General features: G+C 65.8%; 54 protein-coding genes (1 of these 54 cut by a window edge). 37 read left to right on the top strand and 17 right to left on the bottom strand.

All coding sequences use genetic code 11. The features are described 5' to 3' along the window. Window positions 1-545, top strand: the 3' portion of a protein-coding gene (locus GOPIP_RS15740; protein WP_006370710.1) for an SDR family oxidoreductase. The gene continues 199 nt to the left of window position 1, outside the view; 545 of the gene's 744 nt are visible here — the last part of the coding sequence; the start codon falls outside the window, past its left edge; its stop codon occupies window positions 543-545. Window positions 546-574: 29 nt separating this feature from the next. Here the strand turns inward: GOPIP_RS15740 and GOPIP_RS15735 are convergent, their stop codons facing one another. The 3 genes from GOPIP_RS15735 to GOPIP_RS15725 all read right to left on the bottom strand — a co-directional run bounded on the left by GOPIP_RS15735 (window position 575) and on the right by GOPIP_RS15725 (window position 2,370). Continuing rightward, complete coding sequence (locus tag GOPIP_RS15735) at window positions 575-1,432, bottom strand: ParA family protein (protein WP_006370709.1); 858 nt, start codon at window positions 1,430-1,432, stop codon at window positions 575-577. A 96-nt stretch (window positions 1,433-1,528) separates the two neighbouring features. Continuing rightward, on the bottom strand, window positions 1,529-1,762 hold the full coding sequence (locus GOPIP_RS15730) for a hypothetical protein (RefSeq protein WP_006370708.1): 234 nt from the start codon (window positions 1,760-1,762) through the stop codon (window positions 1,529-1,531). Between the two features lie 62 nt (window positions 1,763-1,824). Next, window positions 1,825-2,370 (bottom strand): hypothetical protein, encoded by a 546-nt coding sequence (locus tag GOPIP_RS15725; RefSeq protein ID WP_014360856.1) that lies wholly within the window; start codon window positions 2,368-2,370, stop codon window positions 1,825-1,827. A 183-nt stretch (window positions 2,371-2,553) separates the two neighbouring features. Between GOPIP_RS15725 and GOPIP_RS15720 the strand changes: the two genes are divergently transcribed. The 5 genes from GOPIP_RS15720 to GOPIP_RS15700 all read left to right on the top strand — a co-directional run bounded on the left by GOPIP_RS15720 (window position 2,554) and on the right by GOPIP_RS15700 (window position 7,498). Beyond that, window positions 2,554-3,027, top strand: a complete 474-nt coding sequence (locus tag GOPIP_RS15720; protein WP_035728179.1) for an NUDIX hydrolase — start codon at window positions 2,554-2,556, stop codon at window positions 3,025-3,027. Between the two features lie 96 nt (window positions 3,028-3,123). Further along, window positions 3,124-4,125 (top strand): NADP-dependent oxidoreductase, encoded by a 1,002-nt coding sequence (locus GOPIP_RS15715; RefSeq protein WP_006370705.1) that lies wholly within the window; start codon window positions 3,124-3,126, stop codon window positions 4,123-4,125. 61 nt (window positions 4,126-4,186) lie between these two features. Further along, window positions 4,187-5,017, top strand: a complete 831-nt coding sequence (locus GOPIP_RS15710) for an aldo/keto reductase (protein WP_006370704.1) — start codon at window positions 4,187-4,189, stop codon at window positions 5,015-5,017. 82 nt (window positions 5,018-5,099) lie between these two features. Then, window positions 5,100-6,287 (top strand): aminotransferase class I/II-fold pyridoxal phosphate-dependent enzyme, encoded by a 1,188-nt coding sequence (locus tag GOPIP_RS15705; RefSeq protein ID WP_006370703.1) that lies wholly within the window; start codon window positions 5,100-5,102, stop codon window positions 6,285-6,287. A 5-nt stretch (window positions 6,288-6,292) separates the two neighbouring features. Then, entirely contained in the window at window positions 6,293-7,498 is a 1,206-nt protein-coding gene (locus GOPIP_RS15700; protein ID WP_006370702.1) for a serine hydrolase domain-containing protein, read from the top strand. A gap of 107 nt (window positions 7,499-7,605) precedes the next feature. On the opposite strand, the gene GOPIP_RS15695 is transcribed toward GOPIP_RS15700, so the two are convergent. Continuing rightward, complete coding sequence (locus GOPIP_RS15695; RefSeq protein ID WP_035728172.1) at window positions 7,606-8,520, bottom strand: type IV toxin-antitoxin system AbiEi family antitoxin domain-containing protein; 915 nt, start codon at window positions 8,518-8,520, stop codon at window positions 7,606-7,608. Window positions 8,521-8,806: 286 nt separating this feature from the next. Between GOPIP_RS15695 and GOPIP_RS15690 the strand changes: the two genes are divergently transcribed. The 10 genes from GOPIP_RS15690 (at window position 8,807) to GOPIP_RS15645 (ending at window position 20,629) form a co-directional block, all read left to right on the top strand. Further along, a complete protein-coding gene (locus GOPIP_RS15690) occupies window positions 8,807-10,444 on the top strand; it encodes an aromatic/alkene/methane monooxygenase hydroxylase/oxygenase subunit alpha (RefSeq protein ID WP_006370700.1) in 1,638 nt (545 codons plus the stop codon). A gap of 135 nt (window positions 10,445-10,579) precedes the next feature. Beyond that, the gene (locus GOPIP_RS15685) at window positions 10,580-11,623 is read left to right on the top strand and encodes a 2Fe-2S iron-sulfur cluster-binding protein (RefSeq protein ID WP_006370699.1); all 1,044 of its coding nucleotides are present in this window, start codon (window positions 10,580-10,582) and stop codon (window positions 11,621-11,623) included. Between the two features lie 47 nt (window positions 11,624-11,670). Then, window positions 11,671-12,777 carry an aromatic/alkene monooxygenase hydroxylase subunit beta gene (locus tag GOPIP_RS15680; protein ID WP_006370698.1) on the top strand — a complete coding sequence of 369 codons (1,107 nt, stop codon included), beginning with the start codon at window positions 11,671-11,673 and terminating at the stop codon, window positions 12,775-12,777. Window positions 12,778-12,782: 5 nt separating this feature from the next. Next, complete coding sequence (gene mimD, locus GOPIP_RS15675) at window positions 12,783-13,118, top strand: propane 2-monooxygenase effector subunit MimD (protein ID WP_170320219.1); 336 nt, start codon at window positions 12,783-12,785, stop codon at window positions 13,116-13,118. A 148-nt stretch (window positions 13,119-13,266) separates the two neighbouring features. Continuing rightward, the gene (locus GOPIP_RS15670) at window positions 13,267-14,313 is read left to right on the top strand and encodes an amidohydrolase family protein (protein WP_006370696.1); all 1,047 of its coding nucleotides are present in this window, start codon (window positions 13,267-13,269) and stop codon (window positions 14,311-14,313) included. Continuing rightward, on the top strand, window positions 14,310-15,098 hold the full coding sequence (locus GOPIP_RS15665) for an iron-sulfur cluster assembly protein (protein WP_006370695.1): 789 nt from the start codon (window positions 14,310-14,312) through the stop codon (window positions 15,096-15,098). Before GOPIP_RS15670 ends, GOPIP_RS15665 begins: the two co-directional genes overlap by 4 nt. After that, entirely contained in the window at window positions 15,095-16,120 is a 1,026-nt protein-coding gene (locus tag GOPIP_RS15660) for an NAD(P)-dependent alcohol dehydrogenase (RefSeq protein ID WP_006370694.1), read from the top strand. Before GOPIP_RS15665 ends, GOPIP_RS15660 begins: the two co-directional genes overlap by 4 nt. Window positions 16,121-16,190: 70 nt before the next feature. Next, window positions 16,191-17,840 carry a chaperonin GroEL gene (gene groL, locus GOPIP_RS15655; protein WP_006370693.1) on the top strand — a complete coding sequence of 550 codons (1,650 nt, stop codon included), beginning with the start codon at window positions 16,191-16,193 and terminating at the stop codon, window positions 17,838-17,840. Window positions 17,841-18,083: 243 nt separating this feature from the next. Next, window positions 18,084-19,856, top strand: a complete 1,773-nt coding sequence (locus GOPIP_RS15650) for a sigma-54-dependent Fis family transcriptional regulator (RefSeq protein ID WP_170320218.1) — start codon at window positions 18,084-18,086, stop codon at window positions 19,854-19,856. Between the two features lie 116 nt (window positions 19,857-19,972). After that, window positions 19,973-20,629: a class II aldolase/adducin family protein gene (locus tag GOPIP_RS15645; RefSeq protein WP_006370691.1), complete on the top strand. Its 657-nt coding sequence runs from the start codon at window positions 19,973-19,975 to the stop codon at window positions 20,627-20,629. Here GOPIP_RS15645 and GOPIP_RS15640 read toward each other — a convergent pair. Then, on the bottom strand, window positions 20,599-21,228 hold the full coding sequence (locus GOPIP_RS15640; RefSeq protein WP_006370690.1) for a TetR/AcrR family transcriptional regulator: 630 nt from the start codon (window positions 21,226-21,228) through the stop codon (window positions 20,599-20,601). The genes GOPIP_RS15645 and GOPIP_RS15640 overlap by 31 nt on opposite strands. Before the next feature lie 123 nt (window positions 21,229-21,351). On the opposite strand from GOPIP_RS15640, the gene GOPIP_RS15635 reads away from it, so the two are divergent. The 3 genes from GOPIP_RS15635 to GOPIP_RS15625 all read left to right on the top strand — a co-directional run bounded on the left by GOPIP_RS15635 (window position 21,352) and on the right by GOPIP_RS15625 (window position 24,774). Then, window positions 21,352-23,127, top strand: a complete 1,776-nt coding sequence (locus tag GOPIP_RS15635) for an acyl-CoA dehydrogenase (RefSeq protein ID WP_006370689.1) — start codon at window positions 21,352-21,354, stop codon at window positions 23,125-23,127. A gap of 64 nt (window positions 23,128-23,191) precedes the next feature. Further along, entirely contained in the window at window positions 23,192-23,953 is a 762-nt protein-coding gene (locus GOPIP_RS15630; protein ID WP_020170540.1) for an SDR family NAD(P)-dependent oxidoreductase, read from the top strand. Window positions 23,954-24,015: 62 nt separating this feature from the next. After that, window positions 24,016-24,774 (top strand): SGNH/GDSL hydrolase family protein, encoded by a 759-nt coding sequence (locus tag GOPIP_RS15625; protein WP_006370687.1) that lies wholly within the window; start codon window positions 24,016-24,018, stop codon window positions 24,772-24,774. 12 nt (window positions 24,775-24,786) lie between these two features. Here GOPIP_RS15625 and GOPIP_RS15620 read toward each other — a convergent pair whose 3' ends face one another. From GOPIP_RS15620 to GOPIP_RS15605, 4 genes are read right to left on the bottom strand one after another with little or no spacing between them, the layout of a single operon-like run. Then, window positions 24,787-26,340 carry a flavin-containing monooxygenase gene (locus GOPIP_RS15620; protein ID WP_006370686.1) on the bottom strand — a complete coding sequence of 518 codons (1,554 nt, stop codon included), beginning with the start codon at window positions 26,338-26,340 and terminating at the stop codon, window positions 24,787-24,789. Then, window positions 26,337-27,254: a ferritin family protein gene (locus GOPIP_RS15615; RefSeq protein ID WP_006370685.1), complete on the bottom strand. Its 918-nt coding sequence runs from the start codon at window positions 27,252-27,254 to the stop codon at window positions 26,337-26,339. The genes GOPIP_RS15620 and GOPIP_RS15615 overlap by 4 nt, the downstream gene beginning before the upstream one ends. Before the next feature lies 1 nt (window position 27,255). Next, window positions 27,256-28,200 (bottom strand): SDR family NAD(P)-dependent oxidoreductase, encoded by a 945-nt coding sequence (locus GOPIP_RS15610; RefSeq protein ID WP_006370684.1) that lies wholly within the window; start codon window positions 28,198-28,200, stop codon window positions 27,256-27,258. After that, a complete protein-coding gene (locus GOPIP_RS15605) occupies window positions 28,197-29,243 on the bottom strand; it encodes an alpha/beta hydrolase (RefSeq protein ID WP_035728169.1) in 1,047 nt (348 codons plus the stop codon). Before GOPIP_RS15605 ends, GOPIP_RS15610 begins: the two co-directional genes overlap by 4 nt. A 181-nt stretch (window positions 29,244-29,424) precedes the next feature. Between GOPIP_RS15605 and GOPIP_RS15600 the strand changes: the two genes are divergently transcribed. After that, window positions 29,425-29,706, top strand: coding sequence for a DUF1490 family protein (locus GOPIP_RS15600; protein WP_006370682.1), 282 nt, complete (start codon window positions 29,425-29,427; stop codon window positions 29,704-29,706). Between the two features lie 19 nt (window positions 29,707-29,725). After that, window positions 29,726-31,888, top strand: a complete 2,163-nt coding sequence (locus tag GOPIP_RS15595) for a heavy metal translocating P-type ATPase (protein ID WP_006370681.1) — start codon at window positions 29,726-29,728, stop codon at window positions 31,886-31,888. Window positions 31,889-31,917: 29 nt separating this feature from the next. Here the strand turns inward: GOPIP_RS15595 and GOPIP_RS15590 are convergent, their stop codons facing one another. Beyond that, window positions 31,918-32,400, bottom strand: a complete 483-nt coding sequence (locus tag GOPIP_RS15590) for an NUDIX hydrolase (protein ID WP_085949129.1) — start codon at window positions 32,398-32,400, stop codon at window positions 31,918-31,920. 77 nt (window positions 32,401-32,477) lie between these two features. Between GOPIP_RS15590 and GOPIP_RS15585 the strand changes: the two genes are divergently transcribed. The 6 genes from GOPIP_RS15585 to GOPIP_RS15560 all read left to right on the top strand — a co-directional run bounded on the left by GOPIP_RS15585 (window position 32,478) and on the right by GOPIP_RS15560 (window position 39,143). Beyond that, window positions 32,478-34,160 carry a nucleobase:cation symporter-2 family protein gene (locus GOPIP_RS15585; RefSeq protein ID WP_035728176.1) on the top strand — a complete coding sequence of 561 codons (1,683 nt, stop codon included), beginning with the start codon at window positions 32,478-32,480 and terminating at the stop codon, window positions 34,158-34,160. Between the two features lie 180 nt (window positions 34,161-34,340). After that, complete coding sequence (locus tag GOPIP_RS15580) at window positions 34,341-34,628, top strand: hypothetical protein (protein ID WP_020170531.1); 288 nt, start codon at window positions 34,341-34,343, stop codon at window positions 34,626-34,628. Between the two features lie 20 nt (window positions 34,629-34,648). Continuing rightward, the gene (locus GOPIP_RS15575; RefSeq protein WP_006370676.1) at window positions 34,649-37,021 is read left to right on the top strand and encodes a TPR repeat domain-containing protein; all 2,373 of its coding nucleotides are present in this window, start codon (window positions 34,649-34,651) and stop codon (window positions 37,019-37,021) included. 200 nt (window positions 37,022-37,221) lie between these two features. After that, entirely contained in the window at window positions 37,222-37,710 is a 489-nt protein-coding gene (locus GOPIP_RS15570; RefSeq protein WP_006370675.1) for a hypothetical protein, read from the top strand. 229 nt (window positions 37,711-37,939) lie between these two features. Then, complete coding sequence (locus GOPIP_RS15565; RefSeq protein ID WP_035728175.1) at window positions 37,940-38,425, top strand: hypothetical protein; 486 nt, start codon at window positions 37,940-37,942, stop codon at window positions 38,423-38,425. A gap of 229 nt (window positions 38,426-38,654) precedes the next feature. After that, the gene (locus GOPIP_RS15560; protein WP_035728174.1) at window positions 38,655-39,143 is read left to right on the top strand and encodes a hypothetical protein; all 489 of its coding nucleotides are present in this window, start codon (window positions 38,655-38,657) and stop codon (window positions 39,141-39,143) included. A 77-nt stretch (window positions 39,144-39,220) separates the two neighbouring features. Here the strand turns inward: GOPIP_RS15560 and GOPIP_RS29120 are convergent, their stop codons facing one another. Beyond that, entirely contained in the window at window positions 39,221-39,532 is a 312-nt protein-coding gene (locus tag GOPIP_RS29120) for a hypothetical protein (protein ID WP_165776303.1), read from the bottom strand. Window positions 39,533-39,610: 78 nt separating this feature from the next. Here GOPIP_RS29120 and GOPIP_RS15550 point away from each other — a divergent pair, with 78 nt between their 5' ends. The 4 genes from GOPIP_RS15550 (at window position 39,611) to rsgA (ending at window position 42,662) form a co-directional block, all read left to right on the top strand. Continuing rightward, window positions 39,611-39,823 carry a hypothetical protein gene (locus GOPIP_RS15550; protein ID WP_006370671.1) on the top strand — a complete coding sequence of 71 codons (213 nt, stop codon included), beginning with the start codon at window positions 39,611-39,613 and terminating at the stop codon, window positions 39,821-39,823. A gap of 76 nt (window positions 39,824-39,899) precedes the next feature. Beyond that, window positions 39,900-40,286: a VOC family protein gene (locus GOPIP_RS15545; protein WP_006370670.1), complete on the top strand. Its 387-nt coding sequence runs from the start codon at window positions 39,900-39,902 to the stop codon at window positions 40,284-40,286. Between the two features lie 46 nt (window positions 40,287-40,332). Further along, window positions 40,333-41,598 carry a 3-phosphoshikimate 1-carboxyvinyltransferase gene (gene aroA / locus GOPIP_RS15540; protein ID WP_006370669.1) on the top strand — a complete coding sequence of 422 codons (1,266 nt, stop codon included), beginning with the start codon at window positions 40,333-40,335 and terminating at the stop codon, window positions 41,596-41,598. Then, window positions 41,595-42,662, top strand: a complete 1,068-nt coding sequence (gene rsgA / locus GOPIP_RS15535; RefSeq protein WP_006370668.1) for a ribosome small subunit-dependent GTPase A — start codon at window positions 41,595-41,597, stop codon at window positions 42,660-42,662. Before aroA ends, rsgA begins: the two co-directional genes overlap by 4 nt. Before the next feature lie 233 nt (window positions 42,663-42,895). On the opposite strand, the gene GOPIP_RS15530 is transcribed toward rsgA, so the two are convergent. Together GOPIP_RS15530 and GOPIP_RS15525 are read right to left on the bottom strand one after the other, a co-directional pair. Next, window positions 42,896-43,642, bottom strand: coding sequence for a GntR family transcriptional regulator (locus GOPIP_RS15530; protein WP_006370667.1), 747 nt, complete (start codon window positions 43,640-43,642; stop codon window positions 42,896-42,898). 50 nt (window positions 43,643-43,692) lie between these two features. Then, entirely contained in the window at window positions 43,693-44,715 is a 1,023-nt protein-coding gene (locus GOPIP_RS15525; RefSeq protein WP_006370666.1) for a LacI family DNA-binding transcriptional regulator, read from the bottom strand. Between the two features lie 72 nt (window positions 44,716-44,787). Here GOPIP_RS15525 and GOPIP_RS15520 point away from each other — a divergent pair, with 72 nt between their 5' ends. The 3 genes from GOPIP_RS15520 to GOPIP_RS15510 are packed head-to-tail and all read left to right on the top strand — an operon-like array spanning window position 44,788 to window position 47,883. After that, a complete protein-coding gene (locus GOPIP_RS15520) occupies window positions 44,788-45,963 on the top strand; it encodes a phytanoyl-CoA dioxygenase family protein (RefSeq protein ID WP_035728163.1) in 1,176 nt (391 codons plus the stop codon). Window positions 45,964-45,997: 34 nt separating this feature from the next. Further along, window positions 45,998-46,882, top strand: a complete 885-nt coding sequence (locus GOPIP_RS15515) for a sugar phosphate isomerase/epimerase family protein (RefSeq protein WP_006370664.1) — start codon at window positions 45,998-46,000, stop codon at window positions 46,880-46,882. A 14-nt stretch (window positions 46,883-46,896) separates the two neighbouring features. Next, entirely contained in the window at window positions 46,897-47,883 is a 987-nt protein-coding gene (locus GOPIP_RS15510; protein WP_006370663.1) for a Gfo/Idh/MocA family protein, read from the top strand. Between the two features lie 83 nt (window positions 47,884-47,966). Here the strand turns inward: GOPIP_RS15510 and GOPIP_RS15505 are convergent, their stop codons facing one another. The 3 genes from GOPIP_RS15505 to GOPIP_RS15495 are packed head-to-tail and all read right to left on the bottom strand — an operon-like array spanning window position 47,967 to window position 50,803. Next, window positions 47,967-48,779: an ATP-binding cassette domain-containing protein gene (locus tag GOPIP_RS15505; RefSeq protein ID WP_006370662.1), complete on the bottom strand. Its 813-nt coding sequence runs from the start codon at window positions 48,777-48,779 to the stop codon at window positions 47,967-47,969. 4 nt (window positions 48,780-48,783) lie between these two features. Continuing rightward, a complete protein-coding gene (locus GOPIP_RS15500; RefSeq protein WP_006370661.1) occupies window positions 48,784-49,842 on the bottom strand; it encodes an ABC transporter permease in 1,059 nt (352 codons plus the stop codon). A 16-nt stretch (window positions 49,843-49,858) separates the two neighbouring features. After that, window positions 49,859-50,803: a substrate-binding domain-containing protein gene (locus GOPIP_RS15495; RefSeq protein WP_373278846.1), complete on the bottom strand. Its 945-nt coding sequence runs from the start codon at window positions 50,801-50,803 to the stop codon at window positions 49,859-49,861. Window positions 50,804-51,274: 471 nt separating this feature from the next. Between GOPIP_RS15495 and GOPIP_RS15490 the strand changes: the two genes are divergently transcribed. After that, the gene (locus GOPIP_RS15490) at window positions 51,275-52,735 is read left to right on the top strand and encodes a sugar porter family MFS transporter (RefSeq protein ID WP_006370659.1); all 1,461 of its coding nucleotides are present in this window, start codon (window positions 51,275-51,277) and stop codon (window positions 52,733-52,735) included. 100 nt (window positions 52,736-52,835) lie between these two features. Here GOPIP_RS15490 and GOPIP_RS15485 read toward each other — a convergent pair whose 3' ends face one another. Further along, window positions 52,836-53,846, bottom strand: a complete 1,011-nt coding sequence (locus GOPIP_RS15485; protein WP_035728161.1) for a LacI family DNA-binding transcriptional regulator — start codon at window positions 53,844-53,846, stop codon at window positions 52,836-52,838. A 156-nt stretch (window positions 53,847-54,002) separates the two neighbouring features. On the opposite strand from GOPIP_RS15485, the gene GOPIP_RS15480 reads away from it, so the two are divergent. Both GOPIP_RS15480 and GOPIP_RS15475 read left to right on the top strand, forming a co-directional pair. Further along, on the top strand, window positions 54,003-55,196 hold the full coding sequence (locus tag GOPIP_RS15480; RefSeq protein ID WP_006370657.1) for a Gfo/Idh/MocA family protein: 1,194 nt from the start codon (window positions 54,003-54,005) through the stop codon (window positions 55,194-55,196). Window positions 55,197-55,236: 40 nt separating this feature from the next. Continuing rightward, entirely contained in the window at window positions 55,237-56,259 is a 1,023-nt protein-coding gene (locus GOPIP_RS15475) for a sugar phosphate isomerase/epimerase family protein (protein ID WP_006370656.1), read from the top strand. The last annotated feature ends 205 nt before the right edge of the window (window positions 56,260-56,464 follow it).

Genomic DNA, 56,464 nt, shown 5'->3' with positions numbered 1-56,464 from the left:
GGGTGAGCACCGAAGTGCAGCAACGTTTTCCCGAGACCAACGTGCTCATCGCAATGGCCGGGATCATGCGCCCGGAAGACTTGACCACAAGCGGTTTCCTCGACACCGCGGAGGCCGTGGTGACAACCAACATCCTGGGACCGTTGCGACTGGTCGCCGCGTTCACCGAATTCCTCTCCGGCCGTCCCGACGCCACCATCATCACCGTCTCCTCGGGACTCGCCTTCACCCCGATGGTCGCCACCGCGACCTACAGCGCCTCCAAGGCGGCGATTCACTCATTCACCGACTCGTTGCGAGTGCAGTTGGCGCCCAAGGGGATCGACGTCCTGGAGCTGGTCCCTCCGGCCGTACAAACCGACCTCATGCCCGGACAGGCGCAGGCCGAGTGGGCGATGCCGCTCGAGGAATTCCTCGACGAGGTGCTGAGCCTGCTGCCCGACGCGACCGGTGAGATCCTCGTCGAACGGGTCAAGCCGCTGCGCCATTCGGAGGCGCAGGGCACGCGTCGTGAGCTCATCGAGCAACTGGCCCAGCTGAGCTGATCGATGTGTCCGCCGGCGAGTGCCCGCGGTCAGTGGAGTTTGACCAACGCTTCGGTCATGACCGCACGCGTGAGTGCCTCGAACTGCTCGTAGTGGCCGTGATGGCCGTACTTGGCGCGCAGCGTCGGCCACGGCTCGAACGCGGCGGCCGCGCCGACGACGTTGCCCTCGTGGATGTAGGCGGGCAGCACGTTCTGGATGGTGGTGTCACGACGCAGCCGCTTGACCGTGTCCTGGTGCAACACCGACGACGGCCGATACTTGCTGATGACGACTCCGAGCTCGCGGATGTCGCGTCCGATCTCTTCGGCAAAGTCGGCGACGTGCCGCTGGACATGCGGAATGGCATAGGTGGACAACACGTCCGGGATGGTCGGGATGAGGAAGCCGTCGGCGCAGGCGAGCCCGTTGAGGGTGAAGGGTCCCATGGTGGGTGGGCAGTCGATCAGGACGAAGTCGTAGTCGTCGGCGACGGGTGCGATGGCGCGGCGCAGGATCTCCACGGCGGCGGCGTGGTCGTCGGCCAGTACCCGCCGCGCACTCAACTCCTCGGCGAGCTCGATCAGGTCCAGCGATGCCGGTAGCAGGTCCACACCGGTGACCTCCGCCACCGACGACACCCCACGCTGTAGCACGGCCTCACGATCGAAATACGCGGTCCCGTCGAGGGCGTCGGAGAACAGCGTGGCAAGGGTCCGGCCCCGATCGTTGAGTTCGAGCCAACGCTCGGGGCCGATCATGACCGTCGTCAGGCTGGTCTGGGCGTCCAGATCGACCAGGAGCACCCGTTTGCCGAATACGGCGGACAAGAATTCGGCGACCCCGGCGGTCACCGTCGTCTTGCCCACCCCGCCCTTCAGACTGATGGTGGCGATCACCCTCGGCATGAGGGGAGGGTAACCGCAGTGGGGTCATCGTCGCAGGTCGACGCTTTCTCTGCGAGTCTGCGTCGGCTGGTCTGCTCCGGCTCCCCCTCTCCGGGATCAGAAGCCGGACGACGTGGGTCCGCCCTTGCTGCGGGAGGCCCGGAGCAGCATGATCGCACCGTAGACGGCCAGGCCGATCAAACCGATCCAGAACAGTCCCTTGAGGATTGGTCCGAGCATCGCCAGTGCGATGAGGACGATCGCGATGATGCCCAGGACCTTCCAGAAGTTCGGGCCGTTGCGGCGTGCGCTGCCGTCGTGGGTGGTGGTGGCGTCTGTTGTGGTGTTCATGACTCCACCATGCGCCGTCCGTCGGCCGAATTCACTGGTCAGCACGGTTTCTGGGGGAAAGATCAGGGGTCTCCCCCATCCGAGCCGCGCCCTGCGGCGCGGGCCCGGGGGTCGGGGTCACCGGTGGTGTAGTGGCAACCCAGGACTGCGGGACCACTGATCGCACGGCGGTCCCGAAACCAGGCGACGCACACGTCCGCGACGCAGCCGCGTGAACGGGTGAGCAGATATCCGTGCGTGCAATCACGGAACCGATCCTCGTAGTTCCAGCGGTCGAGCATCGCGCGCGGTACCGCGTATCCGGCAACCGCCGGGATGGTCATCACTGTCGTCGAGAGCCTGACCATGAAGGTTTGGTCACGCAGTACCAGGATCTGAGCACACGGCACGTCGCCGGCATCGTCGGAGTCGTCGTACTCGGCGGGACCGAGGTCGAGGACGCCGCCGGCGGGGATGCCCGCCACCGAGTCGGCGAGCCAGTCACGCATCGCCGTCCAGGCCAGGACCGGATCGGGTTCGCCTGTTTCGGGCGTGACGAGATCGGGTGTGTTGGGGTCGGGTGTGTTGGGGTCGGGAGCATCGAAATCGGGGGTGTGTGGGTCGAACACCGTGGCCTCCTCTGCGTCGGGATGGGCCCAGTGAAGCATCGGCCACCGACAAGAACTCGAACGCGAGTGCGATTCGCCGATCTGGCGCCTTCGACCAGCGCGAATGTGAACACGGTCACCGGCGCTGGCGCGGCGCGCCCGCGCGCCCGGCGGTGTGCGGATGCGGAAGGCAAGATCGTCATCATGCCGATCCCCGAATTCATCCGTGATCTTCGTGCGCACGTCGGACATGCCCCGCTGTGGCTGTCGGGGGTCAGCGGGGTCGTCGTCGACGACTCCGGCCGCGTGTTGCTGACCCACCGAGCCGACACCGAGGAGTGGGCAGTGGTCTCGGGGGTCCTCGAGCCCGGCGAAGAACCCGCGCACGCGATCGTTCGGGAGATCGCCGAGGAAACCGGGATCACCGCAGCCGTCGACCGTCTGACGAGCATCGACGTGACACCGATGATCACCTATCCGAACGGGGACCAGACGCAGTATCTCGACGTCTGCTTCCTCGCGCGGCACGTCGACGGTGAACCGCGCGTCGGCGACGACGAGAACCTCGCGGTGGCCTGGTTTTCCCCCGACGATCTGCCGGAGCCGCTCGCGGAGACGACACGTCAGCGTCTGGCCCGCGCCCTCGACGGGGACGAACGCGCCTGGTTCCGTCGCTGAGGTCGATCTCGCTGAGGTCAATGTCCTGAGGTCAATGTCCCTGAGGTCAACGTCACCGTCGGAATATCGCGCGGCCCGGGTGTCCTTGAACCGAACATGGCCGATTCCCCGAACACCAACACCCCAGACACCAACGACAACACCCTCGACATCGACTCCGCCGCGGTGACCGCCCGACAGGTCGTCGCCGTGCGGTACGGCGACCCGGTCGAGGCCCTCGAGGTCGTCAAGGCCGAGCTGCCGGTCCCCGATCCGGGGCAGGTCGTGGTGGCGGTCGAGGCGATCGGGGTGAACCCGATCGACGCGAAGATCATCCGGGGTTTCATGGGCACCGACGAGTCCGCCCTGCCGCGACCTGTCGGCAATGAGTTCGCAGGCACCGTTAGGGCCGTCGGCCCCGGTACCGACGATCTCGCCGTCGGCGATCCGGTCATCGGCTATCCGGTGCCCGGCGCGTACGCCGACCACGTTGTGGTCGCCACCGACCGGCTCCATCGCCGGCCCGAGAGCCTCGACGTTCAGCGCGCCGCCGGCCTGTTGCTGGTGGGCATGACCGCCGCCGATGCCATCGCCACCGCACACGTCGCCGACGGCGATGTCGTCGTGGTGCACGGCGGCGCGGGTGCGGTGGGTGTCGTCGCCGTCCAACTCGCCGTGAAGGCCGGGGCGACGGTCATCGCCACCGCCGCGCAGACCAATCACGAGTATCTGCGCGGGCTCGGGGCGATCCCGGTCACCTATGGCGACGGGCTGATCGAGCGCATCCGCGAGGCGGCGCCGGGGACGGTCACCGTCGCCATCGACACGGTCGGCACCGATGAGGCGATCGATGTCTCGCTGGAACTGGTGGCCGATCGTTCACGCATCGTGAGCATCGCCGCCTTCGGTCGCGCCGAGGACGGCATCGTGTTGATCGACGGATCGAGCAGCGACAGCAAGCGCCACCGGGCCGAGGCCATCGAGCCGCTGATCGCCGCGGCCGCCGACGGGTCCCTGGTGACCGAGGTCGCCGCAACGTACCCTCTGGACAGGGCCGGTCACGCATTGGCCGACCTGTCCGGGCGCCACCCCCGGGGCAAGTTCGTCCTCCTCCCGTGAGGTACTCCCCCCGTGCGCGCCTGGCGGGTCCACACTCCACCATCACAGTGAAAGGTGTTTCATGACAGTCCCTTCCATCACACTCAACAATGGCGTCGAGATCCCTCAGCTCGGTTTCGGGGTCTTCCAGATCAAGCCCGAAGACACCGTCGAGGCCACCCTCTCGGCCCTCGAGGTGGGTTATCGTCACATCGACACCGCGCAGATGTACGGGAACGAAGCCGAAGTCGGTGAGGCAGTACGCAAGTCGGGCATACCGCGCGACGAGGTCTTCATCACCACCAAGCTCAACAACAGCTTTCACGCCTTCGACGACGCCCTCGAGGCCACCGACAAGTCCCTGGAACGGCTCGGTGTCGAGCACGTCGACCTGTATCTGATCCATTGGCCGCTGCCCGAGGTCGGCGATTTCGTCGAGACCTGGAAGGCGATGGAGAAGATCTACGCCGACGGCAAGGCCCGCGCGATCGGTGTCTCCAATTTCCAGAAGCATCACCTCGAGCGCCTGTTCGCCGAGACCGAGGTCGTGCCCGCGGCCAACCAGATCGAGGTGCACCCCTACCTCACCCAGAACCCGTTGCGCGCCTTCGATTCCGAACACAACATCGCCACCGAGGCATGGTCGCCGATTGCGCAGGGCGACGTCCTCGATGATCCGGTGCTGAAGAAGATCGCCGAGGAGAAGGGCCGCACGGTGGCACAGGTGGTGTTGCGCTGGCACATTCAGCGCGGCGACATCGTCTTCCCCAAGTCGGTGACGCGCTCGCGGGTCGAGGAGAACTTCGCGCTCTTCGACTTCGATCTCTCCTCCGAGGACATGGCTGCCGTCGACGGCCTCAACAAGGACAAGCGGCGCGGACCCGATCCCGACACGTTCAATTACGTTCCCTGACCGACCCGTGTCCTGACCCACCGTTGACCTGACCGGCCCACCCACCGACCCCTCCGGCGCGCGCCGTGAGCAGAATGTGTCCATGCACATCTCGCGGCGCGCGCACCGGGTGGCACCCTTCTACGCGATGGAGTTCGCCAAGAAGGCCGCGGCCGTGGAGGCGGCCGGACACCGGGTCATCCGACTCAACATCGGCGAACCGGATTTCGGCCCGCCCCCGCAGTTCCTCGCCGCCGCCCGCGACGCCGCCGACGGCCGGCCGATGGCCTACACCGAGGCCCTCGGCACCGTCGAGCTGCGCGAGGCGATCGCCGGGTTCTACGCGACACACTTTCGCGCCGAGGTCGATCCGCGTCGGGTCGCCGTCACCACCGGTGCCTCGGCGGCGCTGCTGCTGACCTGTGCTGCGCTGATCGACGACGGCGACGGCGTCCTCATCGGCGACCCGTCCTATCCGTGCAATCGGCAGTTCGCCGAGAGCTTCGGAGCGCGGGTGTCGTTGATTCCCACGACACCGGAAACGTATTACCAACTGACACCGGACCTCGTCACACGGTCGTGGAAAGAGGAGACACGCGGGGTGATCGTGGCATCGCCGTCGAATCCGACGGGTACCTCGATCCCCCACGACGACCTGCGTCGGCTGTGCCGCGACGTCACCGATCGCGGTGGGTGGAGCATCGTCGACGAGATCTACCTGGGCCTCGCCGACCCCGACGCCGACGGCCATCCGCCGCGCAGTGTGCTCACCGACCCGACCGCAACGGCGTCGACCGTCGTCATCAACAGTTTCTCCAAGTACTTCGGCATGACCGGATGGCGGCTGGGGTGGGCGATCCTGCCCGACGGCCTCGTCGACGTCGTCGAGCGGCTCGCGCAGAACTACTACGTCAGTCCGCCGACCCCGGCGCAGCACGCGGCCTTGAGTTGTTTCACCCCGGAGTCGCTCGGTGTCGCCGAGGATCGTCGACGGGAGTTCGTCAATCGCCGTCGCCTCGTCCTCGACGGTCTCGAGCGCATCGGCCTGCCCGTCCCGGTCCCGCCGGACGGCGCGTTCTACGTCTACATCGACGTCTCGCCGACGGGCCTGGGGTCGGCGGAGTTCTGCGACCGTGCCCTGCTCGAGGCGCACGTCGCGCTCACCCCGGGCAAGGATTTCGGCGTCGCCACCGCCGACGACCACATCCGGCTGTCGTATGCGGCCTCGACCGCCGATCTCACCGACGCACTCGAGCGGTTGGAGCGCTTCGTCGGCGACCTGGCAGGGTAGTCGCCATGGCGACACCCACACCACACTCCGCACCACACGCCGCACCGGACGCCGCGACCGACCGCATCGCCCGCGCTGCCGACGACTGGTTGCGTTCCACCGACACCTCGGCCCTGCCCGGCGTCGTCACCGGGGTGAGCACCGCCGAGCAGACCGTCCACCTCGGTTCCGTCGGCCCGATCGCCACCGACTCGGTACTCGCCCTCTACTCGGTCACCAAGTCGCTCACCGCAACCGTCGCGCTGCAACTCGTCGACGACGGCGTCCTCGACCTCGACGCCCCCGCTGCCGAGTACGAGCCCCGTCTGGCCGGACTCACCGTGCTCGACGGATGCGACGGCGACGGCACGCCGCGCCTGCGGGAACCGGCAAGCATCCCGACCACCCGGCAACTCCTCACCCACACAGCGGGTTTCGCCTACGCCTTCTTCGACGCGGACTTCACCCGGGTGGCCCGGGCCCAGGATCTGCCGGACGTGGCCACCGGCACCGTCGAATCCTTGGGTACGACGCTGATGTTCGATCCCGGCACCCGCTGGGAGTACGGAACCAACCTCGACTGGGTCGGATTGGTGATCGAGGGCATCACCGGCCACCGCCTCGGTGACACGATGACACAGCGGTTGTTGACGCCACTGGGCATGTCCGACACCACCTTTGCGCGCGACGGTGCCGCACTGGCCCGTGCCGCCGTACTGCACGCCCGTCTGCCCGACGGCTCCCTCAAGGCGCTGCGCGCCCCGACGGCGCCGGATGCACCACCGGTCGACATGGGCGGGCAGGGCCTCTACTCCACGATCCCCGACGTCCTTCGGTTCCTGCGGCTGTGGCTGCGCGGCGGGCGCACCGAGCACGGCGAGCAACTCCTGCGACCGGAGACGGTCGCCGCGGCCACCGCCGATCAGCTCGGCGACCTGCAGGTCACCGCACTGCCCGGCGTCGATCCGCGACGCACCCGCGACGCGGAATTCTTCCCCGGCATCGCCAAAGGCTGGAATCTTCTCGCGATGACCAACGAGACCGACGCCCCCACCGGGCGCCGCGGCGGCTCCTACGGGTGGGCCGGACTGGCGAACGTGTACTTCTGGATCGATCCGTCGAGCGGGATCGCCGGCGCCTGGGGGACCCAGCTCTTCCCGTTCGCGGACCCGACGGCAATGACCGCAGCGCTGGATTTCGAGGCCGCGGTGTACCGAGCGCTCGACGACTGAAACGCCGACGACGCAGACCCCGACGACCGGCGCAGACCTGTGTCGACTTCGGGTTTGTGTGTCCTGCAGGACACGCAATGCCGAAGTCGACACACATTCGCGACAGGTCAGGCCGCCATCAGCGCGAGGTGAACCAGCCAGTGACGCACCTTGGCGACCACGGTGCCGCGCCGGAGATCGTCCCAGACCCAGCGGATCACCATGATGCCCATCGCGCGGAGCGCGTCTTCGCGTGCCTTCTCGCGCAGCACGACCTCGGTGACGTCCTCTCCGGGCCTCAGTAGCTTCTGGTACTTGACCTTGCCGTCGAACTCCCCGACGAGCAGACCGTCCCAGTCGAAATCGGTCCGGGCGACGAAGATGCCGTGCTTGTCGTAGAACTCATGCTGCAGCCGAGCCGGACGCAGCCCGGCTTCGATCAGTTGGGCGCGACTCCACGACTCCCCCGGGCTCTCGGCATTTCCGTCGGCGAAGCGCAGTGCATGCCGGGCCCGCCCGACCCCGCGACGAGAACCGGCCAGCATCATGGCCATCACCTCACGATCGGCACCCCGCCGGAGCGCGGCGTCGAAGACGGCCAGTGCCCTCGCGAAACCGTCGGCGCCGCAAGCGACATCGACGGCGGTCCGTTCGAGCGAGGTCACCGACACGCCGTCGATCACGACGGTGTGCGCCTCGGATACCTCGCCGACGTGACAGTGCAGCGTCGTGGTCCGAAAGCCCGTCGGCGCGGTGCGGTGGACACGACGGAAGTTGGGTTCGAGCATGGCGAGGCCGTGGACCGCGGCCGCGCTCTGGTGACTCAACGGCGCGTCGGAGGTCCCGGCGAGCACCGTTGCGATCGCGGTCAGTCGGTGGAGTTCCTCGGGCTCCCGGCGCACCGCCTCGGCGTAGACCCCGCGGACGATCCGCACGATCTGCTTGGTGCGCACCGCTCGGGCGAGATCCTCGTCGGTCAGTCCGACCGCGATCACCGACGCTCGATGGATGAGGCCGTGGGTATCGGTGGGAAAGGTCATCATGCCGAGTTGGACGCGGCACGCGTTGCCGCAGTTCCGCCCGACGTCAGATCTTCCGCAGATGTGTGTCGACTTTGAGTTTGTGTGCCCTGCAGGACACACAAAGGCGAAGTCGACACACATCCGCGCTGGTCAGCCGGTTTCAGGCCCACCACAACCGCCGATCCACACCAATGGATATGTGGCCAGTCTCACAGTGAGACGGGTGTGAGACGCGTCACGCGGTTGTATCGGTAGCGCTTCAGCCCGCAGGCCGACACCGCGTCGGCTCTTCTACAGGAGGCGCACATTGAGCAGGCAGAGCTTGACCAAGGCCCATGCGAAGATCACCGAGCTGTCGTGGGAGCCCACCTTCGCCACCCCGGCAACCCGGTTCGGAACCGACTACACGTTCGAGAAGGCACCAAAAAAGGATCCGCTCAAGCAGATCATGCGGTCGTACTTCCCGATGGAAGAGGAGAAGGACAACCGCGTCTACGGCGCCATGGACGGCGCGATCCGCGGCAACATGTTCCGTCAGGTCCAGGAACGCTGGCTCGAATGGCAGAAGCTGTTCTTGTCGATCATCCCGTTCCCCGAGATCTCGGCGGCCCGCGCGATGCCGATGGCCATCGACGCCGTCCCCAACCCGGAGATCCACAACGGTCTCGCGGTACAGATGATCGACGAGGTTCGTCATTCGACGATCCAGATGAACCTCAAGAAGCTGTACATGAACAACTACATCGACCCGGCCGGCTTCGACATCACCGAGAAGGCCTTCGCCAACAACTACGCGGGCACGATCGGCCGGCAGTTCGGCGAGGGATTCATCACCGGTGACGCCATCACCGCCGCGAACATCTACCTGACAGTGGTCGCCGAGACGGCATTCACCAACACCTTGTTCGTGGCGATGCCCGACGAGGCCGCGGCCAACGGCGACTACCTGCTGCCGACGGTCTTCCACTCGGTGCAGTCCGATGAGTCCCGGCACATCTCCAACGGCTACTCCATCCTGCTGATGGCCCTGGCCGACGAGCGCAATCGTCCGCTGCTCGAACGGGATCTGCGCTACGCATGGTGGAACAACCACTGCGTCGTCGACGCCGCGATCGGTACCTTCATCGAGTACGGCACCAAGGACCGCCGCAAGGACCGGGAGTCCTACGCCGAGATGTGGCGTCGGTGGATCTACGACGACTACTACCGCAGTTACCTTCTGCCCCTGGAGAAGTACGGGTTGACCATCCCGCACGATCTCGTCGAGGAGGCCTGGAACCGCATCGTCGACAAGCACTACGTGCACGAGGTCGCCCGCTTCTTCGCCACCGGCTGGCCGGTCAACTACTGGCGGATCGACGCCATGACCGACACCGACTTCGAGTGGTTCGAGGAGAAGTACCCCGGCTGGTACAACAAGTTCGGCAAGTGGTGGGAGAACTACAACCGTCTGGCCTACCCCGGCAAGAACAAGCCGATCGCCTTCGAGGACGTCGACTACGAGTACCCGCACCGCTGCTGGACCTGTATGGTGCCGTGCCTCATCCGCGAGGACATGGTCACCGACAAGGTCGACGGCCAGTGGCGCACCTACTGCTCGGAGACCTGCGCCTGGACCGACAAGGTGGCGTTCCGCCCGGAGTACGAGGGTCGACCGACCCCGAACATGGGGCGCCTCACCGGTTTCCGCGAATGGGAGACGCTGCATCACGGCAAGGATCTCGCCGACATAATCACCGATCTCGGCTACGTCCGCGATGACGGCAAGACCCTGATCCCGCAACCGCATCTGGATCTCGACCCCAAGAAGATGTGGACGCTCGACGATGTGCGCGGCATCCCGTTCGGCAGCCCCAACGTGGCGCTCAACGAGATGAGCGATGACGAGCGTGAAGCTCACATCGCCGCCTACATGGCCAACAAGAACGGGGCCGTCACGGTCTGATCCGTGACGCCCTGATCCGGAACGCCAGGAGCCCCTGGCGAGGGCGTATCGAGGCCCACCACCGCACGCGTGACCTCGATACGCCCTGGCCGTTCCGGCCACACCCGCACACCGCCTTGCGCCCCAGGAGACTTCATGGCCGACACCCACAAGATCAGCTTCGAACCCGTCGACATCGAGATGGAGGTCGGCGAGGACGAAACCATCCTCGACGCCGCATTCCGACAGGGAATCCACCTCATGCACGGCTGCCGCGAGGGCCGTTGTTCGGCCTGCAAGTCGTACATGCTCGAGGGCGACGTCCAGATGGACGACTACTCCACCTTCGCCTGCAATGACGCCGAAGAGGCCGAAGGTTACGTACTCCTCTGTCGCACATACGCTTACAGCGACTGCGAGATCGAGCTCCTCAACTTCGACGAGGACGAACTCCTCGGCGGTGCACCCATTCAGGATGTCACCACGAAAGTCGCTGCAATCGAACCGATGACCCCCGACATCGTGTCCCTGAAACTCGATGTCGTCGAACCGGAGTCCGTGGAGTTCAAGTCGGGACAGTATTTCGACCTGTTCATCCCGGGCACCGAGGACAAGCGGTCGTTCTCGATCGCCACCACCCCGGCCACCCCGGATCGGCTCGAGTTCCTGATCAAGAAGTATCCCGGTGGACTGTTCGCCGGCATGCTCACCGACGGCCTGTCGGTGGGTCAGGAGATCAAGCTGAACGGTCCGTACGGGTCGTGCACCCTGCGCAACGGGCACGTCCTGCCGATCGTGGCAATCGGCGGCGGCGCGGGGATGGCGCCGCTACTGTCTCTCCTGAGACACATCAGCGAGACCGGCCTGAACCGACCGGTTCGGTTCTATTACGGAGCCCGCACCGCCGCCGATCTCTTTCTACTCGACGAAATCGCCACTCTCGGTGAGAAGATCGACGACTTCTCGTTCACCGCATGTCTGTCGGAGAGCACCGACAACGCACCCGAGGGCGTCACCGTCATCGGCGGGAACGTCACCGACATCGTCAACGACAACGAAGCGGACCTGGCCCGAACGGAGGTGTATTTCTGCGGTCCCCCACCCATGGTCGATGCAGCTCTCGCACTGGCGGAACAGCATTCGGTTCCCCACGACCAGATCTTCTACGACAAGTTCACCAGCCCGGCATTCGACTCCTGATCACGACCACCGCGGTCGAGTCAGCCTGAACGACAGGAACGAAAGGTATGTCCGCACCAGCGCAACCCCGGGAACGCAGTTTCCCGTCCATCGAATTCACCGACGCCGAGGCCGGCGCACGGGAATTCCCGAGCAGCCGCAGCCGCAAGTACAACTACTATCAGCCCTCCAAGAAGCGCGCCACGATCTACGAGGACGTCACCGTCGACGTCCAGCCGGATCCCGAACGGCACCTCACCCAGGGCTGGATCTACGGCTTCGGCGACGGCCCCGGCGGATACCCGAAGGAATGGACCTCGGCGCAGTCGAGCAACTGGCATCAGTTCCTCGACCCCAACGAGGAGTGGGAACAGTCGATCTACCGCAACAACTCCGCAGTCGTGCATCAGGTGGATCTGTGCCTGCAGAACGCCAAGCGCGCACGGGCCTACGACGGCTGGAACTCCGCGTGGCTCAAGTTCATCGAGCGCAACCTCGGAGCCTGGATGCACGCCGAGAGCGGCATGGGCCTGCACGTGTTCACCTCGATTCAGCGGTCCGCGCCGACCAACATGATCAACAACGCGGTGTGCGTCAACGCCGCCCACAAACTGCGTTTCGCGCAGGATCTGGCGCTGTTCAATCTCGACCTCTCCGAGGCCGAGGAGGCGTTCGACGGGTCGGCGCACAAGGAGGTCTGGCAGTCGGCTCCCGAGTGGCAGCCCACCCGCGAGGCCGTCGAACGCCTGACCGCGATCGGCGACTGGGCCGAATTGTTGTTCTGCTCCAACATCGTCTTCGAGCAGCTGGTGGGCTCGCTGTTCCGATCCGAACTGGTCATGCAGGTCGCCGCCCGCAACGGCGACTACATCACCCCGACGATCGTCGGCACCGGAGAGTACGACTACGACCGGGACCTGAACTACTCGCGCGCCCTGTTCCAGATGCTCGCCCGCGACGAGAAGCACGGCATCGACAATCGGAAGCTGTTCTCGCGGTGGATGTCCGAATGGGTTCCCCGGTGCCTCGACGCCGCGCGCGGACTCCAGCCGATCTGGTCGCAGCCGGCGGACAAGTCCGTCACGTTCTCATCCAGCCTCGAACACGCGAAGACCAAGTTCGCCGATGTCCTGGCAGCCATCGATGTCGATATCCCAGAGGAGTTGAACAAGTGAGCACCATGCAATTCGGAGCCGACACCGAGTTCTCCAACATGTGCGGTGTGACGCTCATGAACACACCGATCGGACGCGTCGTCGCCGACGTGATGGGCGCCAAGGACGGTGTCGAACTCACCGAATACCCGTCGATGATCCGCGTCGACGGGGTCAACCGCCTCGACTTCGACTACGACGAACTGACCGACGCCCTCGGCCAGGACTTCGACGGATCGATCTTCGAGGAGATCAGTTCGACCCACTACGGACGGATGGTCCATCTCGACGACAAGACCATCCTGTTCGCCAGCCCCGAGGACGCCGCCGAGTTCATCGGCTTCGACCTGACCGCCTCCTAGGAGCGGTCGCCAGAGAACTTCGCCGCCGGGGTCATTCCGCCCCCGCAAGCAGGCCCCGGCGGCGAATTCCACCATCCGACAAGACACCACAGCACCAGTTTTCAGCCCACACAGCCCCGTCAACGCCGCGAGAGAGCGAGTGATACCGATGTACGAGAAGAATGGCGACAAGTATTTCATCGTCGATGCCCACGTCCACCTGTGGGACGGCCGCGAATCCAACCAGCGCAACATCCACGGCAAACAGTTCATCGACTGCTTCTACGACTATCACCGCAATCTCAGTCCCGCCGAGGAGCTGTGGGATTACGACACCTACTGCTACTACGGCCCCGATCGCCTCATGCGGGATCTCTTCGAGGAGGGGCCGGCCGATCACGCCATCTTCCAGGCCACCATCCTGCGGGATTTCTACGTCAACGGTTTCGCGCAGGTCGACGACTCGCTGAAGCTCTGTCAGGACAATCCCGGCAAACTCACCTACAACCACGCCTATGATCCGCGCGACGGCGAGGACGGCCTCGAGCAGCTCCGCCGCGACGCCGAGACGATGGATCTCAAGGGCGTGAAGCTCTACACGGCCGAATGGCATGGCGACTCACGGGGATACAAGCTCGACGACCACTGGTCGCGCCGGTATCTCGAGGAGTGCATCAAGCTGGGCATCAAGAACGTGCACGTGCACAAGGGCCCCACCATCCGGCCGCTCGACCGCGATGCCTTCGACGTCGCCGACGTCGACAAGGTCGCCACCGACTATCTCGACCTGAACTTCATCATCGAGCACGTCGGGCTCCCCCGCCTCGAGGACTTCTGCTGGATCGCCACCCAGGAGTCGAATGTCTACGGCGGTCTGGCCGTGGCGATTCCGTTCATCCACACGCGGCCGCGCTACTTCGCACAGATCATCGGTGAGCTCCTGTACTGGATCGGCGAGGACAAGATCCTCTTCGCCAGCGACTACGCACTGTGGACACCGCAGTGGCTGGTGGAGCGTTTCGTCGACTTCCAGATCCCGGAGGACATGACCGAGTACGCCCCGATCACCACCGATCAGAAACGAAAGATCCTCGGCCTCAACGCCGCCGCGCTGTACCCGCACATCGAGGTGCCCGCCGAGCTGCGCATCCCCACCGATGCCGCCGACCCGGGAGCCGAGGTGGCCGCGGGCGCGAAGGATGCGGTGGCATCATGACGGCGCTGTCGGAGCCGACCGATACCGATGTGATGGTCGTCGACGCGGTGCTCGGGGCACTCGGTACGGTGCTCGATCCCGAACTCGACCAACCGATCACCGAGTTGAACTTCGTCCGATCGATCTTCATCGACGACGACGGGGTCGCCGTTCACCTGCGGTTGCCCACGTCGTTCTGCTCGCCCAACTTCGCGTATCTGATGGCCTCCGATGCCCTCGACGCACTCGAGGACATCGACGGCATCGGGGATGTGCGGGTCATGCTCGACGACCACCACGACTCGGACAAGATCAACGCCGGGCTCGCCGCGCACGCCGGCTACAAGGGCACCTTCGGTGTGGAGGCCGAACAGGATCTCGAGGAACTGCGGCTGACGTTCCTGCGCAAGGCGCACACCGCGGCGATGGAACGCGCTGTGGCCAAGCTCATCTCGTCCGGTCAGGCCACCGTCGAGGACTGTGAGCATCTGTTGCTGCGCGATCTGCCCGACGGCCCCGCCAAGTGGGCACTGCTGCGCCGCCGCGTGCAGCTGGGCCTGGGTGTGTGTCCCAACTGCCGGGTCGTCGTCGGTGAGGACGGCACCACGCTGCCGCCCGAGCAGATCCCGATGCGATTGCGCTTCGCGCGATCGGTGCGGATCTCCATGGAGGGCAACAGCCATTTCTGCCGCGGCCTGCTGGCCACCCGTTACGCCGACGACGGCGAGTGTGACGGCACCAGCGGCCCGGTCATCACCAATCTGCGCACCAGCGGGGGCGCAATCGACGAGAAGAGGTCGGCATGAGAGCAGTACAGGTGGTCGGATACCACGACAAGTTGCAGCTCAACGAGATTCCGGATCCGGAGATCACCGGGCCACTCGATGTGATCGTGCGCATCGGCGGTGCCGGCGTGTGCCGGACCGATCTGCACATCCTCGAGGGCCAGTGGGAGGCCAAGAGCGGTGTGGCCCTTCCGTACACGATCGGCCACGAGAACGCCGGCTGGGTCGAGGCGATCGGCGATGCCGTCACCAACGTCGCGGTGGGCGACAAGGTGATCCTGCACCCGCTGATCACCTGCGGGCTGTGCCGGGCGTGCCGCGACGGTGACGACGTGCATTGCGAGAACAGCAAGTTCCCCGGCATCGACACCGACGGCGGCTACGCCGACTATCTGAAGACGACCGCCCGCAGCGTGGTGCGCATCGACGACTCACTCGAGCCCGCCGCGGTGGCCGCACTCGCCGACGCCGGGTTGACCGCCTATCACGCGGCCGCCAAGGTCGCGCGGATGACCCGCCCCGGTGACACGTGCGTCGTGATCGGCGCAGGCGGATTGGGCCACATCGGGATTCAGGTGCTCTCGGCGATCTCCGGAGTCACCATCGTGGTGCTCGACCGCAACCCCGACGCGGTGGCACTCGCCGTCGAGGTCGGTGCGCACGAGGGAATCGTCGCCGACGGCAACCACATCGAGAAGGTTCTGGCACTGACCGATGGCAAGGGCGCCGAGGCGGTGCTCGACTTCGTCGGCGAGGGCGGCGCGACCGCCGAGGGCGTCGCGATGCTGCGGCAGGCCGGCAACTATTTCGTCGTCGGGTACGGCGAGAACATCAATGTCCCCACCATCGACATCATCTCGACCGAGATCAACTTCATCGGCAATCTCGTCGGTTCCTACAACGACCTCACCGAACTGATGACGCTGGCCGCCCAGGGCAAGGTCACGCTGCACACCGCGACCTATCCGCTCACCGATTTCCAGCAGGCCCTCGACGACCTCGATGCAGGCAAGGTCAGGGGGCGCGCCATCCTGATCCCCTGACCGCACCCGAGAACACCGTAAACACCCGAAAAGATCTACCCCACAAGACATTCGAGAAAGGTTGGACAACATGGCCAAGGAGTTGCGCTACAACGCCGAAGCGCGGCTGCGGCTGGAACGGGGCGTCAATGCCCTCGCCGACGCGGTCAAGGTGACGTTGGGACCCAAGGGTCGCAACGCCGTCCTGGAGAAGCTCACCGGACCACCGACGATCACCAACGACGGTGTGACCATCGCCCGCGAGATCCAGCTCCGAGACCCGTTCGCCAATATGGGCGCCCAACTGGTCAAGGAAGTCGCCATGAAGACCAACGGGGTCGTCGGTGACGGCACCACCACCGCGACGGTCCTGGCCCAGGCCATGGTCCGGGAGGGCCTGCGGGCCGTCGAGCAGGGCGCCAATCCGATGCGGGTGCGGCGGGGTATCGAACGCGCCGTCACCGCCGTCCTGGGCTCGCTGACCGAGCAGGCCGTGCAGATCGGCGGCCGCAGTGACCTCGAACGCATCGCGTCGCTGGCCGCCAGCGACGACGAGGTGATCGGTGAGGTCATCGCCGCCGCCGTCGAACACGTCGGCAAGAACGGCGTCATCACCACCGAGGAGAGCGACACACTCGGGCTGTCGGTCGAGGTCGTCGACGGCATCGAATTCGATCACGGGTACATCTCCGGGTACATGGTGACCAATCCCGAACGCATGGAGGCGGTGCTCGACAACCCGGTCGTGCTGCTCACCAACAAGAAGATCACCTCGGTGCAGGAGATCATGCCTGCCATCGAGGTCGCCAAGCGTGCCGATCGGCCACTGCTGGTGCTGGCCGAGGACGTCGACGGACCGGCCCTGCAACTGCTCGTCGGCGGCAACATGCACAACACGATGCGGTCGGTGGTGGTCCGCGCCCCGGGATTCGGGCATCGCCGGATCGCCGAACTCGAGGATCTCTCGGTCGCCCTGGGCGGCCACGTGATCGCCAAGGACACCGGGATCGAACTCTCCGAGGTCAGCATGGAGCACCTCGGCACCTGTGATCGCGTGACCGTCACCGAGAACGAGACGACCATCGTCGGCGCGCACGGCGAGCAGGAGCTCGTCGACGCCCGGGTGCGCCATCTGGAGGCCCAGCTCGAGCGGGCACGAATCGACGCCGACCGCGACGCCCTGGAACTGCGGATCGCGCGGATGACCGGCCGGGTCGCGGTGATCCGGGTCGGCGGTGTCACCAGTGTCGAGCTCAAGGAACGCATGCTGCGGGTCGAGGACGCCCTGGCCGCGACCCGGGCAGCGGTGGAGGCCGGGATCGTCTCGGGTGGCGGCACGGCACTCGCCCAGTCCCACCGGGCCCTGGAATCGCTGGACACCTCCGGCGATGAGGGCGCCGGTGTGCAGGTGGTGCGCAACTCGCTGGCCGAGCCGCTGTTCTGGATCGCGACCAACGCCGGCTACGACGGCGAAGAGGTGGTCAAGGTGGTGACCGGGCTGCCCCTCGGGCACGGGTTCAACGCCCTGAGCGGCTCCTACGGCGACATGTTCGACGAGGGCGTCATCGATCCGTGCAAGGTGACCCGCGCGGCATTGGAGAGCGCCGCGTCGATCGCGGCATTGCTGATCACCACCGAGACAGCGGTGGTCGAGGAGGTGCTCGGCAACCCCGGCGCCATCCCCGCGCCGGGCTTCGGCGATCTGGCCGAGGGCATGGTCCGCCCGTCCAACATCTACTGAGTCGTGTGTGTGCCGGGTCGACGGGCCCGGCACACACCGCCCGGGAATGATCCGACGCCGAATCATTCCCACCCAGGACTGGGCCGGCCGCGATCCGGACGATGAGATTCGTTCGCGGCGTTGATCGCGGCCGGTCCTCCCCAGGGGTACACTCGCAGCAGGTGAGACCCAGATCACAGCGGAGCCCCCGATCGCAGAGGAGCCTTTTGCTCGGTGATTCCACAGCCCACACCACCAGCAGCCATGTCCACCGCAGCGATCGCCAGAGCCCGGGAGAAATTCCTGAGCGACGACGCGCTCGATGATGCCGTCCGCGACTCGATTTCGACGTCGTGGAAGCGTTCGCGTGCGTTCAACGTCCACGCTGATCGTCTCGAGCTGCCGTTCGTCCGCGAACCGAACCTCGAGGGCCCGTTGGTCAGTGCGGCCCGCCCGATCCTGAGCCAACTCGCCGACGATCTGTCCACCGAGCCGGTCTCGATCATCCTGACCTCCGCCGACGGGGTGGTGCTCTCACGCACCACCGCCAGCCGCCGCCTGCAGCAGATGCTCGACGAGGTCAGCCTCGCCCCGGGGTACAGCTACAGCGAGGAGCACGCCGGCACCAACGGAATCGGCACCGCACTCGAGACCCGCCAGCCCACCCTGGTCCGCGGATCCGAGCATTACGCCGGATGTCTCGGGCCGCTGTCCTGCGCGGGTGTGCCGATCGTGCACCCCATCTCCGGGGCGGTCGTCGGCGCGCTCGACCTCACCTGTCCGTCCGACGACGAACACCCCTCGACGCTGCTGCTGTCCCTGGCCAAATCCGCCACCTCGCAGATTGTGCACCGCATGGTCTCGCAGGCCAGCGAACGGGAATCCCGGCTGCTCAACGCCTACCTCGCCACCTGCCGGCGAGCCCCGCAGGCGATGGTGCTCGCCATCTCCGGCGACGTGGTGCTGATGAACCGTCGACTGCGCCACAGCATCGATCCCGGCGACCAACTCGCGATCCTCGAACACGCCGTCGACCAGTCCCCGGACCGGGTGTCGGCGAATCGCGTCAGCACATTGCCCAGCGGTCGGGTCGCGCGATTGTCACCGGTCGACGAGCACTACGACTCCGATACCGCGATCGCGGTGTTCCGGGTCCATCTCCTCGATTCCGCGCCCACGCCTGCTGCCTCCACTCCGCTGCGTCCCGTCGCCTCGTTGCCCGGGGTAGTCGGACGCAGCTCGTCCTGGCGGCAGTGCTGTGCACGGATCTCCGGTCACGTCCAGGCCGGGCAGTGGATCACCGTGGCCGGCGAAAGTGGTTCCGGCCGTACAGCTTTGCTGCGCGCTGCCGCCGAACGCTACCAGCCGTCGACGACGCGGATCTTCACCGCCGACGATTTCGATGCCGACCCCGATTCCACGTCGGACAGTGACGAGGCCCTCGACGCCCTCGCCATCGAACTCGACCGCGACGGGTTCTGCATCATCCTGCGTGACCTCGACCGGGTGCCCGCCCACACCCAGGCCGCGATCGCCGACCTGCTGCCCGGCCGGGAGTACGCCGGCTGGCTCGGCGTCACCACCGCCCTGCATTCGGCCGATGCCGCGTCGATGCTGTTGCCCTTCTTCGGCCACACCGTCGAGTTGCCGCCGTTGCGGCACCGCATCGAGGATCTCCACGATCTCGTACCTGCCCTGCTGCGCCAGCTCACCCGTGGACGGGAGCTCACCGTGGCCTCCGACGCCATGGCTCAGCTCAGCAAGTACGGGTGGCCCGGCAACGTGGCCGAATTGCGCCAGACGCTACGAGAGGTGGTCACCCATCAGCGTTCCGGGGTGATCGGCGTCGGCCAGCTCCCGCCACGGTGCCGGACCACGAGTCGGCACACGCTCACCCGCATCGAGGCGCTCGAACGTGATGCGATCGTGCGCAGTCTGGAGGAGAACGGCAACAGCAAAGCTGCTGCCGCACATGCGCTCGGGATCTCCCGCGCCACGATCTACCGCAAGATCAAGGAGTTCGGGATCGTCACCTGACGCCCGGCGGACATCCGAGGACCGACAGCGCGCGACGGGCCGACGGCGTCGGCGTTCACCCGCCATGAACTGCCACATCCCCGCCATGAACTGCACAAAGGCGCTACCGTCAAGGAGTGGACATCGACGATCAGCGCGCATATCTCTGTGCGGCGGCCCACCAACTCGCCTCGGCGGGCCACACGATCGGCACCGGTGGCAACCTCTCGGCCCGCGTCGGCGAACACGTGCTGGTCACCCCGTCGGGCTGCCGGCTCGATTCGGTGTCGCCCGAGCAGCTGGTGGTGGTCGATCTCGACGGGACCGTCGCCGTTCCCACGCCGTACCGCCCGACCTCCGAACTGCGCATCCACCTCGACATCTACCGCACCTCGTCGACCGCCGCGGTCGCCCACGCACACCCGATCGCATCGGTTGCCGTCGGCAACATCGTCGACGAACTCCCGGCGATCCATTACACCGCGGCCATGCTCGGGGGCTCGGTGCGCGTCGCGCCGTACGCGGTCTTCGGCAGCCCCGAACTGAGCACGGGCATCAACGAGGCACTCTTCGAACGCACCGCCGCACTGATGCGCAATCACGGTGCCATCGCCGTCGGCAGCAACATCGAAACCGCATGCGAGCACATCGAACTACTCGAGTGGCTCTGCGAGGTCTACCTGCGATCGGTCAGCGCGGGCACCCCCGCGGTCCTCGACGAGACCCAGCTCATCGAGGTCGTGGCGACTGCCGCACGCCGCCACTACACCCCGTTCCCCGGCCGCGAGCGGTGATCGGACCGCTCCTGCGCCCGCACCATGCGTGAGGCCATCCGCGCGTAGGCCGCGCCGAGTTGCAGCGGATCACGGTGGGCACGGCTGGGAAACCAGCGACACACGTCGACACACAGCGACGAGATCGCGAGGATCACGTCGTCGGCGTCGTCGGCGAGGAACTCGCCCGCCTGAACCCCTCCGGTGATGATCGTCGTGAGAATCGCCGTCGTCTCGTGCCGTAGGTCGGCGATCGCCCGAAAGTGCTCGGGCCGCAACGCCCGCATCTCGTACTGAACCACCTTGGCCAACTGATGATGACGCGCCTGCCATTCGGCGAAGGCGGCCACCACGGCGCGCAACCGGTCCGAGTACGGTGCGGACGGTTCGTCGGCCGCCCGGATCGCGTCGTTGACCGCCTGATGGCCCTCAAGCGCGATCGAGTACAGCAACTCCTCCTTGGACCGGAAGTGCGGGTACATCGCCGCCGCGCTCATCCCGAGTCGCGCGGTGATCTGCCGGGTCGAGGTCCCCGAGTACCCGAATTCGGCGAATGCCGCAATCGCGGCAGCACGGATGCGTTGCGCCGCAGCCGATTCGGTGGCATGCACGGACGCCATCACCTCACCTCCCGGTTCCCAGGGCCCGCCGATGTTGACGACGAACCGCCACACCAGGCAGTATAAGCAAGTGCTCATAAAATGAGCGAGTGCTTGGCTGCACCCCGGACGAAATGGAGCGTCATGGCCGAACCGCTGTCCCGTCGCGACCTGGAGTTCCTGCTCTACGAATGGCTCGACGTCGAAAAGCTCACCGAGCGTCCACGTTTCGCCGAGCACTCCCGGGAGACCTTCGACGCGGTCCTCGAACTCTCCGCCGACATCGCAACCCGGCGCTACGCGCCCTACAACGCCCTCGGCGACACCCACGAGCCCTACGTCGGCGACGACGGCACCGTGATCCTGCCCGACGAGATCACCTCGGGCATCAACGAGTTCCTCAAGGCCGGGCTCGTCGCAGGCTCCTTCGACGAAGAACTCGGCGGGATGGCACTGCCGACGGTGGTGAACCGGGCGAGCGCCGCATGGTTTCAGGCAGCCAACGCCGCGATGTCGTCCTACACCTTCCTCAGCGTCGGCAACGCCAACCTGATCGCCGAATACGGCACACCCGAACAGATCGACACCTGGGTCCGCCCCATCGTCGAGGGCCGCTACTTCGGCACCATGTGCCTGTCCGAACCGCAGGCCGGCTCGTCGCTCGCCGACATCACCACCAAGGCGATCCCCGCGACCGACGGCACGTACCGCGTCACCGGCACCAAGATGTGGATCTCGGCCGGCGACCACGAACTCGGCGAGAACATCGTCCACCTCGTGCTGGCCAAGACCCCCGGTGGCGGGCCCGGCGTCAAGGGCATCTCCCTGTTCATCGTGCCCAAGTATCTCCCCGACGGCACCCGCAACGACGTCGCACTCGTCGGGCTGAACCACAAGATGGGCAACCGGGCCACCACCAACTGCCTGCTCAACTTCGGCGACGGGACCCACTCCCCCGACCCCACTCCGGGAGCAGTTGCGTTCCTGGTGGGCGAGGAGCACAAGGGCCTGTCCTACATGTTCCACATGATGAACGAGGCACGCATCGGCGTCGGATTCCTCGCCACCTCACTGGGATACGCCGGTTACCTCGCATCCCTGGAATACGCCAAGGTACGCACGCAGGGACGTCCGGTCGACCAGAAGGACCCCACCGCCAAGCCCGTCCCCATCATCGAACACGCCGACGTGAAGCGGATGTTGTTGGCGCAGAAGTCCTATGTCGAGGGATCGCTCGCGCTGGGACTGTACTGCTCCAAGCTCGTCGACCTCCAGCAGACCGGCGACGACGCCGAGCAGGCCCGCGCCGGACTGCTTCTCGACGTGCTGACCCCGATCGCCAAGTCCTGGCCGTCGCAGTGGTGTCTCGAGGCCAACTCCCTGGCCATCCAGGTCCTCGGCGGCTACGGCTACACCCGCGAATTCCCGGTCGAGCAGTACTACCGCGACAATCGGCTGAACCCGATCCACGAAGGCGCCCACGGCATCCACGGCCTGGACCTGTTGGGACGCAAGGTCGTCATGCGTGACGGTGCGGGGCTGACCCTGCTGGCCGAGACCATCGGCGACACCATCGCCGGAGCCGAGGCCGATCCGGCGCTCGCCGAATACGCCGCCGCACTGCGCACCCGACTCGACACACTCGTCGCGACCACCGTCGCCGTGTGGTCGGCAGGCGACGTGGCCGTCTCCCTGGCCAACGCGACCGCCTACCTCGAGGCCACCGGACACATCGTCATCGCCTGGATGTGGCTCGAGCAGTTGCTGGCGGTCGGCACATCGACCGGTGACTTCTACGACGGAAAACGCGCTGCGGCACAATACTTCTACCGGTACGAACTGCCGAAGACCGGGCCGCAGTTCGAGCTGCTGGCCGCACTCGACCGCACCACCCTCGACACCGATCCGGCCTGGCTGTAGCCACCCTCCACACACCGTCGAACCACCACGCAGTCGACCCCCCATCACGAAGGAGCTCCCGAAAGTGTCCGTCCTCGATATGTTCTCCCTGACCGACAAGGTCGTCGTCGTCACCGGCGCCTCGTCGGGTCTCGGCGTCTCGTTCGCCATCGCCTTCGCCGAAGCCGGCGCCGACGTCGTCCTGGCCGCGCGCCGCACCGACCGCCTGGCCGACACCGCGGCCAAGGTCGAGGCCACCGGACGCAAGGCACTGTCGGTGACCGCCGATGTCGCCGACCCGGAGTCGTGCCAGAAAGTGATCGACGCCGCGATCGAGGCCTTCGGTCACGTCGACGTGCTGATCAACAACGCGGGTATCGGCACCGCGGTGCCGGCGACACGGGAGACGCCCGAGCAGTTCCGCAACGTCATCGACGTCAATCTCAACGGCTCGTACTGGATGGCGCAGGCGGCCGGCCGGGTCATGCAGCCGGGTAGCTCGATCATCAACATCTCGTCCATCCTGGGCATCACCACCGCCTCGCTCCCGCAGGCCGCGTACGCAGCGAGCAAGGCCGGGATCATCGGCCTCACCCGCGATCTCGCCCAGCAGTGGGGCTCCCGCAAGGGTATTCGCGTCAACGCACTGGCCCCCGGATTCTTCAAGTCCGAGATGACCGACGGCTACAAGGACGGCTACCTCGACTCACAGATACCGCGCGTCGTGCTGGGACGCACCGGTGATCCGGTGGAGCTGGCCGCGACGGCGGTCTGGTTGGCCTCCCCGGCCGGCGGCTACGTCACCGGCCAGACCCTCGCGGTCGATGGCGGCATCACCGTCACGTAGGTCCGCGTACCCATCACGTCCGGTGCGCGATTACCCGAACGAGCGAAAGGTCAAGGCAGGCAGTGCGGTACGTGGCGGTCGGTGACAGTTTCACCGAAGGCGTCGGCGACGAACCCGATGGCCCCGACATCCCGCGCGGGTGGGCCGACCTCGTCGCCGAGGGGCTGGCCGCCGCGCACGGCGGGATCGACTACGCCAACCTTGCCGTGCGCGGCCGGCTCCTCGAACCCATCATCACCGATCAGGTCGACGCCGCCCTGCACCTCGACCCGTTGCCGACGATGATCACCCTCAACGGCGGCGGCAACGACATGCTGCGCACCGGCGACCTCACCGGACTGGTCGAGCTCACCCGCTCCGCGGTACGCCGATGCCGTGACGCCGGAATCCGCGTCGTCCTCCTCGCCGGCGCCGACCCCTCGGACGGTCTGCCCTTCGGGTCGACCATCCGGCGCCGCGGCGAGTACCTCACCAACGAGGTCGCTACCATCGCGGTCACCGAGGATGTGGAATTCATCGACGTCTTCCACGACACGGAGATCCGCCGCCCCGAATACTGGTCGCCGGATCGGTTGCATCTCAACGCGATCGGCCACCGCCGCACCGCCGCACTGATCCTGCGCGGCCTCGGCGTGCCGACGCCGACCCCTGCTCGCCCCGAACCGCAACCGCGTCCCCCGCGCCTCGTCGCGGAGGCCGGGTTCGTTCGCGAGCACCTGTTCCCGTGGGTGATGCGACGCCTTCGCAAGCAGTCCTCCGGTGACGACCGAACCGCCAAGTATCCGGACTGGGTGTCGGTCGACCCCGCCGGCATCGGCTGAGGCGAGCACCGATCACACCATCGACGAATCCCGGCTCGCGTCCGGCGACCGCGCGTCGTCGAGTGCCGCCGCGCGGAAATCCCGGGAGAAATCGATCCCCCGCATCTGCGCGAGGTATTGACTGGCGAACCCCGGATACATGGTGGCGTTGAATCCGTCGTCGGTGAGATACCAACTGCGGCAACCGGAATTCCAGGTGGTGCTCTCCAGGCGTTTCTGGATCGACCGGTTGTAGGCATCTTGGGCGGGCCGGTGCACGTCGAGCAACCGCAATCCGCGGTCGACGATCAGCGAGATGGCGGTGACGACCGCATCGATCTGTGCCTCCATGTACACCAGCGCCGAATTGTGCCCCGGGCCGGAGTTCGGGCCGAAGGTGAAATAGAGATTCGGATACCCCGACACCGCGATCGACTTGTACGCGTATGCGCCACCGGACCATTCGTCGGCGAGCACTCGACCGTCACGGCCGCGGATCGGGATCGGCGATCCCTGCTTGGACACCTCGAACCCAGTCGCGAACACCAGTGCGTCGAACCGTCGCTCGATCCCCTCCACGGTCCGCACGCCGTGTTCGCAGATCCGCGCGATCGGCCACGTCACCAGGGTGCAGTTGTCGGCTTGCAGCGCGGGATAGTAGTCACTGGTCATCAGCAGCCGCTTACAGCCGGCCCGGAAATCCGGGGTGAGCTGTCGCCGCATCCACGGATCACGCACCTGGGCAACGAGATTGATTTTCGCCACCCCTTCGATGACCCGGGTGAACGGCGTGTTCCACACGGCGCCGAGCGCCACCGACTCGTGCCCGAGGTACCAGAGTTGACGTGCCAGCCCCTGCGAATACGGCACCGTCCGATATACCCGTCTGGTCAACGAGGAGATCCGACGATCGGCTCGCGGCAGCACCCACCCGGGAGTGCGCTGGAACACCGTGACGTCGGCACCGGCGCGCACCAACTCCGGGATCAGTTGCACCGCACTGGCACCGGTGCCGATCACCCCGACCTTCTTACCGGCGAACTCGTAGTCGTGGTCCCACGCCGCCGAGTGCATCCGGTGACCGGTGTACTCGTCGATACCCGGGATCGAGGGATATCCGGGTGTGGAGAGCGGGCCGGACGCGACGACCACCGCGCGTGTGCGGAGCGACTCCCGATCGGCCAGATCGACGCGCCACGTGCCGCTCTCCTCGTCGAACTCCAGCCCGGTCACCAGATGCGAATACCGGATGAACCGTTCGAGATTGTGGTCGGCGATCATCCGCGCGATGTACGCCAGGATCTCCTCACTTCCCGAATAGGTGTGTGACCATTCGGGATTGGGTGCGAAGGAATACGAGTAGAGCCGCGACGGGATGTCACAGGCCGCCCCGGGGTAGACGTTGTCGCGCCACGTTCCGCCCGGTCGGACGTCGCGTTCGCAGATGATGAAGTCATCGCGCCCCTGCTGCAGGAGCCGGATTGCGGTGCCGATACCGGCGAACCCGGCCCCGATGATGACGGTGTTGGCATCGAGACCGGCGGCATCGGGAGCAGGCGTGTGCGAATCCTCGTGCACGGCGCTCATGCGATCGGCTCGTAGGTCAGTTCCTTCGACCAACTCGGCTGTGACCGAAGGAGAAAGCGCGGGTAGCGGTCGGTCAGCGTGACCATCGCATCGGCGAAGTAGTGATACGGACTGTCGCGGTTGATGACCCAGCCCGCGTGGTATTTCAGGATCTGATAGTTGAGGAGCCTGGTGCCCCGACCCCGGTCGCCGTTCTTGCGGAACCGCTTGATCGCGTCGTAGAGCCGATCCTCCGACAGTCCCATGTCGACGATGTTGTCGCGCATCTTGTTCAGCAGGGGCACATACATCAGTGCACCGATGATGAGTCCCGGAGAGGCCAGCGTGCCGACCGTCTGGACCAGCAGCGTGCGCAAGCGGACGTTGCCGATCATGTCGAGTGCGTGAAAGTCGACGGCGAGATGTCGCGACTCGTCGGCGTTGATCTTGCGGAACACGGCATGGCAGATCGGATCGTCGACCTCCTCGAGGAGGAACTTCAGCAGCGCCCCGTCGAGGGCCACCTCCAACATCGGGATGACCGTGCCCAGCACCGACAGTGACATGCGGTCGGCGAAGGTGTCGAGCCATTCGATGGCCAGGCGGATGTTGACGTTCGGCTCGGGGACCTCGTCGTCCTCGAGCATCCCCCACCGCCGCATCAGCGCGAGCTCGGCGTTGGCGTGCTTCTGCTCCTCGGCGTGAAAGTACCGATAGATCTCCGCGAGCGTCTCGTCGGGCGCCTTCTTCGCCAAAGCCGCGAAGCCGCGGGCGCCCACATTCTCGATCCACACGAGATCGGCCATGAACGCCTTGAGCTTCGGCTTCTGCTCCTCGGTGATCAACTCGGCACCGGGAGCATCCCAGTCGATGTCGGCCAGCGCCCACTGGCGATCCTTGATGGTCGCCAGCATGTCCTCGAGAACTATCGGCATGTCACACTCCTTCTTCGATTCGCGGTTGTGCAGCAACGGTTTCCGCATCGGACGCCAGGCTGTTGTGCTCGGATACCCCCGGCTCGAGTACCTCCGGGTCGAGTGCCACGGGGTCCACGGCAGCGATCGCCGGGGCCAGACGATGCAGCAGACCCGCTCCGAGGGTGTAGGTCCGCGGAAACAGTCGCTTCATCAGCCAGAGGGCCCTGGCGTCGAGTTGGGGCACCACGTACAGTCGTCCCCGGTCGTTGGCATCGAGGGTCGACCGCGCGACCTGCTCCGCCGACCGTCCGGAGTACCTCATCAGGGTTTGCGCGAGTTTCATCGCGTCGCCGGTGATCCGACCGTCCACGGCGACGTTGGTTTTCACGAATGTCGGGCACAGCACGGTCACCGCGAGGTCCGTGCCCGACAACTCCGCGGCAATGGTCTCCGAGAGTGCCAGTACCCCCGCCTTGCCGACGTTGTAGGCACCCATCCCGGGCGCTGCGGAGAACGCTGCGGCCGAGGCGACGTTGATGAGACCACCCCGTCCGGCCGAGCGCAGTTGGGGCAGAAAGAGTTCCGAACCGAGGACCATTCCGCGCAGGTTGATGTCGAGGGCCCAGGTCCAGTCGTCGAGGCCGATGCTGCCGACGCAGCGCCCGCCGATGCCGACGCCGGCGTTGTTGATCATCAGCGTGGTCGGGCCATCGAGCAGATCCGGTGCGCGGCCGGCGAGGGTGCGCATGTCGTCGATCTCGGCGACGTCGCAGAACAGCGCAATGCCCTCCCCGCGCCCGCCCGCGTCGATCATGGCGACCGTCTCCTCGGCTCGGTCGATGTCGATGTCGGCGCAGACGATGCGGCCACCACGGCGCGCGAGTTCGAGAGCGAAAGCGCGCCCGATGCCGCTACCCGCGCCGGTGACGACGGCACGTGCACCCTGTGATCGTCGAGATGTCATGTCGTGGCATACCTTTCCGTATCAGCGTTTTCGGTATCAGCGTGTTCGGTATCAGCGTGTGCCGTCGCAGCGCTCGTCGCCGCAGCTGTGCCACCCGGTTCCGGACACTCGGTGATGAACCGTGCGGCAGCCGCCAAGGCGGGGCCGGCTTCCGGGATCATCGTCGGCAGCGCCTGGAAGACGTGCATCTGTCCGGGCCAGATCTGCAGTTCACTGTCCCCGCCGGCGTCGGTGATCATCCGGTGCGCGGCACGTGCATCGCCGAGGAGCATCTCTGCCCCGCCGACCTGGATCAGTGTGCGGGGCAGGTCGTCGGCGCGATCGAGTGCCGGCGCGAGGCGAGGCAGGTCGGCCGGATGGCCTCTGGTGTAGTGATCGACCAGACGCTGCGCGGCGACGGCCGAGATCAATGGATCGGGCCCGGTGTCGCGTTCCTGCCGGCGGGCCAGTTCGAGAGTGAGATCGACCAGCGGCGACATCAGTACCATCGCGCGCGGCTGTGCACGCCGGTGTCGCACATTCTCGGCGAGCAGATCCAGGAGGAGATGGCCGCCTGCCGAATCACCTGCGACGGTGATGTTCTCGGGCCGATAGCCGATGTTCTGCAGCCAGGCGTAGGCGGCCTCGACGTCGTCGGCGGCAGCAGGAAAGACGTGTTCGGGGGCGAGTCGGTAGTCGACACTGAACACCGGCATCCCGGTGAGATGCGCGAGTCGGGCAACGAGCCCGCGATGCGTGCGCGCCGAGCAGATCGCATACGCACTGCCGTGGACGTAGAGGATGACGCGCCGGGACTTCTCCGATCCCGGGGCGTACACCCACTCTCCGCGGAAGCTGCCGGTGGACAGGGTATCGACGCGGACCCGATAGGGCGGCGGTGACCCGAGCAGCATGGCCGTGGCGACGATGGCACGGGAGACATGTACCGCGAGGACACCGCCGGGCAGGACGTCGGCGAACGGCCGCAACGTGCGTCGGGTCAGCCACGCCGCACACCGGGACTGTCGTGAGGTGTGAATCACACTACCGATGGCATCACCCATGATGCCATTTGTCAATGGCACATTGGTCAATGTTGCAAATTCTCCCACGCTGCTGCTCACCCGGCCCCCGTGTCGGCGTGTGTCCACTCGCCGGGTGGCCGCGCACGACGTAGACTCGGACGTCCTGGCAATCGTTTCCATTAATCGGGCAACTCATCGAGTTGAGCGCGAAAGGACCGAGATGGCACTACACGGCTTCCTGACCAAGGCCGGATCGACGGTCGCGACCGGCCTCGTCGGCGCCGTCGCATACGACGTCGCCCGCAAGGCCATCGCCAAGGCACCCCTACGGCAGGGCGCCGTGGTGGTCACCTCCTGGGGCCTGGTGGGTACCCGGAAAGCCGAGGCCATCGCCGAGGATGCACGCCTGCGGACCGCCGACATCGTCGCCGAGGCGAAGGACCGTATCGGCGAGGAAGCGAGTCCCCCGGGAACGGCCGAGCCGCACGACCACGATCACTGACCCCGCCGTGCAAGAATCTGTGCGTTCCGACGCCGCGGGGCGTCTGCGCCTGGTCGTCGATGCGCTGCGCGGAACGTCGGCCGCACGCGCGGTCGCCGTCGAGGACGCTGTGATCGCGTTGACCGGGGTTCGCGCCGTGCACGTGTATCCACGCACCGGCTCCGTCGTCGTCTGGTATCGCCGGAACACCGACCGTGGCGCCATCGATCAGGCGATCGCCGCCGGGCGGGACGCCGATCTCACGACGGTCACCCGCGCCGCGCCACATTCGGCCGACGTCACCAATTCCGACATCCTGCGGATGGGTATCGGCGCGGGCGCTTTGATCCTTCTGGGGTTGCGGCGCTACGGATTCCGACGACCACCGATGCTCGGTCCCGCGTCGCGCACGGTCGCCACCGGGATCACCATCTTCTCCGGCTATCCATTCCTCAAGGGCGCCTTGCGTTCTCTGCGCGGAGGACGGGCGGGCACGGATGCGCTGGTGTCGGCGGCGACCGTGGCGAGTCTGTTGTTGCGGGAGAACGTCGTCGCGCTAACCGTCCTGTGGTTGCTCAACATCGGTGAGTTCCTTCAGGATCTGACGTTGCGCCGTACCCGACGGGCGATCTCGGATCTGTTGCGCGGCAACGCCGACACCGCATGGCTGCGGCTCGAGGACGGCACCGAGGTGTCGGTGCCCGTCGATTCGTTGGCGGTCGGCGACGTCATCGTCGTCCACGATCATGTCGCCGTCCCCGTCGACGGGACGGTGCTCGAGGGCGAGGCGGTGATCGACCAGTCCGCGCTGACCGGTGAGAACCTGCCCGTCACCACGCAGGTCGGTGCCCACGTGCACGCCGGCTCGGTCGTGGTCAGCGGCCGGTTGGTGATCACCACCTCGGCGGTCGGCGCCGACACCGCGATCGGCCGGATCATCGCCCGGGTCGAGGAAGCCCAGCACGATCGGGCTCCCATCCAGACTGTCGGCGAACAGTTCTCGGGCCGCTTCGTCCCGGCCTCGTTCCTGCTGTCGGCGGCCACCCTGCTCGTCACACGCGATCTACGCCGCGCCATGACCATGCTGCTCGTCGCGTGCCCCTGCGCGGTCGGGTTGTCGACGCCCACCGCGATCAGCGGCGCCATCGGCAACGGTGCCCGCCGCGGAATACTGATCAAGGGCGGCTCGCATCTCGAGGCGGCCGGCCGCATCACCGCCATGGTCTTCGACAAGACCGGCACGCTGACGACCGGCCGTCCGGTGGTGACCAACGTGATCTCCTTCCACACCGACTGGTCACCCGAGGACGTCCTGGCCCATGCGGCGAGTTCGGAGATCCACTCGCGACATCCGTTGGCGCAAGCGGTGATCCGGTCGACGACCGAGCGCCGGATCGAGATCCCCACCCACGCCGAGTGTGAGGTCATCGTCGGTCTCGGCATGCGCACCTTCGCCGCCGACGGTCGCGTCCTGTTGTTGGGTAGCCCCGCCCTGTTCGCTCGCCACGAGGTCGCACTGACCACCGACGCGATCGAGTGGGTGGACAAGCTCCGCAACGAGTGCGAGACACCACTGTTGCTCGCCGTCGACGGCACCCTCGTCGGCCTGGTGAGTCTGCGCGACGAGGTCCGTCCCGAGGCGCGCGAGGTGCTCGATGGGTTGCGGGACAAGGGAATCGAGCGGATCGCCATGCTCACCGGCGATCACCCGGCCACCGCCGCGGCGATCGCCGGCGAACTCGGCATCGACGACTGGCGGGCCGAGGTGCTTCCGGAGGACAAACTCGCAGCGGTCCGCGAGTTGCAGTCCGAAGGTCATCTGGTGGCGATGATCGGTGACGGGGTCAACGACGCACCCGCACTGGCCGCCGCCGACATCGGCATCGCGATGGGCTTGGCCGGCACCGACGTGGCCGTCGAGACCGCCGACATCGCCTTGGCCGCAGACGATCTGCGCATGCTGTTGGCGGTGGGGGACCTGGGCGAGCACACCCTGCAGGTGATCAAGCAGAACTACGGGATGTCGATCGCCGTCAACGCGATCGGGCTGATCGTCGGCGCCGGTGGCGCGCTGTCCCCGGTGGTGGCGGCGATCCTGCACAACGCGTCGTCGGTGGCCGTGGTGGCCAACAGTTCTCGTCTCATCCGCTACCAGGTGGACCATTCGGGCGCGGAGAAATCCGACACCGCTCTGCTGCGTTGATGGCGGCGCGCCGATCGGGCGCGCACCGATCACGGCTTCGGCGAGAGGTTCTCGAGTAACCGGTCGATGAAGGCGACCTGCGCCGGATTGAGCTTGCGGCGTGCGTCGTCGGGTGAAAACCATTCCGCACGGTCGATCTCCGGGAAGGCCTGGGTCTTCCCGGACCGTGGCGGCCAGGGCATCTCGAAGGTGTTGCTGGTGACGACGGAGACGTCGAGGTCACCGTCGATCGCGAAGGCGACGACCCGTTTACCGCTCTTGAGCCGCACCTCACCGAGTTCGATGACCTCCCCGTCGGGTGCCGTCTGGCCTATCTCCTCGGCGAATTCGCGACGGGCGGCGACGAGGAGTTCCTCACCGTCCTCGACGAGTCCCTTCGGGATCGACCACGCTCCGTCGTCCTTGCGCGCCCACAGCGGTCCACCCGGATGGGCGAGCAGGACCTCGACGCCGAGTGCCGTGTTCCGATGGATCAGTAACCCGGCGCTGAGCTGGGGAGTCCGTGCTGCCACATCGATATATTCTGCCGGAAACACCGTCGACACACGATCGCGTCGAATCAGAAATCTCGGACTCGTAGACAGTGTTCATGACGGTTCTCGACACCATCAAGCGCGGCCGTGACGTCGACCATCCGGTCGACGACATCCCGCCGCTGACCAAGCTCTTCCCCCTCGGACTGCAACACGTCATGGCGATGTACGCCGGTGCCGTGGCGGTGCCGCTCATCGTCGGCGGCGCGATGGTCGGCGCCGGTCAGATGCGTTCCGACGAGATCGTCCACCTGATCACCGCCGACCTGTTCGTCGCCGGCATCGCCACATTGCTGCAGGCAGTCGGGTTCTGGCGGTTCGGGGTGCGCCTGCCCCTGATGCAGGGCGTCACGTTTGCCGCGGTCGGGCCGATGATCACGATCGGGCTCAACCATGGCATCACCGCGATCTACGGTTCGGTGATCGCCTGCGGCGTGTTCATGATCCTGGTGGCGCCGATCGTCGGTCGGCTGATCAGATTCTTTCCACCATTGGTCACCGGCACGATCATCCTCATCATCGGGGTGTCGCTGATGAGCGTTGCCGCCGGATGGTTCGGCGGCGGCACCAACAAGGGCGAGGACTTCGGCGCACCCAAATCGATCGCCTTCGGATTCGGCACCCTGCTGTTGATCATCCTGCTCGAACGGTTCGCGCCGGCGGCGATCAAGCGGGTGTCGGTGCTCGTGGGACTCGTCCTCGGCACCCTGATCTCGATCCCCTTCGGCATGACCGATTGGAGCGGCGTCGGGCAGAGTTCCTGGATCGCTGTACCGCAGCCGTTCTATTTCGGTGTGCCGAGCTTCGACGTCAGCTCCATCATCGCGATGATCATCGTCGCCCTGGTGATCATGACCGAGACCACCGGCGACATCGTGGCCGTCGGCGAGATCGTCGACAAGAAGATCACACCGCGCAAGCTCGCCGACGGCATGCGGGCCGACGGCGTGGGCACCGTCCTGGGCGGGATCTTCAACACCTTCCCCTACACCGCATTCGCGCAGAACGTCGGCCTGGTGGCGATCACGGGCGTCAAGACCCGACATGTCGCGACATGTGCGGGCGCGATCCTGGTGGTCCTCGGCCTGCTCCCGAAAATGGCCGCGATCATCGAAGGCATCCCCCAGCCCGTCCTCGGGGGCGCGGGTGTCGCGCTGTTCGGCATGGTCGCCGCCAGTGGTGTCCGCACCCTGACCCGGGTCAAGTTCAACAACACCAACATCCTGGTGGTCGCCATCTCGGTGGGCGTCGCGATGCTGAGCGAGGCGAGCCTGTCATACACCAACGACAACGGCGAGACCGTGTCGCTCGACCTGTATCACCAATTCCCGGACTGGTTCCAGACGATCTTCCACTCCGGGATCTCCGCGGGCGCCATCACCGCAATCCTGTTGAACCTCTTACTCAATTGGCGCAGCACCTCACCCGATCCGGTGGATTATCACAACACCGGCGAGATCGAGGTGGTCGACGCCGACGGACTCTCCGGCTCCGACGCACCGCGGTACGGCGCCTTCGATCCGCGGGATGCGCTCGCCGCCGCCGACCCCGACACCGACCCGGCGACGCTGCGTGTACTCGCCGAGCACGACGCCGGTCTCCACCGGTTCATCGTCACCAATCCCTCGGCGCCGCAGGAACTGTGCGAATGGATTCGCGCCCAAGGCGATCCGAAGGTCACCGCCCTACTCGACCGGTGGGACGACAAGACGGGCGGAAAGTTCTCCGCTCGGAGCTAGTGCCACCCACACTGGGCCGCTTCATTCCCTTCGGTGTCGCATTGCGGCGATGTCTGTCTGTTGATACCTTTCGCTTCGATAACGTTGCAGTGCACAACAATCGGCAATACGGGGTAATTCGGGCATTTCGACATAGGGGGAGTGACGGCTCCGGGGTCACAACGAGAGTTGCATGCAAGCATGCCCGATCTTCTACGCGCAGGTCAGCACATCTCCGATGTCAGCACCGGAGTATCGGACGCAAGTGATCCGACATGCACCCTGCCGGCGATGCCCGGGTCAACTTCGGACACGGCCGTTGTGCATCTGATGGACGCGGCGAAGAACTCCAAGCAAGTCGTCGCCGGACGGCTGGAGGCCATCGCCGAGGCGGTAGGCGGCACTGGCATCGTCTTCATCGCGGGCGAAGAACAAGGCGAACACGCGTTGGCAGGACTGGGAGACTTCAACCAACCCCTCGCCAGGTAGAGGGCTCACGCACACCACTCATGAGCTATCCCACTCTGCCCCAGCTTCTGCAGGCCCAGCCGGATGACTACCGACAGGCGAGTGCAGGACTCAGCGACCTCGCAGATTGTCTCGATGCCCACGCCACACAGATGGTGAGCGCAATCGTGGGCATCCCATGGAGCGGAGTCGCTCGTGATGCGGCAACCGGTCGCGCATTCGAAGAACGGGCGTCGATCGGACGGATCAGCGCAGCCGCGCGGTCGTGCGCATCGGCGATGGACGGCCAGATTGCCACTCTCTCGGACCTCAGGACAACGATCCTGCACGAAGTGGTCAGCCTCTGGGTCAACGACTTCTTGATCCACCCGGACTGGACGGTCACGGACGTAAAGGCCTATCCGTCAGGCGACCAGGCACAGCAACAAGCCAACGAAGAAGAGCGACAGCGCAGGGCGCAGGTCGCCACAGATGCGTCACGTACATTGAAGGGTCAGGCCGGACAATTCGAATCGGCCGACAAGTCCCTCGCCGGCACGATGACAGCAGCGAGCACTGACCTGAACCAGCTGTCGCCTGCCGGAGCTGCTGCGAACGTCAAACTCGCCGGGCAAATAGTTGGGGACCTGACGAATAATCGGCCCCTTTCTCCTACCGAGCTGACGGAACTCGCCGAGGCGACAGGACTGTCACCCCAACAAGTTGAAAGTATCCGCGACGGCAATACGGTTGGCCTTCCCGCAAACAAGTTCGCATTCCTCAGCGCGCTGATGTCGGATCTCGATTCCATGAACCCGTCGGACATCAACCAGCTCGGAAACCGTCTCGATCCAGTGTCGCGGACAGTGGTACAACGCTCACTCGCCAACGGGATGCAAGTGATGTCCAACCCGCTGGTCACCGATGCCGCAACGGGAGAACGCGGCGGCATGGACCGGCTACCGAGCACCGTCCGAGACGATCTACAAAAGGTTCCGTGGGAGTTCAGCCTCGACGGATATCCCCACTACCAATTGCCCAATTACAACCAGCTCACCGCGCTCACCGACCTCATGCACAAAGGTAGCCCAGCATTACGCGTCAATACCGACATCGACCGCGGAATGCTGAAGCAACTCTCCGAGCTGTCTGCCCTGAATTCCCGAGGAGGCGGGCTGGAGAACGTCACCGTGACCGATGACAACGACCAGATCGTGACAATGCATGATCTCAACGCGAATCTGAACGGAATGCTCGAGGTCGCCACGATCGACCATCCGGCAGTGACGGATTTCCTCACCGGCAACAACATGGGAGCAACGGTCACAGCCGGCGGCACGTACGATCCGAATTCTCACTTTCTGGCACTCGCGACCCACCATTTCGACCCCGGCGAGAATGGTGTGGAGCGCATGTTCGACTGGATTGGTCCGAACGCCGGCACACCAGGACACGAAGGCGACCTGGCCGCGATCGCCGCCAATGCCTACGCACACCGCTTGGCCGACAACTCCCTCGCACTATCGTTGGACACCAACGGGTCCGGTCCTGGTCATCCGACCTTGGGAAGTATCAACCCTGAGCTCAACCAAACCCTGACCAAGAACATCATTCCGTATCTCGGAGCACTGAATGGGGTCCCTGACACCGGCATCCACACCTGGGCAGTCCAAAACTTCGGGTTCGACGACATCACGCAGATGGAAGGGATGATCAAGGCCCTGGAGTCCGATCCGACGTCGGGATTCGCGATCAACCACGCCGGAGCGGAGTGGGAGAATTACATGACAGCGCTTTATGGTGCGCATGGGGGTGACCCCTCGTACGCCGCGGCGGCGGGCCGCTTTCATCAGATGTTCAACGATGCAGATCACGACTTCGTGCAGGCGAACAAAGATCAGGGCACCTGGGATCGGATTGTCCAGTACAACCAGGACAGTGCGGCGTGGGACTCCAGTAAGGCTCTCGTCAGCGCCGGATTCAAGTTTCTCCCTCCCCCGTTCGACGCGGTTGGCCCGGTACTCATCGACCTCGCGAATCCGGAAGTCAAGCTCGACGGTCTCGGAATCGCCAACGATCCCTCAGAGATCCCCAGCAACCCGACGACCGACGCGATCTCGGCTGCGAACAGTTACTACAACACGGATACGAATGGCCTGTATCAGCAATATGACGTTGCCACTGGCTACTTTGCGGCACACGGTGTCCCCGACGATCCCCGGTGGAACCAATTCCTCGCCAGCGACGGCCAACTGTCGTGGTCCGCTATTCGGGCCGACTCTTTCCGCTTCGGAAGTCTTGTCGACTCGCTCCCTATCACCGACACCTGGAATAACTCAATGGACGGTTACGGCAGCGGAGCTCGCCCCAGCGCGAACATCAACCCGAAGGTACTTCCCGCACCCGGGACAGACCCCACGCGGCGCCCCCGATGACGCGCCACGGCCTGGCGCTGAGAGCTGCGCTACTCACGATGATAATCGCGCCTACTCTCCTGGCGGCGTGTGCGACTCCACCAGACGCCTCCGTAGCGATAAGTTCGGGCACTCGCGCAAGCTCCATCGCCCAGGGTTATCAACGCCCACCCAACGTCGCCTGGACAAACAACTGGAACCCCAGCCCGGCCACCGACCTCATGAGCGCCGACGCCACCTTCCTCCGCGCCTACGAAGAAGCCCAAGTTATAGCAGCACTGAGCGGGTATACCGCGTCCAGGTCCTACGTCGGCTTCACCGTCGCGGACCGCACCATCAAGAATCCCCGTCTGTACGAACACGGCGTTAAGGAATGGACATATACCGGATTTGCCACCCGCACCATCCTCACTCTCAGCGCGCCCACTGCTGACACTCGAGTCGCCACAATCTGCGTGGCCCTGAGCATCAACCCACTCAACAAACTGTCCCTCAGTTACGGCATCGACACCATCACCTACCGCCATACCGGAACACCGCCACCCACCAACCAACACGGCACCCGCCAAGCACCGACCGGCAACGTCTTCGGCGACTGGTATGCCACCGACGACGACATCGGCGTCTCCAACTCCGACCCGACATGCACCCACGAACCCGTCAACCAGCAAGCCACCCCCACCCCCGGCTGGCCCGAACACGGTGTCTGACACCACCATGACTCATCGCAAACGAACGCTGACCACCACACTGACTCCCCTGATCGTGCTCACCGCCTTATCCTTATCGGCCGCCGTGTTATCAGCCTGTGCCACAACACCATCCAGAAACACGCACGCATCGTCCACCACGACCAGCCCGCAATCGGCCGACGGCTATCAACGCCCACCCAACGTCGCCTGGACCGAGAACTGGAACCCCAGCCCGGCCACCGACCTCATGAGCGCCGACGCCACCTTCCTCCGCGCCTACGAAGAAGCCCAAGACATCGCCATCATGAGCGGATACACCGCAAGCGGCGCCTACCCAGGCTTCGCCACCGCCGACCGCAGCAAGAAAAATCCCCGCCTCTACGTCGGCGGCCCCAACCCCGGCATCTACCGCGGATTCGCCACCCGAACCGTCCTATCACTCACCGACGTCACCCCGGAGACACGCACAGCCACAATCTGCGTCGCCCTGAGCATCAACCCCATCAACAAACTGTCCATCAGTTACGGCATCGACACCGTCACCTACCGCCACACCAGAACACCGCCACCCACCAACCAACACGGCACCCGCCAAGCACCGACCGGCAACGTCTTCGGCGACTGGTACGCCACCGACGACATCGGCGTCTCCAACTCCGACCCGACATGCACCCACGAACCCGTCAACCAGCAAGCCACCCCCACCCCCGGCTGGCCCGAACACGGCGTCTGACACCACCATGACTCATCGCAAACGAACGCTGACCACCACACTGATCCCCGTGATCGCGCTCGCCGCCTTATCCTTATCGGCCACCGTGTTATCAGCCTGTGCCACAACACCATCCAGAAACACGCACGCATCGTCCACCACGACCAGCCCGCAATCGGCCGACGGCTATCAACGCCCACCCAACGTCGCCTGGACCGAGAACTGGAACCCCAGCCCGGCCACCGACCTCATGAGCGCCGACGCCACCTTCCTCCGTGCCTACGAAGAAGCCCAACAAATCGCCATCGTCAGCGAATACACCGCAACCGGCGCCTACCCAGGCTTCGCCACCGCCGACCGCAGCAAGAAAAATCCCCGCCTCTACGTCGGCGGCCCCAACCCCGGCATCTACCGCGGATTCGCCACCCAAACCGTCCTATCACTCACCGATGTCACCCCAGAGACACGCACCGCCACAATCTGCGTCGCCCTGAGCATCAACCCCCTCAACAAACTGTCCATCAGCTATGACATCGACACCGTCACCTACCGCCATACCGGAACACCGCCACCCACCAACCAACACGGCACCCGCCAAGCACCGACCGGCAACGTCTTCGGCGACTGGTACGCCACCGACGACGACATCGACGTCTTCACCACCGACCCGACATGCACCCACGAACCCGTCAACCAGCAAGCCACCCCCACCCCCGGCTGGCCCGAACGCGGTGTCTGACAACCATGCCCGCATCCTTCAGCGATCCCTTCGAGTCATTTGCCTCTCCGGAGATGAGGGCCGAACGAGCCCGAAATTCAGCGCGTCTCGACGAGCGTCTGCACCAGCGCGCCGATGAACTCCGCGCCGCGGGCGAGGAAAAACCTCGGACCTCGCGTACCCCGACGGACGGAAGCAACGCGGCCTCGGACGACTTCGAGCGCTTCTGCGCCGACCCGGACGCTCGCCTCGCCGAGTTTCGCCGCCGGGTCGACAGTGCGATCGACGCAGAGCTCGACGCCGATGCCCATGCGCGCGCATTCGGCATCGGCGAGCAGAGACGCCACATCATCGTCGAGCAGGAGCGAGCCACGTTCCTCGATGAGTTGCGACGCTTCATCCGTACTCATCCCGATGCGCAGTGGGTGGAACCAGCGTGACGCCGGCAATCCGGCGCCACGTGTGAGCCACGGCCGTATCGTTGTCCCATGAACAGCCCACAGCCCGAAGAACTCGACGACCCGGACATCCCGCACGACTACCCGCACGAATCCGCCTTCGCCTTCGGAGACGCCGAGCCGATCGGTGAGACCGATCGCATCGCCCGGGAGAAGGCGATCTACGAGGCGGGCCGTCATGGCAACGACCTCAACCGCGGTCACGCGCTCGGCGGGTCGGACGGCACCACCGAAGGCCAGTGATCCGAGCGCACCGGACCCGCGACGCGCCGGGCGTATTGTCCTGTCCGACCGATCGGTAGCGGTGTAGACACAAGGCATGGAGGTCCTCAGTAGTCGCGTCGTGCTCCGTTCACGAGACCCGGAATCGTTGCAGCATTTCTACCGTCATCAGCTGCGTCTCGCCGTTGCGCGGGAGTACCCGGGCGGCATCGTCTTTTACGCCGGTAACGGCCTGATCGAGGTTCCCGGGCACATGAGTTCCGATCTCGACACCACCATCGAACCGTCGGGCGCACTGTGGCTGCAGGTACGCGACGTCTCGGCCGCCGAACGCGAACTGCGGTCGGCGCACGTCAAGATCGAGCGCGAACCGCTCACCGAGCCGTGGGGCCTGATCGAGATGCATGTGCGCGACACCGACGGCCGGCTGCTCATCATCGTCGAGGTCCCGCCGACGCACCCCCTGCGTCTGGACAACCGCTGACCGGGACGGGATCGGATGTGGCCGGCCCCATGACAGACTGGACCGCATGAGCACGTGGAATGCGCCCGTCGTGTCGGGGCCGGTGAACGCGACCGTGGACCTGCCCGGGTCCAAGTCGATCACCAATCGGGCGTTGCTGCTCGCCGCGCTCGCCGACGGCCCGTCGACCCTCACCGGCACACTACGAAGCCGCGACACCAATCTCATGCTCGCCGCTCTGACCGGACTGGGCATCGGCATCCGTGTCGACGCCGCCGACCCGACGACCGTCTCCATCGAACCGCGACCCATGCACGGCACCGACGTCTATTGCGGGCTCGCAGGCACCGTCATGCGATTCCTGCCGCCGATGGCGGCGTTGGCGTCGGGACCGGTCGACTTCGACGGCGATCCGCAAGCGCGTCAGCGACCACTCACGACGATCCTCGACGCCATGCGCGACCTCGGTGTCACCGTCGAGGGCGACTCCCTGCCGTTCACGGTGGTGGGCACCGGATCGGCGCGCGGCGGCGAGGTCACGATCGATGCGTCGGGGTCGTCGCAGTTCGTGTCCGGCTTGCTGCTGACCGGCGCACGATTCGACGAGGGACTGACCGTTCGGCACGTCGGAGGTCCGGTTCCATCGATGCCCCACATCGAGATGACCATCGCGATGCTCGCGACAGCCGGTGTGAAAGTCGTTGTCGACGAACCGAATACCTGGCATGTCGATCCGTCGCCGATCCGTGCGGTGGACTGGGCGATCGAACCCGATCTCTCCAACGCGGCCGCCTTCCTCGCCGCGGGCGCCGCGACCGGCGGGGCGGTCAGCGTGCCACGCTGGCCGGCCGTCACCACCCAGCCCGGCGCCCAGATCGCCGACATCCTCGCCGAGATGGGTTGCACCGTCGAACTTCTCGACGGTGCGCTCACCGTGCGCGGACCGCTTCGACTGACCGGTATCGACCGCGATCTGCGCGAGGTCGGCGAACTGACACCGACGATCGCGGCACTGGCTGCCCTCGCCGAGAGTGAGTCCCGGCTGACCGGCATCGCCCATCTGCGCGGGCACGAAACCGATCGCCTGGCCGCACTGGCCACCGAGATCGGGCGTCTCGGTGGCGATGTCACCGAGATCGACGACGGCCTGATCATCCGGCCGGCCCCGCTGCACGGCGGGCACTGGGAGTCCTACGCCGACCACCGGATGGCCACCGCAGGCGCGATCATCGGCTTGCGCGTGCCCTCGGTCACCGTCGACGACATCGAGACCACGTCGAAGACCTTGCCGGACTTTCCGGGTATGTGGCAGAAGATGATCGGGCATCCGTGAGCCGTCGCGCGGACAGTTACGACGAGTCCGATGTCCGGGTCCGCCCCGGCAAGGGGAGTCGTCCGCGCACCAAAACCCGTCCGGCACATGATGATGCGGAGTCGGCGATGGTCGTCTCGGTCGATCGGGGCCGCTGGGGTTGCGTACTCGGTGGCGATCCGGATCGTCGTGTGGTGGCCATGCGCGCACGTGAACTCGGCCGCACCCCGATCGTGGTCGGCGACGATGTAGGGGTCGTCGGCGACCTGACCGGGAAGCCGGATTCACTGGCTCGGATCGTGCGAGTCGACGAGCGGCGAACGGTCCTGCGGCGCACCGCCGATGACACCGATCCGTACGAGCGGATCGTCGCCGCCAACGCCGATCGCCTCCTGATCGTCACGGCTATGGCCGATCCCCCACCCCGGACCGGATTCGTCGAACGCGCCCTCGCCGCGGCGTATGTCGGTGGGCTCGAACCCATCTTGTGTCTCACCAAGTCCGATCTGGCCGATCCCACCGAGTTCACCAGTGCCTTCGACGGACTCGACCTGATCATCGTGCGGGCTGGTCGTGACGATCCACTTGACGACGTCCTCGGCTTGCTGCGCGGGCACCTCACCGCATTGATCGGGCACTCCGGCGTGGGCAAGTCAACCCTGGTCAACCGCCTTGTGCCCGAAGCCGAACGGGCCACCGGTGTGGTCTCGGGGGTCGGCAAGGGCCGACACACCTCCACCGCGTCGGTGGCGTTGGTGTTGCCGCCACATCCCGATGACGCGCGAGGTCCCGAGGACCAGGGCCGACGGTCGTGGGTGATCGACACCCCCGGCATCCGTTCGTTCGGTCTCGCCCATGTCGACGCCGACGACATCGTCGACGCCTTCGACGATCTGCGCGATGCCATCGAGAACTGTCCGCGCGGTTGCACCCACCTCGGACCGCCTGCCGATCCGGAATGCGCACTCGACGACCTCACCGGCGCCTCGCATCGTCGCGCGATGGCGGTGCGGCGCCTGCTCGTCGCTGTGGGTGGCGGCGGGACCGACCCCGAGCCGGAATCGGCGAGCGTCGACTCGGAGTAGGTTGGCGGTGGGTGTGGAGGCCGGTGGGACGTGGTGGCGAAACCAGCATCGGCGCAAGCGGTCTCGAGGCTCGGCGCACGCGCCTCGCACCTCGACCATCGGGGTGAAACGACCGGCTACCACATAGACATCGGTGTTGGAATAATCGGGCTTGGAACCATCGGGGGAAACGGCCTGCCCCCCCGATGGTCGAGGCGCACGGCGCCCCCGGCGGCCGGGCCTCGAGACCCGCCTCAGCGATCGACGACGGTCGTCTCGAAGAAGTAGCGGTCTGCGCGGTAGGCGTGGCGACCCACCTCGACGACCTTGCCCGCGTCGTCGAATGCAGTGCGCTGCATGGTCAGCAACGGCGCACCCGGCTCCACGTCGAGCAGAGTGGCCTCCTCGGCGTCGGCGGCTTTCGCGCCGATGACCTGGCGGGCAAGCCGAATGTGGACACCCTTGGCGCGCAGCCCCTTGTAGAGGCCGCCGTCCTCGAGATCGCCTGGCGGCGGGCAGATGTCGGCGGGTAGGTGATTGGTCATCACCGCCAGTGGCTCGCCGCCTGCGCTGCGTAGCCGTCGGATGGTGACAGCCTCCGCGTCGGCATCGAGACCGAGATCGGTGCGCAGGTCGTCGTCGGGCACCGACCGCCGGTACTCGAGAAGCTGTGTCTCCGGGTGCATTCCGGCCGTGCTGAGATCGTCGAACAGGCTGGTCAGTTCCACCGAGCGGTTCACCGGGCTCTGCACCACCTGGGTGCCGACGCCTCGCTTGCGCACGACGACCCCCTTGTCGACGAGCTCCTGAATGGCCTGGCGGATCGTCGGGCGGGAGAGCTTGAGCCGTTTGGCGAGATCGAGCTCGTTCTCAAGACGATCACCCGGAGCGAGCTCGCCACCGATGATCGCGGCCTCGATCGCGCGGGCGAGCTGGTGATACAGCGGCACCGGGGTCGACCGATCGAGATCGATCTGGAGCTGCGTGGTGGCCTGTGTCATGCCTCACAGTATGTCATAACAACCAAACATGTGCGCCTTTGACAGGTCGATCAGTCGCCCGGGACGTTGTGCGGCGTGATGACGGCGATCTCCGACACCTGCGGACGATAGCCCCCGGCGAGAGCGCCGTGATGGCTCATCACGGTCTGCGCAACCTGCCGCATGTCCGAGCGCAGGTCATGGTGGAGCACCGCGGTGATACCGCCGCTGCGCAGCAGATCCCGATTGGCCGGGCCGAGATCGTGACCGAGGAAGACCTCGCAGTCTCGGTGGGCATCGGCGAAAGCTGCGACGATGCCCTTGTTGCCACCGCCGATCGAGTACACGGCGCCGATACGCGGATTGTCCTGTAGCGCACGGTATGCCAATCGCCGACTGGTGGCGTCGAGCCCGTCGGAACCGGAGACGTCGATGATGCGCCGTGTCGGATCGTCTCGTCGCATGACCGCCCGGAACCCCATCTCACGCTCTTCCTCGCCGCGGAACATCTCACTGCTCGTCATCACCAGGATGTCGACGTCGGTGTGCCGAAGCCACTGCTGCATCAGGTAGGCTGCGGTGGCCCCTGCCGCCCGGTTGTCCATGCCCACATATGCCAGGCGGGTGCTCATGGGTACATCGGTGACGAGCGTGATCACCGGGATACGCACCCCGGTGAGGCGTCCGATCGCCTCGGCAACCTCGGGGGTGTCCGGCGCCTTGAGCACCACGGCCTGACTCCCCTGACGCGCGATGGCATCGAGGGTCGCGATCAGGTCCTCGACCGGCCACGTCTCGTGCAGGTGATATCGCGCCCGGAAGATCGCCGGTCGCAGGCCCGGCAACTCGGCCTCCAGTGCCGAGCGCACCATCGACGAGAATCGGCGCGGCGTCTCCATGACCAGGTCGATCATGAATTGTCGCCCCGACAATCGCAGTTGCGCGCGCTGCCGGTCGAGGTCGGCGATGGCCTGCTCGACCTGGCGCACCGTGCCCTCCCGGACACCGGGCCGGCGGTGCAACACACGGTCGACGGTCGCCTCGGACACGCCAGCCTGCCGAGCTATCTCCCGTACCGGATAGCGATGCGGCATGAACCCTCCTGAGGGATTCTTGATGGGAATCTGATCTTGTTCGGACAATACGATCTTGCCATTCTGAGGACCATGCACCTCGCCACCAGTCTTCTCGCCCACCGCGTGACCCCGGACGACTGCCGGATCGACGACTTCGTCGCCTCGATCGAGCAGACCACCGACCTCGCCGACTATCCGCACGCCACATCCGTCGCGCGCAACGTCCTCGTCTACGACGCGGCCGCGCTGCGCCCGCTGATCGCCGACCCCGAGGCACGCGCCGCCATCGGCGACGAACTCGCCGACGCGCTGCTCACCGGTCCGGGTATCGTCGTTTTCTCGGGAGCGTTCGACGAGAGCAATGCGCTGGCCGAATCGACTCGGATCTATGGGGACATCATCGCCGAGCAGCATGCCGCCGGAGAATCCTTCGGCGATCACTTCGCCGCCCCCGGCGCCAACGACCGGATCTGGAATGCGTTGCAGAAGCTCGCTCTTCGCGATCCCCAGGTGTTCGTGCAGTACTACCGCAACGACATCCTGGCGTTGATCTGCGAGGCCTGGCTCGGACCGATGTATCAGGTGACCTCGGCGATCAACGTCGTCAATCCCGGTGGAGCCGCCCAGAACCCGCACCGCGACTACCACCTCGGCTTCATGTCGACCGGTACCGCCGAACGTTTCCGCGCCCACATCCACCGTCTCTCACCCGCTCTGACATTGCAGGGCGCGGTCGCGCACGTCGACATGCCGCTGGAGTCCGGTCCGACGATGTATCTGCCGTATTCGCAACGGTACGAGCAGGGGTACGTGGCATTCGGCCTTCCGGAGTTCCGAGAATACTTCACCGCCAACCACATCCAGTTGCCGCTGCGTGCCGGCGACGCCGTGTTCTTCAATCCGGCACTGTTCCACGCTGCCGGCCACAACACGACGACCGACGTCCGGCGCATGGCGAATCTGCTGCAGGTGTCCTCGGCTTTCGGACGGGCGATGGACGCCGTCGACCGCTCGGCGATGCTGCGCGCACTGTATCCGTCGCTACTCGCCCTGGCCGCCCAGGGCGAGAGCACCGCAGTCGCGAACGTGATCGCCTCGGCGGCCGAGGGATACGCCTTCCCCAGCAACCTGGATCTGGATCAGCCACTGTCGGGGTTGGCCGGCGAGACACAGGCCGAATTCGTTGCCCGCGCCCTCGATGGACGTTTCACCACAGCACATTTCGAGCGGGAACTCACCGAACTCGACCGCCGCCACACCCCGTAACCGCCACATCCTTTCTCGCCCCGGAGGTGTCACCATGACCAACGACCCACGAATCGCCGCCGCCCCCATCTCCTGGGGTGTGTGCGAAGTACCCGGCTGGGGCCTGCAACTGCACCCCGCACGCGTTCTCGGTGAGATGCGCGAACTCGGGATGAGTGCCGCAGAGACCGGCCCGGAAGGCTTCCTGCCCGACGACCCTGCCGCCCTGCGCGACACCCTGAACTCCTATGACCTGCGCTGCGTCGGGTCCTTCGTTCCCGTCGTCTTACACGACGCCGACCACGATCCGGCACCTCAGGTCCGCGCGGCACTCGAACGCTTGGCCGTCTCCGGCGGCGACGTCCTGGTGCTGGCCGCGGCGACCGGCACCGACGGATACGACTCCCGGCCGGTGCTCGACGCCGACGCCTGGCGCACACTGCTGACGAACCTCGATCGGATCGACGCGCTCGTCACCGAGCAGAACATTGTCGCGGCGCTGCATCCCCATGTCGGCACGATGATCGAGAACCGAGCCGAAGTGCTTCGCGTGCTGGAGGATTCGTCCATCGGCCTGTGCCTGGACACCGGCCACCTGTTGATCGGAGGCACCGACCCCGGCGAGATCGCCGAGAACTTCGGCGACCGCATCCGGCACGCCCACCTCAAGGACGTCCGCGTGGATCTCGCACAACGGGTCCAGCAGGGTGCGGCGACCTACACCGAGGCCGTCGCCGCAGGAATGTACGTGCCGCTCGGCGCCGGTGACGCCCGGATCGAACACGTGGTGAGCACGCTGCGCGAGAACGGATACAGCGGCTGGTTCGTCCTCGAGCAGGACACCATCCTCACCGACGAGGCCGCCGCCGACGACGCGGCAGCCGACGTCGCGGTGTCGATGTCGTTCCTGCGGCGGATCTGCCGACCAGCGGTGGTCTGAGTACGGTCGGGGATATGACCGCACCGCCGCTGCGCATCGGGATTCTCGGGGCGTCGCGGATCGCCGAGAACGCCATCGTCGGGCCCGCCCACGAACTCGGACACCGACTGACCGTGGTCGCCGCCCGCGATCGGCATCGCGCGGAGTCCTTCGCAGCCACCCACGGCGTCGAGCGCGTCGTCGACTCGTATGCCGAGGTGATCGGCGACTCGGAAATCGATCTGATCTACAACCCGCTCGCGAATGCGTTGCACGGGCCGTGGAATCTGGCGGCGATCGCGGCGGGCGTGCCGGTGCTCAGCGAGAAACCGTTCGCCCGCAACGCCGTCGAAGCGCAGCAGGTCGCCGCGCAGGCACGCGCGGCCGGCGTTCTGGTGCTCGAGGGATTCCACTACCGGTTCCACCCGCTGATGCATCGCACCCTCGACGTGCTGCACAGCGGGGTGTGCGGCGATCTGCAAACGATCGAGATCACGATGGGCATGCCCGAACCGGCGCCCTCGGACCCACGCTGGGAGTACCGACTCGCCGGCGGTTCCGTCATGGATCTCGGCTGTTACGGCCTGCACCTGTTGCGCACCCTCGGCCGGTTCGCCGGCGGTGCGCCGCGCATCACCGGAGCGTCGGCGATCGTGCGAGGTGACCAGATCGACGCATCGAGCCGGATCGAGGTCACCTTCCCGAACGGCGCCACCGGCGTCAACACCAACACGATGCTCGACGACCACTACACATTCCGCGCGCACATCGTCGGCACCACCGGATCGCTGACCCTGCACGACTTCTTGTCGCCGACCCGTGACAACCGCCTGAGCATCACCACGGCATCGGATACCCGCGTGAAGGAGGTGACCCGCCGCAGCACCTACACCTTTCAGCTCGAAGCGTTCGCAGCGGCACTGCGCGACGGCACGTCCCTGCCGATCGATCTCGACGACGCCGTCACCAACATGGCCTACATCGACGACGCGTACCGGGCGGCGGGACTCGAACCACGCTGAGGTCCACACCAATTGGTGGACCGCCCGGTCCCATTCGGGGCCGGGCGGTCGTCTCTGGTGCGGCTGTCACCGCTGGGGTGGATTCAGTGTCGTAGTTCGTGGCTGAGGGTGTCGAGTTCGTCGCCGCCGGCCATTTGTTGGGTGAGTTCTTCGAGGGTGATCTGGTCGTAGGTGCAGTCGAGTTTTTGTTGTCCGCGGTTGAGGAGGACGAAGTGGTCGCCGACGAGGTGGGCGTGGTGGGGGTTGTGGGTGATGAACACGACACCGAAGCCTTGGTCGCGGGCTGCGGAGATGTAGCGCAGGACGGTGCCGGATTGTTTGACGCCGAGTGCGGCGGTGGGTTCGTCGAGGATGAGCACGCGTGCGCCGAAGTAGATGGCGCGTGAGATCGCGACGCATTGGCGTTGTCCGCCGGAGAGTGAGCTGATGGGGGCGTCGACGTCGGGGAGGTCGATTCCCATTTTCATGAGTTCTTCTTTGGTGGTGGCGCGCATGGCTTGGATGTCGAGCATCCGTAGTGGGCCTTTGCGGAGTTCTTGGCCGAGGAAGAAGTTGCGCCATACCGGCATCAGGCCGACGACGGCGAGGTCTTGGTAGACGGTGGCGATGCCGAGGGACAGGGCGTGTTTGGGTGATTGCAGGATGGTGTCGTTGCCGTCGACGAGGAGGGTGCCTTCGGTTTGTTGGTGGAGTCCGGCGATGATCTTGATCAGGGTGGATTTCCCGGCGCCGTTGTCGCCGAGGACGCAGGTCACCTCGCCGGCGTTGACGCGCAGGCTGATTCCGGTGAGTGCGATGATGGTGCCGTAGGATTTGCCGATGTCGCGGAGTTCGACCAGCGGTACTTTCCCGCCGTGGGAGTCGGGTTCGACGTGGTCTTCGATCACTGTGCTCATGGTGTCACCTCTTGGCCGCGAATGTGCGGAATGTGTTGTTGGCGAGTACTGCGAACAGCAGCATCACGCCCATGAAGAATTTGAACCAGTCGGGGTTCCAGCCGGCGTAGACGATGCCTTGGTTGACCATCCCGAAGATGAATGCGCCGATCGCGGCGCCGATGGCGGTGCCGAAACCGCCGGTCAGTAGGCATCCACCGACGACGGCGGCGATGATGTAGAAGAACTCGTTGCCCACGCCTTGCCCGGATTGCACGGTGTCGAAGGCGAACAGCAGGTGCATGCCGACGAACCAGGCGCAGAATCCGACGAACATGAACATGCCGATCTTGACTCGGGTGACCGGTACGCCGACCGCGCGGGCGGAGTCCTGGTTGCCGCCGACGGCGAAGATCCAGTTGCCCACGCGGGTGCGCATCAGTACCCAGGTGGCGATCAGGGTGAATACGATCCACCACACCACGGTGATGCGTACCGATACCCCGAACAGGTTGAAGGAGGAGGCGAAGACTGCTTTGGCGGAGTCGAATCCGGCCATGTCGGAGATCGAGGGGGTGGCGACCTGCCCGGTGACCAGTTTGGTGACGGCCAGGTTGATGCCGGTGAGCATGAGGAATGAGGACAGGGTGATCAGGAACGACGGGATTTTCGTTTTCATCACGAGGTAGCCGTTGAAGAACCCGACCGCCAACGCCAGCACCAGCGCGAGTACGCCACCGACCCACACGTTGAGGTGCAGGTTGTAGGCCAGCATCGAGGCCATCAACGATGAGAACGTCACGGCCACACCGGTCGACAGATCGAACTCGCCGCCGATCATCAAGACCGCGACCCCGCACGCCATGATCCCGATCGTCGAACTCGCATACAGGATGGTGGCCAACGCCTCGGGGGTGCGGAACGGTGGGGCGACGATGCAGAAGAACACGAAGATCGCGATCGCCCCGACCAACGCCCCGATCTCCGGGCGAACCAACACCCGCTGCAACGGTTTCCGACGCTTGATCCGCTCATCGGTGACCACCGTGTGCGTCGACAGATCCAAGTCTGTTCGAGTACTCATCAGTTTTCCTTTCGCCTCAACGGGTTCCACGCTTGGCGTACTCGGCGACCTTGTCGATGTTCGACTTGTCGATGAAGGACGGACCGGTGAGCACCGCGTTGCCACCACCGATGGTGTTGCGGTTGGTCAGGTACAGCCACAGGGCGTCCACCGCGAGGTACCCCTGGAGATAGGGCTGCTGGTCGACGGCCCAGGCGACCTGGCCATTCTGGATCAGCGGCACCAATGCCGCATTGGTGTCGAAGGTGACGATCGTGGCGTTACTACCGGCGTTCTGCTTGGACTGCACGGCAGTCTGGGCGATCGGGGCACCAAGGGTGACCACATGATCGATGGACGGATCCTGTTGCAGCTTGGCAGTCAGCGTGCTCTCCACCGACGGCATGTCCTTGCTGTTGACGTAGAGGGTCTCGGTGCTACCACCGGTGAATCCCTTTGCGACACCGGCACAACGGGATTCGAGGGCCACCTGCCCTTGCTCCTGGATCACGCACAGCACCTTTTTCGCACCCTCTTGTGTGAGGCGCTGACCGGCCTGTGCGCCGGCAATGGTCTCGTCCTGCCCGAAGTATTGGGTGATACCCATTGCTTTGTAGTCGCTGATCCCCGAGTTGAAGGCGTCGACCGCGATACCCGCGGCCAGCGCGTTCTTCACCGCTACCGACATCGCGTCCGGCTTGGCCAGCGTCACCGCGATGCCGTCGACCTTCGAGTCGATCGCCGACTGGACCAGGTTGGCCTGGTTGGGCGCTTCCGGGTCTGAGGAGTATTGGAGTTTGACGTTGTCCTTCTTCGCCGCCATCTCGGCACCCTTACGGATCAGATCCCAGAAGGTGTCACCGGGTACCTCGTGGGTGATCATCGCGATCGTCAGTTCCGCGGTGCCGGCGCTGCCGACCCCTCCGCCGCCTCCGCTGTCATCAGGTTTGCCACCCGTACTCGAGCACCCACCGACAACCATCACGGCTGAGACTGCGATGGCCGCGAACACGGCTGCTCTTCGAGGCCGACCGAGCCCGCACTGAATGGAGTTCATCGTCGTTGCTTCCCTTTCGTCACCACAGCAGCTGTATGAGAAGCCACTGTGCGCCCCTGATGTAATACCCGTCACATCGCGATTGTCAAGACTTTGTCAAGACATTCGCATGTACTTCCCGAGTTCATCTCTCACGCCAGGCGCTCTGCAGGATGTCGCGCCGACCCTGTCGCGCTTGTCAGGACAAACTTTCGCGGGCCACATGGCGATCGCGTCAAGCCGCGGCCGCATGCCAACACCCCGCAGACGATCACGGGTTTCGGGACGTCGCAGGTGTCGGGGCCACACACCGAACATCGAGAACTTTTGTTAGGACATTTGCACATACTGGGTTACGATCACGGATGTGACTGCCATCACTGATGGTGGTAGATGTAAGTCAAACCAAGGAGTGCCATGTCCACCACAGACGACCACCCGGGTCTGAAACATTCGATTCTCCCGCCGCTGGGAACGGGACCGTTCCGGCGGCGTCTGCACGCCGTGGCGCTGATCGCCACGCTGGGCGGCCTGCTCTTCGGCTACGACACCGGCGTCATCAACGGTGCTCTCGAGCCGATGAAGACCGAGCTGGGACTGACCCCGTTCACCGAGGGCGTCGTCACCAGCTCACTGCTGTTCGGCGCGGCGTTCGGCGCCATCGCCGGCGGACGACTCTCCGACGCAATCGGCCGCCGCAAGTCGATCACACTTCTCGCGACCCTGTTCCTCATCGGAACCCTCACCTGTGTCTTCGCGCCGGGCTTCGGGGTGATGGTCATCGGCCGCGTCATCCTCGGCCTGGCCGTCGGCGCCGCGTCGACCGTGGTCCCGGTCTACCTCGCCGAGCTGGCCCCATATGAGATCCGTGGCTCGCTCGCCGGTCGCAACGAGGTGATGATCGTCGTCGGTCAGCTCGCGGCCTTCGTCATCAACGCCATCATCGGCAACATCTGGGGCGAAGAGGACGGCGTCTGGCGCATCATGCTCGCGGTCGCCGCGCTCCCGGCGGTCTGCCTGATGGTCGGTATGATCCGCGTGCCGGAATCCCCCCGCTGGTTGATCTCGCAGAACCGCCGGGAAGACGCCTACGACGTGCTGAAGACGATCCGCTCGCAGCAGCGCGCCCGCGCCGAGGTCGACATGGTCGAGGAACTCCACGAGATGGAGGAGACCGCGATCCGCGGCAGCTGGACCGCCTTGCGCGACAACCGCTGGATTCGACGCATCGTGCTCGTGGGTATCGGACTCGGTGTGGCACAGCAGCTCACCGGCATCAACTCGATCATGTATTACGGCCAGTCGGTGCTCAAGGATGCCGGATTCGCCAGCAACGCCGCCCTCATCGCCAACATCGCTCCCGGCGTGATCGCGGTCATCGGCTCCACCACCGCACTCTGGCTGGCCCAGAAGATCAATCGCCGCACCACCCTGATCCTCGGTTACAGCCTCACCACCGTCTGCCACTTCCTCATCGGCATCGCCTCCCTCGCACTGCCGGAGGGCAACGCGGCACGACCGTGGGTGATCCTGACACTCGTCGTCCTGTTCGTCGGATCGATGCAAACCTTCCTCAACGTCGCCACCTGGGTGCTGCTCTCGGAAATCTTCCCGCTGCACATCCGCGGTCTGGCGATCGGCATCTCGGTGTTCTGCCTGTGGATCACCAACGCCCTTCTGGGACTGTTCTTCCCGACGCTGGTGGCCGCCACCGGCATCACCGGCACCTTCTTCCTCTTCGGCGGCGTCGGCATCCTCGCCCTACTCTTCGTCTGGACCCAGGCGCCCGAAACCCGGGGTCGCACACTGGAAGAGGTCGAGGAAGACGTCACCACCGGCCGCATCTACCCCAGTCGCAAGATCAAGGAACTCATCTGATCGCAACGTGAACATGCGGGTGTGAACCCGGGACGAGCTCCCGCACCGGGTCACCGGTGCGGGAGTTCGTTCGTCGGTGAGAGTTCTGGTGATACCGGCCTCAGCGTTCGCGCGGCGCAGACGTGGTGCCGCGCACGACGAGTTCGGGTACCAACGTCACAACCGACCGCTCGGTGCGGTGACCGTCGAGCCGCGACACCACCGCGTCGACGGCGCGGTCGGCCTGCGCGTGCGGTTGCTGGCTCACAGTGGTGAGATCGACGTTGCTCAAGCGCGCCATGACGCTGTCGTCATAGCCGGTCACCGAGACCTGCTGTGGCACCGCGACTCCCGCTCGACGCAGTTCGTCGAGCACACCGATCGCGAGGCGATCGTTGGCACACACCACCGCGGTCGGCAACTCGCGGGAGAGCAGGGCTCGCGACGCGGCCATCCCCGCGTCCTCGGTGAACGACTCCGCTTCCACCAGGGCGTCGTCGGCGGAGATACCGTGATGCCGCAGTGCACGCAAGAACCCTGCGCGACGGTCCGCGGCGATGGACCCCGGCCCGCCGGCCACATGCACGATCTGTGTATGCCCGAGGCCGACGAGGTGATCGACCACAGCCGCAATACCCTTGCCGTCGTTGGTGCGAACGACATCGACTGCCGCGGAGGCGATGCGCCGGCCGAGGACCACCGTGGGCACCTCTGCTGCAAACTCCTCGATCGATGCGGTGTCGAGTTCCGGACCGATGAGCAGCATTCCCTCGCAACGAAAGTCGCGCAGCGTCTCGACGACGCGTGTTTCGCCGTGCGTCGGGGTCACCGCGCCCAGGACGATCTCGTATCCCGCGCGGTCGGCCGCCGCGACCAGCGCCTCGGCGATCTCGGCGTGAAAGCTGTTGCTGATCTGGGCGACCACGCCGATCAGATGAGAACGCCGGGCCGTCATCAGCGCCGCAGTCCGGTTCATCCGATAGCCGAGCTCGCCCGCTGCGGCCATCACCGCACGGCGGGTGTCGTCGCCGACTCCGGGAGCCTTGCGAAAGACCAGGGACACAGTCGCTTTGGACACCCCCACCTTATCGGCGACGTCCTGCATGGTCGGTCGATTCGACGACGATCGCATCGAAGACTCCCCCTTCTCTACCTGGGCTCTCCACCCGTGCCCGTCACGGCTTGACACCGTGGCGTGACGGCGTTCATAGTAGACGAACTAGACCGGTTTAGTAGACCGGTACAGCAGACCTCCCATCCACTATTCGTCACCAACCCCGGAGATCCCATGCCCTCGAACTCCCTCGGCGTCGCCGTCATCGGCGGCGGTATGGCCGGCCGCGCGCACGCTGCCGGCTATCGGACCGCGTCCACCCTGTTCGGCACCGACCGGCCCGACGTGCGTCTGGTGGCGATCGCCGACGCGAATCCCGCGATCGCCGATGACAACGCCAAGCGCTACGGATACGAGCGGGCCGAGTACGACTGGCAGTCCATCGCCGCAGCCGACGACATCGACGTGGTCAGCGTGGTCGTCGCCAACCACCTGCACCGCGAAATGGTCGAGGGACTACTGGCCGCCGGCAAGCACGTGCTGTGCGAAAAGCCGCTTGCCGGTTCACTTTCCGATGCAGAGGCCATGCTGTCGGCGGCCCGCGACGCCTCGACGCAGGCCGCGGTCGGCTACACCTACCGTCGCGCGCCGGCCGTCGAGCAGATCCGTCGCGAGCTGGCCGCCGGAACCGTCGGCGACCTGGTGCACTTCAACGGGCATTACTGGTGCGACTACGCGCTCGACCCGACCTCGCCGATCACCTGGCGCTATCAGGGCGAGCCCGGCACCGGCGCTCTCGCCGATGTCGGCAGTCACCTCATCGATCTCGGTGAGTTCATCTGCGGACCCATCGCGTCGATCTCCGGCGCACGCTTCCACACGGTGATCACCGAACGTCCGGTTCCGATCGGCACCACCTACGGTCACACGAAGGGCGCGGTCTCCGACGAGATGGAGCCCGTCGGCAACGAGGACATCGCAACGTTCACCGCGACCTTCGCCTCCGGTGCGATCGGTACGTTCTCGGCGTCGAGGGTGGCGCACAGTCTGCCCGACGGACTGGGATTCGAGCTGTTCGGCACCGGCGGATCGGCGTCCTGGGAGCTCGCGCGCATCGCGGAATTCCACCTCGCCGCCGACGACGTACGCGCCGATCTCAACGGTCCGCGTCGCATCACCATCGGTCCCGATCATCCCTACATCCGCGGTGGCCTGCCGATGGATGCCGGCGGCGTCGGCCACGGCAAGGCCGAACTGTTCGCCTACCAGGCTCGCGCCTTCCTCGACCAGGTGGCGGGAATCGATGTCCTCGGTCCGCTCCCGGACTTCGAGACCGGCCTGCATTCGATGCGGGTGGTTGCCTCGATCGCCGAATCCGCGGCCAACGCGGGAGCTACCGTCGACGTCAAGCCACTCGAGAATGCCTGATCGTCACCAACTTTCCACGACAACAAGGAGTCACACCACCATGAAACTCGGTGTCTACAACGCCATCCTGCACGACCGCCCACTTCCCGAAGCACTGACGGTGATCGGGGATCTCGGCCTCACCGGTATCGAGATCAACACCGGCGGATTCCTTCCCGCGGTGCACGTTCCGACGTTCGACGAAATCCTGGTCTCCGACGCTGCACGCGACGACTACCTGGCACTCTTCGACGGCACCGGGGTCTCGATCGCCGGTCTCAACTGCAACGGCAACCCGCTGCACCCCAAGCCCGAGATCGGCGAGCGTCACGCCGAGGATGTCCGCCGCTCCATCCGTCTGGCCGAACGCCTCGGCCAGACGCGTGTGGTGACGATGTCGGGCCTGCCCGGCGGGGAACCCGGTGCCACGGTGACGAACTGGATCGTCAACGCCTGGAATTCGGCAGCACTGGACGTCCTGGACTACCAGTGGGGTGTGGCCGCACAGTTCTGGCGCGAGACCGACCGGCTCGCCGCCGATCACGGTGTGAAGGTTGCCCTCGAACTGCACCCACAGAACCTCGTGTTCAACACCGCCGATGTCCGCAAGCTCGTCGAACTCACCGGCGCCACTCACGTCGGCGTGGAACTCGATGCGTCGCATCTGTTCTGGCAGCAGATGGACCCGGTTGCCGTCGTCCGCGAACTCGGCCCACTCGTCTTCCATGCGGCGGCCAAGGACGTACGGGTGAACACCGAGAATGCTGCACTGTACGGCGTTCTGGACAACCGGTTCCGCCGACTCGCACCCACCGAGGAACGCACCAACCTCGGTGGCGACGAATGGGCCAACGAGTGGCCCAAGGACTCGGCATGGGATTTCGTGGCACTCGGTCGCGGCCACGACACCGCCTACTGGACCGAATTCCTTCGCGCTCTGCGTGACGTCGATCCCGACATGATGGTCAACATCGAGCATGAGGACGTCTCACTCGGCCGCATCGAAGGCCTCGAGATCGCCGCCGGTGTGCTGCTCGCCGCCGACCGCGCGCTGGAACAGGAGAAGGTCTCCGCTCACGGATAACCGCTCACGGATAACACACGGCAGACGGGCTCCCCCGATGGTGGAGAGCTTCCATCACCCGACGCTCACTCCCTTCTCCCCGATGGTCGAGGTGCGAGCCGCGTGCGGCGAGCCTCGAGACCGCCTGCGCCGGAGCTGGTTCCAGCTCGACGTGTGATGCGGATACCTGTCGGCGAGCGGGGTCTCGAGGCCTCGTCGCTGGCGC

The sequence above is a fragment of the Gordonia polyisoprenivorans NBRC 16320 = JCM 10675 genome (genome assembly GCF_000241325.1).
Taxonomy (GTDB): domain Bacteria; phylum Actinomycetota; class Actinomycetes; order Mycobacteriales; family Mycobacteriaceae; genus Gordonia; species Gordonia polyisoprenivorans.
Note: the sequence above shows the minus strand (reverse complement) of the source record. Positions and strands in the feature narration are given on the sequence as shown.

What these genes read in the sequence shown, in the direction of transcription:
- GOPIP_RS15735 (WP_006370709.1), bottom strand. Translation starts at nt 1,432, where the DNA reads ATGCCGAGGGTGATCGCCACCATCAGTCTGAAGGGCGGGGTGGGCAAG.
- GOPIP_RS15730 (WP_006370708.1), bottom strand. Translation starts at nt 1,762, where the DNA reads ATGAACACCACAACAGACGCCACCACCACCCACGACGGCAGCGCACGC.
- GOPIP_RS15720 (WP_035728179.1), top strand. Translation starts at nt 2,554, where the DNA reads ATGCCGATCCCCGAATTCATCCGTGATCTTCGTGCGCACGTCGGACAT.
- GOPIP_RS15715 (WP_006370705.1), top strand. Translation starts at nt 3,124, where the DNA reads ATGGCCGATTCCCCGAACACCAACACCCCAGACACCAACGACAACACC.
- GOPIP_RS15710 (WP_006370704.1), top strand. Translation starts at nt 4,187, where the DNA reads ATGACAGTCCCTTCCATCACACTCAACAATGGCGTCGAGATCCCTCAG.
- GOPIP_RS15705 (WP_006370703.1), top strand. Translation starts at nt 5,100, where the DNA reads ATGCACATCTCGCGGCGCGCGCACCGGGTGGCACCCTTCTACGCGATG.
- GOPIP_RS15700 (WP_006370702.1), top strand. Translation starts at nt 6,293, where the DNA reads ATGGCGACACCCACACCACACTCCGCACCACACGCCGCACCGGACGCC.
- GOPIP_RS15695 (WP_035728172.1), bottom strand. Translation starts at nt 8,520, where the DNA reads ATGATGACCTTTCCCACCGATACCCACGGCCTCATCCATCGAGCGTCG.
- GOPIP_RS15685 (WP_006370699.1), top strand. Translation starts at nt 10,580, where the DNA reads ATGGCCGACACCCACAAGATCAGCTTCGAACCCGTCGACATCGAGATG.
- GOPIP_RS15680 (WP_006370698.1), top strand. Translation starts at nt 11,671, where the DNA reads ATGTCCGCACCAGCGCAACCCCGGGAACGCAGTTTCCCGTCCATCGAA.
- mimD (WP_170320219.1), top strand. Translation starts at nt 12,783, where the DNA reads ATGCAATTCGGAGCCGACACCGAGTTCTCCAACATGTGCGGTGTGACG.
- GOPIP_RS15670 (WP_006370696.1), top strand. Translation starts at nt 13,267, where the DNA reads ATGTACGAGAAGAATGGCGACAAGTATTTCATCGTCGATGCCCACGTC.
- GOPIP_RS15665 (WP_006370695.1), top strand. Translation starts at nt 14,310, where the DNA reads ATGACGGCGCTGTCGGAGCCGACCGATACCGATGTGATGGTCGTCGAC.
- GOPIP_RS15660 (WP_006370694.1), top strand. Translation starts at nt 15,095, where the DNA reads ATGAGAGCAGTACAGGTGGTCGGATACCACGACAAGTTGCAGCTCAAC.
- groL (WP_006370693.1), top strand. Translation starts at nt 16,191, where the DNA reads ATGGCCAAGGAGTTGCGCTACAACGCCGAAGCGCGGCTGCGGCTGGAA.
- GOPIP_RS15650 (WP_170320218.1), top strand. Translation starts at nt 18,084, where the DNA reads ATGTCCACCGCAGCGATCGCCAGAGCCCGGGAGAAATTCCTGAGCGAC.
- GOPIP_RS15640 (WP_006370690.1), bottom strand. Translation starts at nt 21,228, where the DNA reads ATGGCGTCCGTGCATGCCACCGAATCGGCTGCGGCGCAACGCATCCGT.
- GOPIP_RS15635 (WP_006370689.1), top strand. Translation starts at nt 21,352, where the DNA reads ATGGCCGAACCGCTGTCCCGTCGCGACCTGGAGTTCCTGCTCTACGAA.
- GOPIP_RS15620 (WP_006370686.1), bottom strand. Translation starts at nt 26,340, where the DNA reads ATGAGCGCCGTGCACGAGGATTCGCACACGCCTGCTCCCGATGCCGCC.
- GOPIP_RS15615 (WP_006370685.1), bottom strand. Translation starts at nt 27,254, where the DNA reads ATGCCGATAGTTCTCGAGGACATGCTGGCGACCATCAAGGATCGCCAG.
- GOPIP_RS15610 (WP_006370684.1), bottom strand. Translation starts at nt 28,200, where the DNA reads ATGACATCTCGACGATCACAGGGTGCACGTGCCGTCGTCACCGGCGCG.
- GOPIP_RS15605 (WP_035728169.1), bottom strand. Translation starts at nt 29,243, where the DNA reads ATGGGTGATGCCATCGGTAGTGTGATTCACACCTCACGACAGTCCCGG.
- GOPIP_RS15600 (WP_006370682.1), top strand. Translation starts at nt 29,425, where the DNA reads ATGGCACTACACGGCTTCCTGACCAAGGCCGGATCGACGGTCGCGACC.
- GOPIP_RS15585 (WP_035728176.1), top strand. Translation starts at nt 32,478, where the DNA reads ATGACGGTTCTCGACACCATCAAGCGCGGCCGTGACGTCGACCATCCG.
- GOPIP_RS15580 (WP_020170531.1), top strand. Translation starts at nt 34,341, where the DNA reads ATGCCCGATCTTCTACGCGCAGGTCAGCACATCTCCGATGTCAGCACC.
- GOPIP_RS15575 (WP_006370676.1), top strand. Translation starts at nt 34,649, where the DNA reads ATGAGCTATCCCACTCTGCCCCAGCTTCTGCAGGCCCAGCCGGATGAC.
- GOPIP_RS15570 (WP_006370675.1), top strand. Translation starts at nt 37,222, where the DNA reads ATGAGCGCCGACGCCACCTTCCTCCGCGCCTACGAAGAAGCCCAAGTT.
- GOPIP_RS15565 (WP_035728175.1), top strand. Translation starts at nt 37,940, where the DNA reads ATGAGCGCCGACGCCACCTTCCTCCGCGCCTACGAAGAAGCCCAAGAC.
- GOPIP_RS15560 (WP_035728174.1), top strand. Translation starts at nt 38,655, where the DNA reads ATGAGCGCCGACGCCACCTTCCTCCGTGCCTACGAAGAAGCCCAACAA.
- GOPIP_RS29120 (WP_165776303.1), bottom strand. Translation starts at nt 39,532, where the DNA reads ATGAGTACGGATGAAGCGTCGCAACTCATCGAGGAACGTGGCTCGCTC.
- GOPIP_RS15550 (WP_006370671.1), top strand. Translation starts at nt 39,611, where the DNA reads ATGAACAGCCCACAGCCCGAAGAACTCGACGACCCGGACATCCCGCAC.
- GOPIP_RS15545 (WP_006370670.1), top strand. Translation starts at nt 39,900, where the DNA reads ATGGAGGTCCTCAGTAGTCGCGTCGTGCTCCGTTCACGAGACCCGGAA.
- aroA (WP_006370669.1), top strand. Translation starts at nt 40,333, where the DNA reads ATGAGCACGTGGAATGCGCCCGTCGTGTCGGGGCCGGTGAACGCGACC.
- GOPIP_RS15530 (WP_006370667.1), bottom strand. Translation starts at nt 43,642, where the DNA reads ATGACACAGGCCACCACGCAGCTCCAGATCGATCTCGATCGGTCGACC.
- GOPIP_RS15525 (WP_006370666.1), bottom strand. Translation starts at nt 44,715, where the DNA reads ATGCCGCATCGCTATCCGGTACGGGAGATAGCTCGGCAGGCTGGCGTG.
- GOPIP_RS15520 (WP_035728163.1), top strand. Translation starts at nt 44,788, where the DNA reads ATGCACCTCGCCACCAGTCTTCTCGCCCACCGCGTGACCCCGGACGAC.
- GOPIP_RS15515 (WP_006370664.1), top strand. Translation starts at nt 45,998, where the DNA reads ATGACCAACGACCCACGAATCGCCGCCGCCCCCATCTCCTGGGGTGTG.
- GOPIP_RS15510 (WP_006370663.1), top strand. Translation starts at nt 46,897, where the DNA reads ATGACCGCACCGCCGCTGCGCATCGGGATTCTCGGGGCGTCGCGGATC.
- GOPIP_RS15505 (WP_006370662.1), bottom strand. Translation starts at nt 48,779, where the DNA reads ATGAGCACAGTGATCGAAGACCACGTCGAACCCGACTCCCACGGCGGG.
- GOPIP_RS15500 (WP_006370661.1), bottom strand. Translation starts at nt 49,842, where the DNA reads ATGAGTACTCGAACAGACTTGGATCTGTCGACGCACACGGTGGTCACC.
- GOPIP_RS15495 (WP_373278846.1), bottom strand. Translation starts at nt 50,803, where the DNA reads ATGGTTGTCGGTGGGTGCTCGAGTACGGGTGGCAAACCTGATGACAGC.
- GOPIP_RS15490 (WP_006370659.1), top strand. Translation starts at nt 51,275, where the DNA reads ATGTCCACCACAGACGACCACCCGGGTCTGAAACATTCGATTCTCCCG.
- GOPIP_RS15485 (WP_035728161.1), bottom strand. Translation starts at nt 53,846, where the DNA reads ATGCGATCGTCGTCGAATCGACCGACCATGCAGGACGTCGCCGATAAG.
- GOPIP_RS15480 (WP_006370657.1), top strand. Translation starts at nt 54,003, where the DNA reads ATGCCCTCGAACTCCCTCGGCGTCGCCGTCATCGGCGGCGGTATGGCC.
- GOPIP_RS15475 (WP_006370656.1), top strand. Translation starts at nt 55,237, where the DNA reads ATGAAACTCGGTGTCTACAACGCCATCCTGCACGACCGCCCACTTCCC.